General features: G+C 44.6%; 52 protein-coding genes (2 of these 52 cut by a window edge). 13 read left to right on the plus strand and 39 right to left on the minus strand.

Annotation, left to right across the window (positions count from 1 at the left end):
* The 19 genes from VNM22_01300 to mce form a co-directional block, all read right to left on the minus strand.
* Positions 1 to 86, minus strand: the start of a protein-coding gene (locus tag VNM22_01300) for an acyl carrier protein (GenBank protein ID HWP45772.1). It extends 220 nt beyond the left edge of the window; only the first 86 of its 306 coding nucleotides appear in the window; its start codon is at positions 84 to 86; its stop codon lies beyond the left edge, outside the window.
* An 18-nt stretch (positions 87 to 104) separates the two neighbouring features.
* Positions 105 to 1,085: a lysophospholipid acyltransferase family protein gene (locus VNM22_01305; protein ID HWP45773.1), complete on the minus strand. Its 981-nt coding sequence runs from the start codon at positions 1,083 to 1,085 to the stop codon at positions 105 to 107.
* Between the two features lie 59 nt (positions 1,086 to 1,144).
* Positions 1,145 to 2,539: a cytochrome P450 gene (locus tag VNM22_01310; protein HWP45774.1), complete on the minus strand. Its 1,395-nt coding sequence runs from the start codon at positions 2,537 to 2,539 to the stop codon at positions 1,145 to 1,147.
* A gap of 24 nt (positions 2,540 to 2,563) precedes the next feature.
* A complete protein-coding gene (locus VNM22_01315) occupies positions 2,564 to 2,890 on the minus strand; it encodes an acyl carrier protein (protein ID HWP45775.1) in 327 nt (108 codons plus the stop codon).
* Between the two features lie 60 nt (positions 2,891 to 2,950).
* A complete protein-coding gene (locus tag VNM22_01320; protein ID HWP45776.1) occupies positions 2,951 to 3,958 on the minus strand; it encodes an acyl-CoA desaturase in 1,008 nt (335 codons plus the stop codon).
* A gap of 39 nt (positions 3,959 to 3,997) precedes the next feature.
* Positions 3,998 to 4,972 (minus strand): acyl-CoA desaturase, encoded by a 975-nt coding sequence (locus tag VNM22_01325; protein HWP45777.1) that lies wholly within the window; start codon positions 4,970 to 4,972, stop codon positions 3,998 to 4,000.
* A gap of 638 nt (positions 4,973 to 5,610) precedes the next feature.
* Positions 5,611 to 7,437 carry a fatty acyl-AMP ligase gene (locus VNM22_01330; GenBank protein ID HWP45778.1) on the minus strand — a complete coding sequence of 609 codons (1,827 nt, stop codon included), beginning with the start codon at positions 7,435 to 7,437 and terminating at the stop codon, positions 5,611 to 5,613.
* A 51-nt stretch (positions 7,438 to 7,488) separates the two neighbouring features.
* The gene (locus VNM22_01335) at positions 7,489 to 9,810 is read right to left on the minus strand and encodes an efflux RND transporter periplasmic adaptor subunit (GenBank protein HWP45779.1); all 2,322 of its coding nucleotides are present in this window, start codon (positions 9,808 to 9,810) and stop codon (positions 7,489 to 7,491) included.
* Between the two features lie 91 nt (positions 9,811 to 9,901).
* The gene (locus VNM22_01340) at positions 9,902 to 10,819 is read right to left on the minus strand and encodes a hypothetical protein (protein HWP45780.1); all 918 of its coding nucleotides are present in this window, start codon (positions 10,817 to 10,819) and stop codon (positions 9,902 to 9,904) included.
* Between the two features lie 2 nt (positions 10,820 to 10,821).
* A complete protein-coding gene (locus tag VNM22_01345) occupies positions 10,822 to 11,016 on the minus strand; it encodes a hypothetical protein (GenBank protein HWP45781.1) in 195 nt (64 codons plus the stop codon).
* A gap of 119 nt (positions 11,017 to 11,135) precedes the next feature.
* Positions 11,136 to 13,115, minus strand: a complete 1,980-nt coding sequence (locus tag VNM22_01350) for an alkaline phosphatase family protein (GenBank protein HWP45782.1) — start codon at positions 13,113 to 13,115, stop codon at positions 11,136 to 11,138.
* Between the two features lie 237 nt (positions 13,116 to 13,352).
* Complete coding sequence (locus tag VNM22_01355) at positions 13,353 to 15,569, minus strand: alkaline phosphatase family protein (protein HWP45783.1); 2,217 nt, start codon at positions 15,567 to 15,569, stop codon at positions 13,353 to 13,355.
* 16 nt (positions 15,570 to 15,585) lie between these two features.
* A complete protein-coding gene (locus VNM22_01360; GenBank protein HWP45784.1) occupies positions 15,586 to 16,170 on the minus strand; it encodes a metal-dependent hydrolase in 585 nt (194 codons plus the stop codon).
* An 18-nt stretch (positions 16,171 to 16,188) separates the two neighbouring features.
* Positions 16,189 to 17,397, minus strand: a complete 1,209-nt coding sequence (locus tag VNM22_01365; protein ID HWP45785.1) for a glycosyltransferase family 4 protein — start codon at positions 17,395 to 17,397, stop codon at positions 16,189 to 16,191.
* A gap of 105 nt (positions 17,398 to 17,502) precedes the next feature.
* Positions 17,503 to 18,438 (minus strand): NAD(P)-dependent oxidoreductase, encoded by a 936-nt coding sequence (locus VNM22_01370; protein HWP45786.1) that lies wholly within the window; start codon positions 18,436 to 18,438, stop codon positions 17,503 to 17,505.
* Positions 18,435 to 19,544: a DegT/DnrJ/EryC1/StrS family aminotransferase gene (locus VNM22_01375; GenBank protein HWP45787.1), complete on the minus strand. Its 1,110-nt coding sequence runs from the start codon at positions 19,542 to 19,544 to the stop codon at positions 18,435 to 18,437. Before VNM22_01375 ends, VNM22_01370 begins: the two co-directional genes overlap by 4 nt.
* 170 nt (positions 19,545 to 19,714) lie before the next feature.
* Entirely contained in the window at positions 19,715 to 21,445 is a 1,731-nt protein-coding gene (locus VNM22_01380; protein HWP45788.1) for an alkaline phosphatase family protein, read from the minus strand.
* A 144-nt stretch (positions 21,446 to 21,589) separates the two neighbouring features.
* Positions 21,590 to 22,618: a carbohydrate kinase family protein gene (locus VNM22_01385; protein ID HWP45789.1), complete on the minus strand. Its 1,029-nt coding sequence runs from the start codon at positions 22,616 to 22,618 to the stop codon at positions 21,590 to 21,592.
* Between the two features lie 101 nt (positions 22,619 to 22,719).
* The gene (gene mce, locus VNM22_01390; GenBank protein ID HWP45790.1) at positions 22,720 to 23,127 is read right to left on the minus strand and encodes a methylmalonyl-CoA epimerase; all 408 of its coding nucleotides are present in this window, start codon (positions 23,125 to 23,127) and stop codon (positions 22,720 to 22,722) included.
* Positions 23,128 to 23,379: 252 nt separating this feature from the next.
* Between mce and prmA the strand changes: the two genes are divergently transcribed.
* Together prmA and VNM22_01400 are read left to right on the plus strand one after the other, a co-directional pair.
* A complete protein-coding gene (gene prmA, locus VNM22_01395) occupies positions 23,380 to 24,309 on the plus strand; it encodes a 50S ribosomal protein L11 methyltransferase (protein ID HWP45791.1) in 930 nt (309 codons plus the stop codon).
* Positions 24,310 to 24,354: 45 nt separating this feature from the next.
* Positions 24,355 to 25,095, plus strand: coding sequence for a 16S rRNA (uracil(1498)-N(3))-methyltransferase (locus VNM22_01400; GenBank protein HWP45792.1), 741 nt, complete (start codon positions 24,355 to 24,357; stop codon positions 25,093 to 25,095).
* Positions 25,096 to 25,405: 310 nt separating this feature from the next.
* Here the strand turns inward: VNM22_01400 and VNM22_01405 are convergent, their stop codons facing one another.
* From VNM22_01405 to VNM22_01415, 3 genes are all read right to left on the minus strand, one after another.
* Positions 25,406 to 26,599, minus strand: a complete 1,194-nt coding sequence (locus VNM22_01405) for a cobalamin-independent methionine synthase II family protein (GenBank protein HWP45793.1) — start codon at positions 26,597 to 26,599, stop codon at positions 25,406 to 25,408.
* A 116-nt stretch (positions 26,600 to 26,715) separates the two neighbouring features.
* Positions 26,716 to 27,801, minus strand: a complete 1,086-nt coding sequence (locus tag VNM22_01410; protein HWP45794.1) for a mandelate racemase/muconate lactonizing enzyme family protein — start codon at positions 27,799 to 27,801, stop codon at positions 26,716 to 26,718.
* A gap of 657 nt (positions 27,802 to 28,458) precedes the next feature.
* On the minus strand, positions 28,459 to 29,016 hold the full coding sequence (locus VNM22_01415) for a hypothetical protein (GenBank protein ID HWP45795.1): 558 nt from the start codon (positions 29,014 to 29,016) through the stop codon (positions 28,459 to 28,461).
* Positions 29,017 to 29,839: 823 nt separating this feature from the next.
* Between VNM22_01415 and VNM22_01420 the strand changes: the two genes are divergently transcribed.
* Complete coding sequence (locus VNM22_01420; protein HWP45796.1) at positions 29,840 to 31,378, plus strand: amidase; 1,539 nt, start codon at positions 29,840 to 29,842, stop codon at positions 31,376 to 31,378.
* 294 nt (positions 31,379 to 31,672) lie between these two features.
* On the opposite strand, the gene VNM22_01425 is transcribed toward VNM22_01420, so the two are convergent.
* From VNM22_01425 to fbp, 10 genes are all read right to left on the minus strand, one after another.
* Entirely contained in the window at positions 31,673 to 32,119 is a 447-nt protein-coding gene (locus VNM22_01425) for a DUF420 domain-containing protein (protein ID HWP45797.1), read from the minus strand.
* Positions 32,120 to 32,238: 119 nt separating this feature from the next.
* Positions 32,239 to 32,565, minus strand: coding sequence for a cytochrome C oxidase subunit IV family protein (locus VNM22_01430; GenBank protein HWP45798.1), 327 nt, complete (start codon positions 32,563 to 32,565; stop codon positions 32,239 to 32,241).
* A gap of 17 nt (positions 32,566 to 32,582) precedes the next feature.
* On the minus strand, positions 32,583 to 33,215 hold the full coding sequence (locus tag VNM22_01435; protein ID HWP45799.1) for a cytochrome c oxidase subunit 3: 633 nt from the start codon (positions 33,213 to 33,215) through the stop codon (positions 32,583 to 32,585).
* 3 nt (positions 33,216 to 33,218) lie between these two features.
* The gene (locus VNM22_01440) at positions 33,219 to 33,500 is read right to left on the minus strand and encodes a hypothetical protein (protein ID HWP45800.1); all 282 of its coding nucleotides are present in this window, start codon (positions 33,498 to 33,500) and stop codon (positions 33,219 to 33,221) included.
* Between the two features lie 101 nt (positions 33,501 to 33,601).
* Complete coding sequence (locus VNM22_01445; protein ID HWP45801.1) at positions 33,602 to 34,303, minus strand: heme-copper oxidase subunit III; 702 nt, start codon at positions 34,301 to 34,303, stop codon at positions 33,602 to 33,604.
* A 280-nt stretch (positions 34,304 to 34,583) separates the two neighbouring features.
* The gene (cyoE, locus tag VNM22_01450) at positions 34,584 to 35,486 is read right to left on the minus strand and encodes a heme o synthase (GenBank protein ID HWP45802.1); all 903 of its coding nucleotides are present in this window, start codon (positions 35,484 to 35,486) and stop codon (positions 34,584 to 34,586) included.
* Positions 35,486 to 36,520 carry a COX15/CtaA family protein gene (locus tag VNM22_01455; GenBank protein ID HWP45803.1) on the minus strand — a complete coding sequence of 345 codons (1,035 nt, stop codon included), beginning with the start codon at positions 36,518 to 36,520 and terminating at the stop codon, positions 35,486 to 35,488. The genes cyoE and VNM22_01455 overlap by 1 nt, the downstream gene beginning before the upstream one ends.
* 173 nt (positions 36,521 to 36,693) lie before the next feature.
* Positions 36,694 to 38,538: a cbb3-type cytochrome c oxidase subunit I gene (locus VNM22_01460; GenBank protein HWP45804.1), complete on the minus strand. Its 1,845-nt coding sequence runs from the start codon at positions 38,536 to 38,538 to the stop codon at positions 36,694 to 36,696.
* Positions 38,539 to 38,768: 230 nt separating this feature from the next.
* Positions 38,769 to 39,464 (minus strand): cytochrome c oxidase subunit II, encoded by a 696-nt coding sequence (gene coxB / locus VNM22_01465; GenBank protein HWP45805.1) that lies wholly within the window; start codon positions 39,462 to 39,464, stop codon positions 38,769 to 38,771.
* 269 nt (positions 39,465 to 39,733) lie between these two features.
* Positions 39,734 to 40,735, minus strand: a complete 1,002-nt coding sequence (gene fbp / locus VNM22_01470) for a class 1 fructose-bisphosphatase (GenBank protein ID HWP45806.1) — start codon at positions 40,733 to 40,735, stop codon at positions 39,734 to 39,736.
* Between the two features lie 327 nt (positions 40,736 to 41,062).
* On the opposite strand from fbp, the gene VNM22_01475 reads away from it, so the two are divergent.
* Positions 41,063 to 41,866 carry an N-acyl homoserine lactonase family protein gene (locus VNM22_01475; GenBank protein ID HWP45807.1) on the plus strand — a complete coding sequence of 268 codons (804 nt, stop codon included), beginning with the start codon at positions 41,063 to 41,065 and terminating at the stop codon, positions 41,864 to 41,866.
* A gap of 47 nt (positions 41,867 to 41,913) precedes the next feature.
* Here the strand turns inward: VNM22_01475 and VNM22_01480 are convergent, their stop codons facing one another.
* Together VNM22_01480 and VNM22_01485 are read right to left on the minus strand one after the other, a co-directional pair.
* Complete coding sequence (locus VNM22_01480) at positions 41,914 to 42,204, minus strand: hypothetical protein (protein ID HWP45808.1); 291 nt, start codon at positions 42,202 to 42,204, stop codon at positions 41,914 to 41,916.
* 471 nt (positions 42,205 to 42,675) lie between these two features.
* Positions 42,676 to 43,608: an SDR family oxidoreductase gene (locus tag VNM22_01485; protein HWP45809.1), complete on the minus strand. Its 933-nt coding sequence runs from the start codon at positions 43,606 to 43,608 to the stop codon at positions 42,676 to 42,678.
* A gap of 164 nt (positions 43,609 to 43,772) precedes the next feature.
* On the opposite strand from VNM22_01485, the gene dprA reads away from it, so the two are divergent.
* The 8 genes from dprA (at position 43,773) to hslU (ending at position 52,916) form a co-directional block, all read left to right on the plus strand.
* Positions 43,773 to 44,972: a DNA-processing protein DprA gene (gene dprA, locus VNM22_01490; protein ID HWP45810.1), complete on the plus strand. Its 1,200-nt coding sequence runs from the start codon at positions 43,773 to 43,775 to the stop codon at positions 44,970 to 44,972.
* A gap of 405 nt (positions 44,973 to 45,377) precedes the next feature.
* Positions 45,378 to 45,785 (plus strand): phage holin family protein, encoded by a 408-nt coding sequence (locus tag VNM22_01495; GenBank protein ID HWP45811.1) that lies wholly within the window; start codon positions 45,378 to 45,380, stop codon positions 45,783 to 45,785.
* A gap of 2 nt (positions 45,786 to 45,787) precedes the next feature.
* Positions 45,788 to 46,027, plus strand: coding sequence for a hypothetical protein (locus tag VNM22_01500; GenBank protein HWP45812.1), 240 nt, complete (start codon positions 45,788 to 45,790; stop codon positions 46,025 to 46,027).
* Positions 46,028 to 46,538: 511 nt separating this feature from the next.
* Positions 46,539 to 48,842: a type I DNA topoisomerase gene (gene topA, locus VNM22_01505; GenBank protein ID HWP45813.1), complete on the plus strand. Its 2,304-nt coding sequence runs from the start codon at positions 46,539 to 46,541 to the stop codon at positions 48,840 to 48,842.
* A 92-nt stretch (positions 48,843 to 48,934) separates the two neighbouring features.
* The gene (locus tag VNM22_01510; protein HWP45814.1) at positions 48,935 to 49,705 is read left to right on the plus strand and encodes an NYN domain-containing protein; all 771 of its coding nucleotides are present in this window, start codon (positions 48,935 to 48,937) and stop codon (positions 49,703 to 49,705) included.
* The gene (xerA, locus tag VNM22_01515; protein HWP45815.1) at positions 49,678 to 50,688 is read left to right on the plus strand and encodes a site-specific tyrosine recombinase/integron integrase; all 1,011 of its coding nucleotides are present in this window, start codon (positions 49,678 to 49,680) and stop codon (positions 50,686 to 50,688) included. Before VNM22_01510 ends, xerA begins: the two co-directional genes overlap by 28 nt.
* A 159-nt stretch (positions 50,689 to 50,847) precedes the next feature.
* Positions 50,848 to 51,375 (plus strand): ATP-dependent protease subunit HslV, encoded by a 528-nt coding sequence (gene hslV / locus VNM22_01520; protein HWP45816.1) that lies wholly within the window; start codon positions 50,848 to 50,850, stop codon positions 51,373 to 51,375.
* A gap of 149 nt (positions 51,376 to 51,524) precedes the next feature.
* Positions 51,525 to 52,916 carry an ATP-dependent protease ATPase subunit HslU gene (gene hslU / locus VNM22_01525; GenBank protein HWP45817.1) on the plus strand — a complete coding sequence of 464 codons (1,392 nt, stop codon included), beginning with the start codon at positions 51,525 to 51,527 and terminating at the stop codon, positions 52,914 to 52,916.
* A 74-nt stretch (positions 52,917 to 52,990) separates the two neighbouring features.
* Here hslU and VNM22_01530 read toward each other — a convergent pair whose 3' ends face one another.
* The 5 genes from VNM22_01530 to ribD all read right to left on the minus strand — a co-directional run bounded on the left by VNM22_01530 (position 52,991) and on the right by ribD (position 56,880).
* Entirely contained in the window at positions 52,991 to 53,728 is a 738-nt protein-coding gene (locus VNM22_01530; protein HWP45818.1) for a metallophosphoesterase, read from the minus strand.
* 43 nt (positions 53,729 to 53,771) lie between these two features.
* Complete coding sequence (gene nusB, locus VNM22_01535) at positions 53,772 to 54,254, minus strand: transcription antitermination factor NusB (GenBank protein HWP45819.1); 483 nt, start codon at positions 54,252 to 54,254, stop codon at positions 53,772 to 53,774.
* Between the two features lie 21 nt (positions 54,255 to 54,275).
* Positions 54,276 to 54,761: a 6,7-dimethyl-8-ribityllumazine synthase gene (gene ribE, locus VNM22_01540; GenBank protein HWP45820.1), complete on the minus strand. Its 486-nt coding sequence runs from the start codon at positions 54,759 to 54,761 to the stop codon at positions 54,276 to 54,278.
* Positions 54,762 to 55,058: 297 nt separating this feature from the next.
* On the minus strand, positions 55,059 to 55,718 hold the full coding sequence (locus tag VNM22_01545; protein HWP45821.1) for a riboflavin synthase: 660 nt from the start codon (positions 55,716 to 55,718) through the stop codon (positions 55,059 to 55,061).
* Between the two features lie 55 nt (positions 55,719 to 55,773).
* Positions 55,774 to 56,880 (minus strand): bifunctional diaminohydroxyphosphoribosylaminopyrimidine deaminase/5-amino-6-(5-phosphoribosylamino)uracil reductase RibD, encoded by a 1,107-nt coding sequence (ribD, locus tag VNM22_01550; GenBank protein ID HWP45822.1) that lies wholly within the window; start codon positions 56,878 to 56,880, stop codon positions 55,774 to 55,776.
* 344 nt (positions 56,881 to 57,224) lie between these two features.
* On the opposite strand from ribD, the gene VNM22_01555 reads away from it, so the two are divergent.
* Positions 57,225 to 57,671, plus strand: the 5' end (the start) of a protein-coding gene (locus VNM22_01555; GenBank protein ID HWP45823.1) for a DMT family transporter. 447 nt of this gene lie beyond the right edge of the window; the window shows 447 of its 894 coding nt (coding positions 1–447); its start codon is at positions 57,225 to 57,227; its stop codon lies off the right edge, out of view.

Consider the following 57,671-nt stretch of genomic DNA (forward strand, 5'->3'; position numbering starts at 1 on the left):
GGATTCAAGATATCCCTTAAAAGGGTCCGAAGATTTTCAAAAACCTCTTCCTTGGATAAGGTTTGATTTTGTTTTACAGATGACATGTAGCCCCTTCCTTTCTATTAAGTTTCAAAAGGTTTTCGTGTAACCAGCCGTATCAAAGGTATACCACCCTCAAACCCTTCTATCTCCATCCGATTCCAATAACCCCAATGGGCCGGATATCGGGAAACATAATGTTCCAGACGTTGAATGTATCTCTGAACGGCCATCTTCAAGGTTTCTTCCTCTTCATTAGCTACTTGAATCGGTTCTTCAAAGATAATATGGTGCGCATTATCTTTTCGTCGGATTACAAAGTTCGGAACCAGGGCTGCTCCGGTTTTTGCGGATAAAAGAGCAGGTCCAAGGGGAACTTTCAGTTTTACATTGAAAAAATCGACCAAGATAAATCTTTCCCCCAGAGCTCCATCTCCGGCTGCACTGACAATATAGTTCTGTCTTAGATGCTGATATTGGGCTACAACCATGTAGGTAAGAGATTTCAGGGAAGAAAAAATCTGAAAATTCCCGCGTTCTTTCCAAATAGAATGCTTGATATTTAGAACTTGTTGGGAGAGCCAGGGATTAACTCCTTCGATAGGAGACTGCAGGACCAGAAAACCGACGATTTTTTTATAGCCCTTATAAAGGGCAAAAGGTGGAATCAGGTGAGCAAAACCAAAGTGGAAGTTGAGTCCGATCATTCCCTTTCCTTGGGATAAAACCTGATCCACATAATCCAGACCTTCTATACTGCAAATCTGAAGATAATTTTTGTAATCTTTTCTTCCCAGGATAAAAAGATCCACAATCTTTTTCTGTTTCTCAACGTAGAAGTCCCGCAGGATGGTTTTTTTCTCCCGAGTATCGAGTTTATTACCGAAAACTAAATCAAGATAGGAAAAGAACCGATGTTTTTGATGGGAGGAAAGAACTTTGTATTGGATATTTCCAAACAGAGTAGCTATTGAACAGCTTATTTGAAAAGGTAAAGCCTGAACGAGCCAGCGGTAAGGGAAACAGACCAATAACAGAAAAAAGTCTTTAAAATATTGTTTCATTTTTCTTTCTGTTTATCGTCTCTAACCAACCTTTTCTATAAAAAAGGTCTCGTTTTGGATTAAGGTACAGGTGTTATGTTGGATTTAAAATCGGTTAACTTGAGATTTAACGAAGGTTTTCTTTTTTCCAGGATTATCCGCATACCATATTTAGGTCGTAGCGTCACACTTAACATAATCTGGACAGGATGGTTTGGGACGAGCCGCATCCGCCACCTCTGGGCCAGTGTCGCGATCAAAAGGATTCCTTCCATCCAGGCAAAAGACTCGCCGATACACTGTCGGGGACCGGCTCCGAAAGGAAAATAGGCACATCTGGGCAACCTGATTTCTGGTCTGGGAAGCCACCGCTCGGGATCAAATTTAAAAGGATCGGGAAAATATCGAGAATCATGGTGGGTTACATAGGGACAGATCATAATAACCGAGTCAGCAGGCAAGAGATAGTTTTCAATTCTGTAATCCTCAAGAACTCTGCGGCATATCCTCCAGGTTGGCGGATAAAGGCGCATGGCCTCCATAAACACCATCCGGGTATAGGGTAACTGTTCCACATCGCTGGCTGTGGGAGGTCTATCTGCCAGAACGGTATCGATTTCAGCGTGAAGTTTTGCCTCCACATCGGGATATTGCGACAATAAATACCAGGTCCATGTCAGGGCAAGGGCTGTGGTTTCATGACCTGTTATAAAAAGGGTCATGATCTCGTCACGTATTTGCCGATCCGTCATGCCACTTCCGTCTCCCTCCACGTCCTGAGCTTGCAATAGCATAGAAAGCACATCACCTGGATCTACGCCGCTGATCCGACGTTCATTAATCATTTTATGGACAAAGGTATTTACTTGATTCAAGGCTTTCTGACGGCGATGGACACTGGGCAGTGAAAGTTTCTCTAACAATCTATAAAAGGGTCCTGGAGTGAGGCCCCACTTTATGAACAGGTTGAAGGTCTCACTGATCTCCCCCGTTTCTGATTCAAGATCCCTATCAAAGAGTGTTTTCCCGACAATTCTTAAAGTCAGGTGGGTCATTTCCTCTAATATATCCAGATTCATACCTTCTTGCCATCGTTGCTGCATTTCCAGGCTGTATTTTGTCATTACCTCTGCATAAGTCAAGATACGCTGTCGATGAAAGGCCGGTTGTATAAGCCGTCGTTGGCGAAGGTGGAAATCACCCCTGCTATAGAGCAATCCTGTTCCCATCACCTGTCGGGCAGGTGGGGTTTGTCCTTTTTTTTCGAAATTTCGGTTATGTCTTACCAGTACGTCTTCGAGATGATCCGGGTGATTCAGTAAGAAAAAATTCCTGGGGCCAAGCCTGAAATGGACGATATCGCCATAGTTGCGGATAGCTTTCATTAAAAAGCCAATCGGATCACGCCGATAAGAAAAAAGATGACCGATGAACGGTAGACCCACTGGACCAGGAGGATATCGGATTATCGTCATGTAAATCTCCTTTAGAGGTAGATCCTAGGCTTTTCCAACTAAATATCGAGCAAGGACCTCAATGTTAGGATAATCATACACAAGGGTGGGAGGAAGTCGACATCCCAACCAGTCTTGTAACTCACCGGAGAGAATTGCGGCTTGCCTGGAATCCAGGCCATAATAAGCAAAAGGTTGTTGCACCTCAATATCTTGAGGATCAACTTCTGTCAATTCAGAAAGCTTAGAGATTAACCAGGTTCGAATGGCTTCCTCATTTTGAGGTTGTTTTGGAGGATCTATCTGGTTGTTGGAGCCCTTTCCATGAGAAAAACCGGATGATTTACTATCTTTCGGATTTAGAATTCCCATTTTTTTCTTCCCTCCTGTGTACGGGCGTACGGCCGTACGCCCCTACTAGAAGGGGTAGCCTTAATAGCCCGTCTTAGCCTCCGCTATCATACGCGATGTGGGGATTTTAACATCCCAGGCAAGACCCACCATTTCAAAGATGCGAATGATCCAGGCGCTTAAGTCGGGTTCCCACCATCTTAATCCATGTTTTGCTGAACTGGGGAAAGCGTGATGATTGTTTTGCAATCCTTCCCCAAACGCGATGAGAGCGACCCAAAAATTATTCGCACTGTAATCATGGGTATTGAAAGGACGACTGCCAAAGGTATGGCCTATTGAACCAACAGCCCAACAGGCCTGGTTTACCAGGAAAATTCGAACGAGCCCTCCCCACAGAAATCCCTGGGAGATCCCGGTCCAAGTCCCCGTTAGAATCCCTCCTAAAACAGCCGGGATAACTAAACCCAGGGATACCCAAACAAAATAGAGTTGATTTATCCTAAAGAGGGTAGGATCCCGAAGAAGATCCGGTGCGTAATAGAGGGAGTTGGCGATTTTATCGGAGAACATCCAACCTATATGGGCATGCCACAATCCCCGAACTAAGTTCCATATTCCTTTTCCCTGGAGATGGGGTGAGTGGGGGTCACCTGGCTGGTCACTGTAAGCATGATGGCGGCGATGGGAAGCTACCCAGAAGAGGATAGGGCCTTGAGCAGCCATAGAACCGAGGATGGCCAGGATGATCCGTAAGACTCTACCAGCTTGAAAGGCACGATGCGCAAAATAGCGGTGGAAGCCGACCGTAACACCTATCATGATGGCCGTATACATGCTGACGAGGATTCCCGCCTCTACACGATCAATTCCATATTTCCAGGCTAAAATCATGGCTACAACAAACCCTAGAAAAGGTATGACTATCACCGCCAGCGCGATACTTCGTTGAAGTCTTCGGGCAAAAGGGCTTATGACTATGACTCCTGGAATCTTAGGTAAATTCGTAGAAGTTTTAAACGGGGGTCGGAAATTACTTTCACCTGATGAGGTAGTGGGTTTACTATTTTCTGAATTCTGGATTTCCATTTTTCCTCCCTTCTCGATAGGATCCATTCTGGGTTTGATCTAACGACTCTTTCTGGACTCTACGAGCATACGCGCTGTGGGGACTTTGACATCCCAGGCTAAACCTATTCTCTCAAGGATACGGATAACACAACCATTCCAGTCAATCTGCCACCACTTTAACCCATGTCTGGCTGAGCCTGGGAAAGCATGGTGGTTATTGTGCCAACCTTCACCGAAGGCAAGAAGGGCAATCAAGAAATTGTTTCTACTTTCATCACGACTATGGAAGGGACGGGTACCACAAACATGGGTAATGGAGTTAACACTCCAGGTGGTATGGTGAACCAAAAAGGTCCGTATGAGTCCTCCCCATAAAAATCCCTGGAGGGCTCCTATCCAGGTCCCTGTCAGAATTCCACCCAGAAGAGTGGGAATAAGGAGGCCCAGGAACACCCAAACAAAATAAAGCCGATTAACTTTAAAGAGAAGAGTATCTCGAAGTAAATCGGGTATATAATGGCTCCAATCGGTAACTTCGTGGACAAATAGCCATCCGGTATGGGCATGCCATAGCCCACGGAGCAAACCGGAAATTCCATCCCCATGGAGATGAGGTGAATGAGGATCGCCTGATTGATCGCTGTAAGCGTGATGGCGCCGATGAATAGCTGCCCAAAAAAGGACAGGCCCTTGAGCAGCCATGGAACCGAGGATGGCAAGAATAACCCGTACTACCCGGTTGGTTTTGAAAGCACGATGGGAAAAATGCCGATGGAACCCCACTCCAATTCCAATTATGGTGGCCGCGTACATACCGATGAGAAGACCTAACTCCACAAGACCCAGAGCATATCCCCAGAATAGAATAGTGGCAGCAAGGAACCCGAGAAAGGGCGTAATGACAACCACCAGGGCAATAGTTCGTTCGAACTTTTGGGCAGGTAAACTGGCCATTGCTATCCCAGGAAACTCAGATGGCTTTGAAGGGGTTTTAAATTTTGCCTGGCTTCCTAATTTAGTGACCTCTGACATGACTGGCCTCCTTTAGGTTTTCTTATTAAAAGGATTTTAATTGCAAAAATCACACTCTATCTAACCGATGGTCCACTTACTGCCTAAGGTATTGAGAGATTTTGATAGAAAAGATTTGTTTCAGGCAGTGTCCTATTAAACAGGAAAGTAACGAAACACCATACTTACTTAATCCCGTAGAGTAAGTCAACTGGAAAAATACGGAATAATTAAATTAGTTGGTATGAGGTTACTTAGATGCAAAGAGTGAACCATTTATTTTAAGGGATAAAAGAAGGCTTATAGCTTATACCCATCCCTATTTCATGGGGTAATTATACGATCCTGGGAATTATAGGACTCCAGTAGGGGTAAATGTCAAACCGGCTCCTATTTATAGAAAACTTCTTGATACTACCTGTGGAAAGGAATTTTAAAAAGTTGAGATTTCAGTGGCATTCCTTGAGCTTCTAAACAGTAACCTTCGGTTTCCTGAAGACTGGAAAAAACTTTTCGCAGAAGCTATTTTTACAGGAATTTTATGGCTCTACTCCCTCACCCCCGGCCCCTTTCCTGAAGCCTGGGGAGAGGGGTATAAATAATTGTTCAAATTTAACTTTACAGAGTATGAGTTATCCCCTTCAATTCAGATACAGACTTTACTCTTCCAGCACGTTTAGGCTTCCAGATAGAAATCCGGCCCGGCAGGCATAATGCTGGATTTTGCCACTGGAGGTTTTAGGAATGCTATTTGCTTTAAGTAGCAATACAGCATGAATGTGCATTTCGTGATTTTCTACTACCGCCTGTCGAATGCTCCCAACTATTTCCTTGATGCTCCAACGTCTTAAATCATAGGAATGCTCCAGTTCGGCTACAATAACGAGTCGTTCTTCACCATTCTGATCTATGGAAAATGCTGCACAGCAGCCCGGGCGTAAAGCCGGATGGCTCTGTTCCACGGTCTGTTCGATATCTTGAGGATAATAATTACGACCCCCTAGGATGATCAAATTCTTCAGACGACCCGTGACGAACAGCTCCCCCTTCTTCAAGAATCCTAAATCTCCTGTACGAAGAAAGGGGCCCTCACCGGTATCTGCCAGATAAGCCTTGAAGGTCTGCTTTGTCTCTTCGGAGCGATTCCAGTAGCCTTGAGCAACGCTGGGTCCTGATACCCAAATCTCTCCCACCCGGTCAGGTGAACATAGGGTTAAGGATTCTGGATCGACAATAATAATCTTCTGACCCGGTAAAGATCGACCACACCCTATGAGTTTTTGGGTATCCTTTGTAGAACTATCGAGAGGGGATGCTTCTACTACCTGGTTCTGTTTTAGAGCAGTTCTCAGAACGCTGAGAACCGTGGGAAGGGTTCCTTTCAAACCACCGGAAACGATTAAAGTTGCCTCGGCCAGTCCGTAGCAAGGATAAAAGGCTTCTCGACGGAAGCCACAGGGTTCAAAGGCCTCTACAAAGCGGTCCAGAGTTTCTGCACGAACAGGCTCAGCACCATTGAAAGCCACCTCCCAGCAACTTAAGTCAAGGGTGGCTCGTTGTTCCGGGGTGATTTTCTGTACACAGAAGTCGTAGGCAAAATTCGGACCTCCACTGGTAGTAGCTCTGGTACGGGAGATAGCTTGAAGCCATCGAAAGGGGCGTTGTAGAAAGGCAAATGGCGACATGAGTGTAACCGGAAATCCGCCATAAAGTGGCTGCAGGATACCCCCAGCAAGTCCCATGTCATGGTAAGGTGGCAACCAGATAACTCCCCGACTCTTGGGAGTATGCCCAAAACATTGATGGATCAGGGTTAAATTGTACAATAGATTACCATGGGTGAGTCTGACTCCCCTGGGCACCCCGGTAGAGCCCGAAGTGTACTGAAGAAACGCCAGGGCATTACCATCTATCGCCGGATTTTGCCATGCCTCAGCTAAAGTTTCCTGTAAATCCGGCAAAGGTTCATCTTGTTGGATGCTGTCCAGGGTCTGTCCCAGGTAGAGTTGAAGAGGGGTCAAGGCATCCAGGGTATCGGTTATTATCCAGTGTAGGTTTTTCAAGAGGGGAGTCGGATCTAACCAACATCCTATACGGGATAAAATGGATTTCGTGGTAAGTGCCACCGTCGCCTGTGCGTCCTCTGCAATAGCCTGAAGGCGAGACATAGAACGGTTAAACCTGGGTGGATAAGCCGGAACGGCTATCACACCTGCGTACAGGCAGCCAAAAAATGCGGTAATGTATTCCAGACCCGGTGGATAGAGCAATAGGGCCCGTTCTCCGGTTACACCTGCATTTTGAAGCCAACCACCTATCATCCGGGCCTTCCGGTCCAGTTCCTCGTAGCTTATCTGAAGTTCTTCTCCTTCCCCATCAACCAGAAAAGTATAAGCCTTCTGCTGAGGTTGTTGAAGCGCCCTCAAACGGAGAAGATCGACCAGGGTAGAAATTTCGGCAGTAGAATTGAAAGGAAGTCCCGTCATAGCTCAAACAGGAGCAGGTTCTTGAGCCTGAAGCTGGATGGTTAACGGTCCCTAATTAATTACATCCTTTATGATCCGAACTTTGTCTCCATCCTTCAATAAAGTTTGACCGATGGTCACTACATTTTCGCCTTCATTGATTCCGCTCAAGATTTCCACAAGACCGTCTCCGGCTGACCCCACCTTAACGTAACGCAATTGGGCAATGGAATCTGTCCCGACTACAAAAGCACTGGCTTTCCCGGCAGAGTCGACAATGGCTACTTTAGGTACTGTAGGAACGGTGCGAGAGTTTTGAATTCGAGCAAAGGCGGATAGGCCCGGTTTCAGAATCCGATTGGGATTATCGACCCGAATATGAGCTTTAAAAGTCCGGGTATCTGTATTGGTATTTGGCTCGATTTTCACAATTGTGCCTTCCAAAACTTCATTGGGGAGGGAATCTAAAGTTACCTTTGCGGTCTGTCCGAGATGAACCGAAGTTAACTTTTCTTCGGCGACATTGGCAACGACCATAGCCGGCTGGATATTTCCGATAACCAACAAGCTGGTGCCTCCGGTACCTCCGATAATTTCACCCGGGTTGATATTTCGTTCGGTAATAACCCCTACGATGGGAGATCGTACAATTGAATTATCCAGGTCATATCGGGCCTTAGCCAGGGCTTGAAGTGCAGTTGTGTAGTTAAATATGGCAGAGGTTAAATCTGCCTGGGAAGTAACCTCTTCATTTTTGAGGGCATTTTGGGATTTTAGCAGGTTTTCCAGGGCAGTATAGTAATCGTTCTCGGCTTGTGCCATGGCCGATTTATTGGTAACCTCTTCATTTTTGAGAGCATCTTGGGCTTTCAAGAGGTTTTCCAGGGCAGTTACATAATCCGATCTGGCCTGAGTAAGCGTAGAATTATTTGTAAACTCCTCGTTTTTCAAACTATCTTCAACTGTTTTAAGGTTCAGTAAAGCCGTACTATAATCGGCCTGTGCCGCAGCTAATGCCGATCTATTGACTACCTCTTCATTGACCAGGGCATGCTGTGCTTTAGCAAGATCTTCTAAGGCCGTTGTATAATCAGATTGAGCCTGGGTAAGGTCGGCTTTATTGGTTACTTCTTCATTTTTCAACTCCGTTTGAACTGTTTTAAGGTCATATAAGGCCGCACTATAGTTAAACTCCGCCGAGCTTAATTCTGCCTTATTTGTAATCTCTTCGTTTTTTAAGTTATTCTGAGCGATGATATGATCTTCTAAAGATTTAACATAATTGCTTCGGGCTACGTCCAGGGCATTTTGCGCCTGCTCAAGGGCTGCTTGAGAGACAACGGATTGGTTGGTTAATTGTTTCTGACGAGCCACGGCGGCTTCACTGACCTGCACGGTGGACTTGCCGGATATAACAGATGCTTTGGTGGTTTCCAGATGTGCAACCCACTCATCGTGCCGGGTAGGCTGGGTTTTTTTGGTCTGTTCTAACTTGGCTTTGGTACTCTCTACATTGTCCTGGGCCTTTTTAAGATTGGCTAAAAGTTGCTCATGATTGGTAGGTTGGGTTTTTTCCACTTCTTCCAGTTTTGCTTTGGTCTTCTCAACCGTTGCTTCCGCACTTTTCACCGCGGCAACCAGTTCCTCATGTCCGGTCGCTTGCGTCTGCTTGAGCTCTTCCAACTTAGCTTTATTGCTCTCCACATCATCCTGGGCTTTTTTAAGATTGGCTAAAAGCTCTTCGTGTTGGGTGGGTTGGGTTTTTTCCACCTCTTCCAATTTTGCTTTGGTCTTCTCAACCATTGCTTCCGCACTTTTCACCGCGGCAACCAGTTCCTCATGTCCAGTCGCTTGCGTCTGCTTGAGCTCTTCCAGCTTGGCCCGGGTTTTCTCTACATTTGTCTCGGCACTTTTCACCGCAGCAACCAACTCCTCATGTTGGGTAGATTGGGTCTGTTTGATTTCTTCCAGCTTGGCCTTTGTCATATTAACCTGCTCCTCGGCGCTTTTTAAAGCAGAGATTAATAAAGTCTGATCCAGTTCGAACAGAATCTGACCTTCCTCGACATAATCTCCTACATCCACATGGACCGCTTTCACACGGGTTCCTACCAAAGTTGAAGTAATATGGGCAAAGGATGACGGTTGTACTTCGGCGCTTGCTCCAATCTCCTCGGTGATAGTCGTTACTTTTACCGGATAGACCTTAACGGGCATGGGAGCTCCTGCCTGACGACTCTTCACAGGATTCGTTTGAATGTCATGCTTCCCGATAGCCCAAAAGATATAAGCCGGAACCAAAAGAATGGTTAATAAACTTAAAAGAAGAGAACTCCACTTTAAAAGTTTTAACCATCGAGGGGGTGTTAATTTTACGGATTTATCGTTCATCATATTAACCACTCACCGTTAACCATTGACAATTTAATAGGTTAAAGGTTTATTGTTAAGTCGTTTCTTAAATTCTTGATCATCTTAATAATTCTTAATCAATTCTTAATAAACCTTTGATCAGAAAACCAAATCCCAGTGAGACCCCAATAAATACTACCAACCAATCCAAATGCCAGCCTCCCGGTACCTCATTAAAATATCTGGGAAGATAATTAATCCGGATTACTTCAATCCAGGGATTCTCAGGAAGAGGGGTTTCATAAGGGTTATAGAAAGCCGAGAGAAACCCTTCTTGCCTTAGCTCCGGAACTATTTTCAATTCGTGGGTTACTCCCAAGTTTATCGCCTCTGATTTCACTTCATCTGAAGGCGAAGATAAGATATTAAGATGGGTCCCTGGATTATCCGAGGCCAGCCCTTCTATGACCACCTGTTTACTGAACGTCTGGCCAAGCAACTGGAATTGGAGTGAATATTCTCCGGCTTTTTTCGCCTTGAGCCGCCAGTTAATTTCCCTTTCTTCTTCCAGACGTAGAGGTGGGGTCTCCACTTCAATGGCTTCTGGAGCTTTGAGAGTAATATCCAGGTCCAGAGGAGATTTTCCGGCTACCGTCTTGACGGTTACAATAAAAGACTCCTCCGGTCTAAAACTTCTATATCCGTAGCGCGCATTCAGGGGTACTAGGATAAAGATAATAAGGAAAATGAGAACGAGTCCAGGTTTCAAGGAAAGGCCCATATATTTAAAATTATTCCATAGAATCTTTTTCTGGGCTAAAAGCATCTGAGTAAGATCCTCCTTATAAACCCGGATCTCCATAAAATGGATTTTAATCTGATTCTTAACCTTTCGGATGGCTTCCTGATTAGAGGTAAATCGGTAAATTAAAACCATTAAAGTCCCCATCAGGATAGAAATAGCCGTTAGTCCTATGATGGGATGAAATCGATGAAAGGGTATGAGAAGGATTTGTAATAGAGAATCGGATATATTTAATAGGGTTCGCATAATTAATCAATATATCCTAAACCACGAAGCCGTTTTTCTACTTCTTTTTCTCCCTCAGATTCCTCCCATTTGGCCAACTCTTTTTCTAAAAGATGGGTGATTAACTCCTCAACGGAAGAATATCCGGCATGGGTAGCATATTTCTCAGCTTTCTCTAAAAGATCCTTCTCAAGTTTAATTTTAGATTTTCCTAGCATTTATAAATTGTTCGTTGTTCGTTGCTCGTAGTAGCCCCAGAGGCGTAAAAACCATAAGGACAGGCTTTTTGGCTTATTTCTCTCTGGATCTCCCATGGCAAAGAACAACGAATAGCGGACTAGAAAATAGGTTTTCCTTCCATTTCTTGACTCTCCAATCCAAATTCCTTTAAGATCGTCGGAGCGATATCGATGAGTCCCGGGTGGGTCGATTGGATCTTCTTATTGGTCAGAATGAGACCCGGCACCAGTTCCGCCGCCATGCAATGGTCGCCGCTCCATTTTTTTCTGTTTTCTCCCAAAAGTTCCTGGGGAACTTTTCCTAAAGCCGTTTCCCAGGAAGCCCGATAACCCCGGTCATAGCCTATAATTAAATCGGGAGTCGTTCGAGGATCATACCCCGAATAAATCTCCTCAGCTCGATAAACCCTTTTAATAATAGGTCTCTGGTTTTCAGGATCTTTAACTTCCAGGAGTTTTTGGCTGAGTTCCTTAATCAGTTTTTCTCTCTGTAAAGTGGGTTCTATAATGCCTTGGCTTTCACGACCCCTTAAATTGAGATAAAGACTGTTGAGACCTAAGGCGTAAGCTTTTGTACCCAACCAATCTATATTCTCGAAAAACTCATCACTTTCCTTTCGGGCTGGATCCAGGAATTTCATATATCCATTCTGAACCAGCCAGGTATTCAAATTAAAAAACTTATAGAACGGGGCAAAGCCATGATCCGACACGACGATAAGGGTAGTATCCGAATCTAACCGGCTCATGGTCGTGGCTAAGATATCATCCATGTGTTTGTAAACAAATCGGATTACATCTTTTTCAGCGGGGGGGAAGGATCCATCTTCCCTGGAGGAATACATGGGATGTTGGGGATCCCTGTAGCGCCAGAACATATGTTGAAGAAGATCGGTGGAGGAGAAGTAGGCAAAGAGTAGGCCGTCTTTAAAACGTTCCAACTCAAATCGGTAAATTTTAAGCTGGTCTTGCATGACGAACTTACTTTGCTGGAGAAACTCCGCATCACTCAAACGGTTTTCGTTCAATGCCCAGGTATCCTCTGCGATTCCCTGGGTATAAAAACGTCCTATAGATTTTGCTAGCTGAGCGGAATAATCTGCCGGCGTTGAGATGGGAAAAGGAGGTTCCAGGGGATCGATATTCAGGGGGGAAACATACAATTCAAACTCAGGATGAACCTGTTTAAGATAGAATCGGCAAATACCTACAATTTTGGAGAAAGGGGCCAGCTTAAATTCAACCCGAATCCAATCACTCCATTCTCCTTCTTTTAGAAGGATTTCCTGATCTTGTACTACAAACTTAGCAACAGGGTTTACGGGATCTACCTTTACAGTAAATTCTGTTTCGACAGGGGGGGCATCTTTTTTAAAGAGATTACTCGGACCGATCAGGGTAGACCGAATCTCCTGGCCTTTCTTGTCTACATGGTAAATCTCGCCGCTGGTAACCTTCCCCTCCTCCTTGGGTTTTGTGGTATAGAAGGAAAAAGTTCCATAGGTCCCCCGGATATCCGGAGTGCCCATTCCAGAGAGAGACCTGGCTTTACTTTGTACAGGAGGAAAATTTACCGGAATTCGCAGAACTGTGGAAGGGATATTATGCTCGCTCAGGATTTCCCAAAAAGCTTTTCCTTTCCTGAGGAGTTCTGTTTTAACATTGGAAAGGGGGATGACCCAATTTCCCAGGCTTATTTTCTTTTCCGGTGCCCGGACCCGGGCCATGGAAAAAAATGGAATATACTGTTCTGGATCCCGAGAAATAAAGTCGTAAATGTTGTGTTTACCCGGATTTAATCCGGTAATGAAGGTAGACCAGGCTACCGGGCTCTGAGGAGGAACGGTAGTGGCCAGGGGTAAAAAATCTCCCTGTTCCCTGAGAGCCTGAAAGTGAGGAAGATCTCCCTCTTTTATAAATTCATCCAATAAAGCCGGGTCCATTCCATCAAATCCAAGCACCAGAACCTTTTTTGAAGGTCCTGGGAGCGCAGATGCCGTGCCTGTCAGGACCTGTCTCTTCTTCGCGAGACGTACGGGTCGATGGCCATCGACCCGTACATCTCGGTTTACATCCATGAAAAAAATCCCGAGAAGAGCAAACAGGCAGACAAAATAGCCTATGCCAGTCAGTAGAAGCTTAAATCGAGTCAATAGTTTGCCGTCTGTTATCCGTTGTCTGTAATAGCTCCAGAGACCCAGAAAACATGGAGATAAAGTACGGGTCGATGGTCATCGACCCGTACGTTTTATTTCTCCCCAGGTTCTCTGACTCTTTGTGGCCAAGCACAACAAACAATGGGCAACGGACGCCTGTCAAAACAGCGATTTTCCATCAAAATAAGGCGGAACTTCAACTCCTAAGGATTTTAAAATGGTTGGAGCAATATCGACAATATGGGGAGATGTTGTCCGAACAGGTCGATTGCAGAAAAGAACTCCCGGGACCAATTGAGGATCCATACAGTGATCTCCACCCCAGGCTTTTTCGTTATTTTTAAAGACCTGCTCATCTAACCTTCCGGTTACTGATTCCCAGGAAGCCCGATATCCTTTATTATATCCGATGATGAGATCGGGAGCATTCTCCATGTAGGGACCCGAGTAAACCTCCCGGCTATCATAAACTCTCCGGATAGCAACCTCACCGGTTTCCTCATCCTTCAAGCCTGTGAGTTTCATGCTCAATTCTTTCTTCAACTCCTCAAACTCTCTCCCGGGTTTCACAATTCCCATGGCTTCCCGCCCTTTCAGGTTGATATATAGGCCTGCCAGGCCTAAAGCGTATGCCTTGGTTCGACTCCAATCTACCCGTCTCAGCCAATCATTCCCCCTACTTCCGGTGTTTTCTTCCAGAAACAGATAACCATTCTGATATAACCAGGTATTCAGATTAACCCCACGTTGGAACCGGCTAAATCCATGATCGGACATAACCAGAAGAAGGGTCTTCTCATCAACCTTTTCCATTACCCGCCCCAGCAGATCATCCATACGCTTATAAAGGTCCGGTATGACACCTGTAAGGGAGTGGGAGAGTGGGGGGGTATGGGAGTATGGAGGTGGGGGAGTATGGAAGTGTGGAAGTATGGAAGTGTGGGGGTGTAGGGGAGATTCGCCTATACTCCCATACTCCCTCCCCTCCATACTTTCTTTCTTCCAATACTTCCAGAACATGTGCTGAATCCGATCGGTTGTATCGAAAACACATACACATAGACCTTTTCGAATTTTCTCTAATTCGTGAAAGAGCATCTTCTCCCGCTCTTCATGGATCAGGTAAGCCTGTTCCAGAAAAGCTTTTTCATCCAGTGCCCCTTCGTTTAAGGCCCAGGTATCCTCGGCGAGTCCTAAGGTCGTATAACTTCCGATTACTTTAGCCAGGTAGATGGAGTAGATAAAGGGATATGATATGGGAAGGGCCGGATTTTCGGGGTCGATGTTGATGGGGGAGAGATAGAGTCCAAATTCCGGGAAGATACTTTTGAGATAAAACCGACAGATCCCGTAAACTTTCATTCCCAGACCTAATTTGAAGGTGAGGCGAACCCAGGGAGAATATTGTCCTTTTTTGAGCCGAAGCTTCTGACCTGAAACTTCCAGTTCAACCTCTTCTGAATCTTTATAGATGGTAATGAAAAGGGGCAGTTTGATTTCGGTGCGTTTCTTAAGGATTGGATTTTCCGGTCCTTCAATAAAGGTTCGGATTTTGTTTTCTACGATTTCTACTTTAAAAAATCTTCCTTCGGTGTGCCCTTCAAGTTCATCCTGGCTGGTTGTATAGTAGGAAAAGGTGCCTTGCGAGCCTCTTAGATCGGGTACCCCCATAGCCGATAACACACGGCCTGCAAACTTTTCCGGCGGAAAGGTAATGGGAACCCGCAGAATAGAACTGGAAATACCTTTTTCCCCGAGGATATTCCAAAAGGGTTTTCCTTTCCGCAGAAGTTTAATTTGAGGTCTTCCCAAAGGAATCACATACTTTCCCAGGGAGAGGGTTCTGGAAGGTCCTCCAATATGAGCTGAAGAAAGGTAGGGAAGATAGGTTTTGCGATCGCGGCTCAAGAAATCAAATATATTATGTCTTCCCGGATTGACTCCCGTGATAAAGGAAGACCAGGCAACCGGGGATATGGAAGGGGTAGTCGTCTGAAGTCGGTGATAGCTCCCCATCTCTTTGAGTTTTGAAAAATTTTTGAGATGTCCTTGTTCCATGAGCTCTTCCACCGTAGAGGGGTCCATACCATCCAATCCGATCACAATAACCCGATCGATATCACTTTTAACATAGCCTTTTTTCCTTTTCAATTTGATTAAAACAAGCCTTACAGGCAACAGGATAAGGGCCAGTAAAGCTAAAAGAAAGGTAGCCAACAAAATAAAAAAGGAACTAAAAAAGGCAAACCCAGCTCCCGGGCCAATATAGGCAGAGGCTATGGAAGGTAAACCCAGCAAAGCCACTATAAACAGATAAAATATAATGAGGCTTTTTTTCATCATTTTGTTTTTGTTGGTTGAAATGTAAGCTAGCATGTAACTCCAGGGGGTGTCAAGATTGAAATTTTTTACCGCCCCAGTGTATGACCAGAAAAAGGATAATACCAAATAAGATGGTTTCAAAGGCGATGGTTTCCCAATTGATTATAGACCATATTCCCAATTTAAAATCTACAGAAGGAAGTAAGGCCATAGGGGAGGTATATTTTTTAGTGATCCAGGGATAAAATATAGCGATCCCCTGTCCGCTCCGGTGCCCCAATTCATCTCCGCAAAAAAAGTCCATAAAGCCATGGGAGAAGATGAGGATAAAATACCGGAAAATTTTTTGTAATCTCTGTTCGATGGGAGAAAAAAAGCTCAGGGTCACGGCCAGCAGGAGGGCAAAAAAGGGACTATGGGTAAAAGTCCTATGGATGGCATGCCGGTCCCCATAGACCCAAATCCCTGCCAGCATATCTATATCCGGTAAATTGGCCAGCGTCACGGCCGTCAGGATCTCCCATTTTTGTTCCCATACCTGCCCCCACCGTTTATAAGGATTCCACAAAAAGTAGAGACTCAGGCCTGCCAGAGAATGACCTACCGGTGATGACATCAATGAAATAGGAACCAGAAATCCGAATTCAAAATCCAAAATTTAAACTTCTGGCTTCTAATTTCTACCTTCCGACTTCTGAAGTACTTTCTCATACACCTCATCGATCTTCTCGGTGATAGCATTTAAACTAAACAATTCATCGACAGTTTTGCGGGCATTTTCTCCCAATCGACGTCGAAGTTCGGGATCTTTTAGGAGTTTAACAATCCCCCAACCGATTTCTTCGGCGCTGTGATCCTTCACTACAATGGCATCATACATGTTTTTCAAACCCTTAGAAGATCCGAGTGGACAAACGATGGCATTTCCGGCTGCCATGTAGTTAAGCATTTTGATGGGAACACCCGGGCAATCCGGTCTAGAAACGACGGCAACGTCGGCTGCAGCTAAAAAGTAGGGAATTTCTTCCAAAGGCCTTTCGTCGGTGAAGAGGATATTTTTCAGAACTCCTAATTCGCTGGCCATAGTTCGGTACTTAGCAAGCTGAGCCTCATCGATATAGTTCCCAACCATCAGAAGAAGGGCTTGGGGAAATTCAGAGACAACCACTTTCATAGCCTGGATGAGGTAATCGATCCGCTGAAATTCATTGAGAAGTCCCGTATAGATGATCACCGGTCTTCCCCCTAAATTATATTTACGCCGCATGAGCTCTGGATCTTTATTTTGGAACATGGTCGGATCAATTCCCATTCGGATCAGGGTCATTTTCTTAGGATCAATTCCCTTCTCAAGGAGGAAATCGAACAATTCTTCTGCAATGGGAATCACATGATCTGCCATACGAGGAACCGTATAGTCTAAGGCTTTAGCAAGACCAACGGCCAGGAATTTAGGTCGGATGAAATCATAGCTGGGTAATTCATCAATCATAGAATTGAGTTGAGTATATACCAAAGGTTTGCCCGTCCATTTCTTACCCAAATATCCAATAATCCCTCCTTCATAGTTATAGCCATGAATCACATCTACTCGATACTTTTTAATAACTTGACAAAGCTTCCAAACCATTTGCAAATCAAATAGAGGTCTTTGGGCCGTGGGTCCTACGACGATCCGTTGGGAACCCCCAACCATACGGACTCGATGAAGGATCAATCCGGGGTGGAGGGGAATTTTATCTTGAAGGGGATAGGTAATGACATGCACTTCATGACCTTTCTTGGCCTGAACCTGGATAATCTCTCGAATACTGGCCGGGGTTCCATGATTAACCGGAAACGGGCAAGGAGCTATGGCAGCTATGCAAAGAGGTCGTTTCATGTTAGAGAAGTAGAGGGGTATGGGAGTGGGAAAGTATTAGGAGAATATACTCCCATACTCCCATACCCCCCTGCCCCCATACCCCCACACTCTCGGTAGCTTTCCTTAAAAGGCTTTTAATTGCTTACTAAACCACTCCGTTGTCTGTTTCAGACCGTCATCGATAGAAGTCTTGGGTACCCATCCCAGCTTATCACCTGCTTTTTTGATGGAGATGTAATAGGTCTCTACTTTTTCCTTCTTCGTCAGGTCAAAGGATACATTTAAATGAGGCACTAATTCTTGGAGACTATCCAGAATAGATCGTGTAGAGGTTTGGGTTTCCCCACAGATGTTAAATATTTCATTCTCCTGATCCAGGGCCAGTACCACGGCGTCCACCAAATCTTCCAGGTAAATAAATTGACGTGTGCGTTTTCCTTCTCCCCAGACTACAATACGTTCTCCTTTTAAACCCTGCTCGATAAAAGTTCGGATCACATTAGATCCGTTCCCACATCCATATACAGAACCGAATCGCAGGATAATGTATTTGATTCCATACTTTTTCTGATAGTCTTTAATGAGTTGTTCACTGAACAGCTTGCTCCGGGAGAAAGGTCCTAGATTGGTGATATCAATGGCCGTGGTTTCATCTACAAAATCTCGGCCACAATTCTCATAAATTAAAAATGTACTGGCAAAGAGAATCTTAGGGATTTTATGGGTACGGCAAATTTCTAAAATGTTAGCCGTTCCCATTTCGTTAATATAGACCGCATGGTAAGGATTGGAGTTCGCATCATCGGCAACTAATCCAGCAAGATGGCAGACGATATCCACATCTTTGGGTATTGCCCGGCTGAGTTCATCAAGTTTAGTAATATCCACCAGTTTTAACCTTTCTGCCGGATAGCCATTTCCGTTAAGGGAAGCTTGCTTATCTATTACCAGAACCTGATGGCCTATTGCCTGGAGTCTCCTGACCAGGGCTTGACCAATAAATCCGGCACCACCTGTAACGACAATATTTTTAGGAACTATTGGATTTTTTGAATTCATGCCAGGCACCTCCCAATGGAATCGACTACATATCTGGCCTCTTCATCTGTCAGGGTATAATAGATCGGAGGACAGATATGCCTTTTAGCCAGATCTTCCGAAACAGGCAGACTTTCTGTTGCATAATCTTTAAAAACCGGTTGTAAATGGCAGGGAACTTCATAAACGTACCCTCCCATGGTCACGTTATAATCTGCCTTCATTTTTTTATGGAATAAATCTCGATCTACCCCTGGGGGAAGGAAAGCTATATATTTGTAGAAATTGTGTCGGACATTGGCAGGAACTTTCAAAGTACTAATCTGAGGGATTTCACGGAATTTCTCATCATAAATTTTAGCAATTTCATTTCTTCGTTGAATAAACGAATCCAGTTCACTTAACTGAGCAAGTCCCAGAAGGGCTTCTACTTCCGGCATCCGCCAGTTATATCCGAACTCCCGATGGTAATTGGTGTTATTGATCTTCGCATGATTCCTCAGGAGCAAAGCCCGGTTATAAATATCCGGATCGTTGGTGGTAACCATTCCGCCTTCCCCCGTCGTCATAACCTTGGTTGAGAAAAAAGAAAATCCTGCTGCGATCCCTAAGGTTCCTGCTTTTCTGCCATCCAGAGCGCTCCCATGGGCATGGGCAGCATCTTCGACCAGGAGGAGTCCTTTTTCCTTACAAAGGTCCATGAGTTCATAGGTATGGGGAGAGACAAGTCCTCCGATGTGAACGGTAATAATGACCTTGGTCTTCGGAGTTAAGCGCTTTCGCACATCCTCAGGATCTACAGTCATATCCGAGGTACAATCTGCAAAAATCGGTCGACCTCCCGCACTTATTACTGTATAGGCTGTGGCGGCGAAGGTCATCGTAGGGACGATGACATCATAATCTTTCACGCCGATGGCCCGAAGGATAATCTCTAAAGCTGAAGTTCCACTATTACAACTAACGGCAAATTTAGTTCCTATATAACTGGCAAAGCTTTTCTCAAAGTTCTCTCCATGCTTATACATGGAGAGAAAAGACTTTCCTTCTAAAATCTCTCGAAAATGGGTCAGAATAAACTCAATACTAGAAGGTGAAAAATAAGCTTTCGTTGCAGCTATCTTCATGTGGTAGATCTCCTTAAAAATGTCGGTTTAGCTTACTCTCGTATCAGAAACAGCCAAAATCGAATCTGGGAAAAAAGGTTTTCTTAACCTGTGTGTTAGACGACCTGATAATCGACCTGCTTTAAGAACTAGCAATATACATACCATCCTGCGATAAGATAACTCCCCACCTATTCAATGTATCCCATTCCCTTAAGTCTTTCGCTGATCTCAAGGGTTTCTTCATCCGAGTAAGTGTCTACATCGGTTTTTTCCCATCCACCTCCTCCTACCTGACGGGTGCGAATAGGATTTTTCAGCCGGTAGGTATCCTGAAAAGCTTCCATCAGAACCCTTCCTTCTAAATCATCTGGAACCGGTACACCTAACAGATAGAGTATGGTGGAAGGAAGGTCTATAATGCGAGCTCCCTGAAGAGGAAAATTACGCTTGATCATGGGTCCCACCATCATAAGAATTCCTTGATCTCGATGGCTTCCTGTACGACCCGAGAAAAACTTAGGCTCACCGGGGGAATCCGGTTTCAACCGCGTAATCGGAGCTCGATCTTTAGAGTAGTAACTGGATCTACTTTGGTAAGAATATCCCCGATCCAGACTCCACTTGATTAAGAGATCTGGAGCCCTATGAACGTATTTACCCTGATAAACTTCTTCCCGTGTATAAACCTCTTCCACCACAGGTTGTTGAGTTTCAGGATCCTTCCACGCCTTCAGGAGCCGGATCACCCGTTGACGGATCTTTTCGTATTCCTCTCCCGGTTCGACAATTCCTTCCGGTTCTCTCCCTTTCAAATTGATCCAAATCGTCGGGTAGTAAGGTGTTTCTTCAGAATAAGCCAGGGTATTCTTCCAATCTATGGCAGAGAAGCGTAGCCAGGATTCCATTTTATTAACGATGTGGGTTCTTCGACGAAAAAGCTCTTTCTTAATGCGTGGAGGGATAGTTTTAAGGCCCCAATGCTTAGCCCAATTCAAGACTTTAGAAAATATACTTTGGAAAGAGGTTTTCTCACTGGAAGCGCGAAATTTGAGAAGTCCTATGCTTTCCAACCATCGATTCAGGTAAATGACCTTGTCTCCGGCCCCACCGAATCCGTGATCTGACATAAGAATAACCACGGTGTCTTCGGATATCATGCCGGTCAGTTCTCCAATAATACGATCCAGGGTCTGATAGACGGTGAGAACGGCTTTGGCACATTCCGGTGATTCATGGGGGTCGTGGAGAGGTGAGTTCGGATCGTGATACTTCCAGTAGTGATGGCCGATCAAATCCGATTCTCCAAACAAAATCATGAAGCAGTCCCAAGGTTCTCGCTGCAAAAGGTATTTCGCAGTTGCCGCTTTCCGTTCAATGGTCTTCAAAATAACGGGGAGTGCTTCTGCCGGGCGGCCTTCATTCATATATTTCATGATATCTGCCGAAATGATATAGCCTCCGATACTTCGTTTCAGCTCTTCGTAGAGTTCCGGAGGATACATAGAAGTAGGATCGGCCTCCGAAGCCACTCCCGGAGCATCAAAGCCACAAATCATAACCCCGTTAATTTCTTCAGGCGGATAAGTGACCGGTACTGCCACCACCCCAACACGCTTACCTGCTTCGCTGAGGATCTTCCAGATGGTTTTGCTCTGCCGACGTTTGGCATTGACGAACTCTATCTCGTAACTTCCCGGTTTACGCTCGGTAAAATCAAAAATACCATGATTCCCCGGGTTTTTCCCGGTCATAAAGGTTGTCCATGCCGGAAAAGTCATGGGAGGAAAGGTCGATTGTAATTCCCCATAGGATCCACGCTCCATAATTCTGGCTAAATTGGGCAATTTGCCTTCAGCCGCCCAAGGCCGGATTAAGTCGAAGGTTCCTCCATCGAGACCGATAATAAGTATCTTGTTCATGAAAAGAACGCCTCCTGGTTCATCACAGAATAAAGTGATTCAAAAATTATACAGTTTGGGGAAAGAAGGTAGCCGTTATCCTTACACCTTTTAGTCTGCTTTTTCAGGGAAATAGATGCATTTCGCAGACCGCCTCTATTTTAGCTATGCAAGATATAAACCGTTTCCTTCTACTTCTAAAAGTTCACAGGATCCCTGTTTTTCCCCTTTATAGCCCTGCGCGATCTGCCTCAATTCTTCTTTGTAAACCTCCTCCATGAGCCTTCTCGCCTTTCCCAGGTTATAAACCCCGGTTAAGCCTACCCTTTGTGCATTTAGTGCAGCCGCAGCGTGGGCAAACAAATTGGCCCGGAGAACGTCTGGCTCCTTTACATAGTAGGCCAGAAAAGCCGAAATGAAGACATCTCCACAGCCGGTGGGATCTACTACCTTTTCCAGAGGGACCCCTCGGGAGACGTAAAAATAGATGGTATTATCGGCATCTCGATAAACAAGCTGAGATCCTTCCGATCCAAGGGTAATCAATACCACCGAAACCCCCTGTCGAATCAGTTTTAATGCAGTCTGCAGATAGGGCTCTTCTAAAAGACTTGCCCCATCGGATAAGGTTCTGATTTCATTCTCATTCAGTTTAACGATATCTACCCGGTCTAACCACTTTCGCCAATCTGGAATAGGTCGGAAAAACTTGGTTCCATCCTCCTTTAAACCGGTACTGAGCCATTGAACATCCACACAGAGTAGCCCGGTTCTATGGGTTTTGAGGTAATTCAGGGCTTCCAGCGAAATATCCGATCCGGAGATAAAATTCACAAGTATGGCTTCTGCAGACAGACCCCCTTGGACCTCTGATAACGAAAGGGGAGAAACTCGACAGGCGAGTTTTTCTGTTCGGGTATTCACAGAGGTGTAAGTAATTACATTTTCGTTGGTTCCCCCCGGGTCCCTCTGGATGTGATCCAGCCGAATCTGGGGAAAAGGTTTACACAACGAGAGGATAGCTTCATAGTGATCCACTCCTATTTTGCATATCGGCAAGATGGTATCACCGGCAGGAAGGAGAGTAGCCAGGGACAGAACATTATAGAGAATTCCCCCAAAGCTTTGCTGGATCTTTCCATCGGGCAAAATGAGGGTATCGAGATTGATGGTTCCAATAACAGCAATATTCAACAGGTAACGCGAAACCGGGTTTCATGGGAACCTGGGAATAACCCGTTCTTTAGGGGACATGAAACGGAATTTCGCGGGAATGAGGAAATGACTCTTCTACTCTATTTTTCCGATTTTTCGTATAACTCGATAAGCACCCCTCCAGTACTTTTAGGATGTACAAAAGCAGCCCTGGTGGTTGGATTGACCTGTCTGGGAGTTTTATCAATGAGCTCAACACCCTGGGCGGCCATGGCATCTAGTGCCTTTTGAATGTCATCCACTAAAAAACAAATATGATGAATACCCTCTCCTCGCTTTTCAAGAAACTTCTGGACCCCTTTATTTTCTGGAGTCGGCTCAATAAGTTCCAGGTGACTCTCACCTACGGGAAAAAAAGCTGTCCGAACCTGATAAGTATCCACCTGATGAACCCCCTCCAGCTTGAGACCAAGGACTCTGGTATAAAATTCAACAGTCTTATCCAGATTTTTAACAGCGATTCCGATATGATCTATTTTCTTGAACATACCTGCCCTGTGTTTAGAGTCTTGAAGTAAGGGCCTATGGTTTGCCTGCCCCTACCTCAGGATTCGGTACGGATTGTTTTCTTTTTGAAATTAAACATAGGGGATACCCTCCGAAAGGTCAAGTACTTTTTCTTCGGAACAAGGTAGATTACTTTTCCCTCTGAAACGTGGTTGACACGTTCTATAAAAAACTACATAATAAAAAAGGATTTAATTCCTATATATCCCTTCCCTGCTATGTACGATAGAGTTATGGAATGGATCGAAATAAGCATCATGACTTCCCAGGAAGCTCAGGAGTTGATTTCCAATTTTTTAATGGATCTGGGTTCTCCTGGGGTGGTTTTGGAAGATAACTCTCCCCTACCTCCCTTCCCGGAGTCGGAGATAGACTCGAGGAAGGAAGTCAAAGACTGCCTCATCAAAGGCTATTTTCCCTTGAAAGTCGATCTCACGAAGGTAACCGATCAGGTCGGTAAATATCTGGCCCTGTTGGAGAGTAATCAGATTTCTGTAGGGGCTAAAACTTTGCAAACTCGGATTCTTCGGGAAGAAGACTGGGAGTCTAATTGGAAGAAATATTTTAAACCCTTTCCGGTTGGAAAGCGGTTGGTGATCAAGCCGTCCTGGGAATCCTGTGAGACAAAACCTGATCAGGTTGTGATCGATATAGATCCAGGAATGGCCTTCGGTACGGGAAAACATGAAACAACCCAGTTATGCCTGGAATTATTGGAAGAAAGTATATCTCCGGGTATTCGGGTACTGGATATAGGTACGGGCTCGGGTATTCTGGCCATAGCAGCCGCCAAACTGGGAGCCTCTCGAGTTTTAGGGGTAGAAATAGATCCCGTTACCATCCAGTATGCCCGAGAAAATTTAATTAAAAATGCCGTTCAATCTAAAATAACCTTATATTTAGGGTCTTTAGAGAGTCTGGGTCAGGTAGATGAACCCTTTGATCTGGTTCTTATGAATATAAGGCCCCGGGTGATTCTTTCCCTGGTAGAGCCTCTAAAGAAGTATTTAAAACCTGCAAGCCTTCTTATCTTATCTGGAATATTACAAACTGAAGAACAGGAATTTATAGAAGCTTTAAAAGAAAAATCACTGATTATAAAGGAACAAAAACTTAAAGGAGAGTGGATTGCTCTGGTTTGTATGCAAACATTCGCCTGTTAGCAATACACAAACTGAGAGTAGCTGTGCCCCTATTTAATACGAGCCATGGTGCAGAATCGGTTTTATGTAAATCCAAAATGGATCAGAGGAACAATGGTAACAATACGAGGTACAGATGTATGGCATATTACCAAGGTATTACGGTTTGGAGAAGGAGATCGGATTTACGTTTTTGATGGAACCGGAAAAGAATATTATGTGCTCATAACAGAAAAAACTCCCAAAGAAGTAACAGGCGTTATCCTCGAAAAAGAATATAAAAATGTAGAATCCCCTTTAAAAATTACCCTGGCTCAAGCCTTACCTAAGGCTGGTAAAATGGATTTGGTTGTGCAGAAGGCAACCGAACTGGGAGTCCATCGAATTATTCCTCTCAAAACAGAGAGGGTGGAAACTAAAATGGATATACGGAGCTTTGAATACAGGCGGGAACGCTGGCAACGGATTTCAGTAGAAGCGGCTAAACAATCCGGCCGGGTTATGATTCCCGAGATTGAACCGCTCATCTCCTTTGAATCGTTCTTAGCCAGGGATTTTGAAGGACTTAAGATACTTTTTTGGGAGGAAGAAAAAGAAATCAGATTCCGGCAAGTTTTGGAACAACAGAACGAAGTCCACGAAGTAATCGTTGTTATCGGACCCGAAGGGGGATTTTCCTCAGAAGAAGTAAAAAAAGCCAGGGAGAAAGGATTCTCCACTGTTTCGTTAGGGCCGAGGATCCTAAGGACGGAAAGCGTTTCGATTGTGGTGTTGGGAATTCTTCAATACGAATGGGGAGACTTTTAAGGGACGCAGGAATGTTGGGACATGGAGACGCGAAGAGTGAGGGACTTGAGGACCCAAGGAAATGTCCCTATGTCCCCTACTCTTTTAGGGATAGGTTTTTTCTAACCTAACCCCCTTCCCGGCGCGGGAAGGGGGAACTTGGGAATAACCTGAGTCCCAACTCTTCCCTTCTCCACGAGGGAAGGAGAGTCGGAAGGGTTAGGCCCAAAAAACCTACCCTTGTAAGCGTCCCCACGCCCCATGTCTCCGTATCTCGGTATCTCCGAGTCTCCGTGTTTCAACATCCCCGTGCCCCAAAGTCCCCGCATCCTCACAGCCGGGATTGCCCCTTCAAATCCTTTACATCTATGAAAGCGAATTTGGGATCTGCTGCTCGAATGTAAACTTCCGGTAATCCCAGTTCTTTACGGACTATATTGGTTCCTTGAACCAGGGCGACACACTTATAAAAAGCGATCCTTCGCGATAGACCTTCTCGACCGAACCCGCAATCGGTGCTGATGATTAACCGTTCCGGGGGGATATACTCCAGAGCTTTTCGAATCAGGTTGGCCACTACTTCTGGAGGTTCCACAACGGTATTGGTGTGACTGACCACACCGATAACGATTTTTTTATCGGTTTTATATTTACCAAAGAGAGGGAGGTCTTTTCCGCCTGTACTGGCACATTCAAAGGTAATAGCGTCGGCGTTCAACTGGAGAAGGTGAGGAAGTGCCCGTTCATAGCTGGGCCTTTCCCAAAAGACGGCTTGTTGATTTGGATTTCCCCAGCAGGTATGGGCCCAGATCTCAGCCTCTACTCCCTCAACCTGCCTGTTAAAGGCTTCTGTAAAAAACTCCAGGTCTTTCTCTGTAATGCCTGGATCCTGGGCAGCCATGTGGTGAGGGGGTTCTTCCACCTGAATTAAAGGACAGCCCGCTGCAGCTAACTCTTTTAATTCCTGGTTCATAATTTCGGAAAGTTCCAGGATAAGCTCTTTTACGGAAGAGTAATACTGATTCCAGAGCATCGAAGGGAGGATTTGCGCACTAATGGTTCCGAATTTTACCGGCTTACTGGTCAAGCGCTGAGCTACCTTCCAAAGAGCCGCATATTGTAGAGGTCCTCGGGTTACTTTATCCACAACAGCAGGAGGTTGATAGGCTTCTTGAACTTCCCATAAGATATGACCTGGACGATGTTTGAACGTAGTAGCCCAAACCGGTGAAGTATCGTAATGACCCTGGATTCCACCTAAACGTTCAAGAACATAGAAAAACCAGGATTTGCCTCCAACGGCCAGATCAAACCGCGAATCCCCATCGGTTACAATATCCAATCCGGCCCGCTCTTGCTCATTGATAATACAGGTAACGGCATCGATGTATTGTTCACGAAATATAGAATCTCCCAGGGCTACCTTAAAGGGACGCCCATTCAAACTTTTTGTGAACCAATAAGGTCGAGGATAAGATCCGGTCATGGTAGTAGGCAAGATCATGTCCTTGGTTACTTTTAGCACGGTAAGCTCCCTTCTGTAATGAAAGTAGGGGAGTATGGGAGTGTAGGAGTATAGGAGAGTCCCACTCCCATACTCCCATACTTCCCTACTCCCATACTCCCACCCCTACACTCCTTTTATCTCACAGCATATTTCTCGATGGCCTTCCGATCTAAAGTCAATCCCAGTCCAGGCTCTTCCGGCAGAATCAAATAACCCTCCTCAACTTTAAAGGGATTAACCATCAATTCATCAAACCATGGCATATACTCACAGATCGTAACATTGGGGGAGGCTGCTGCAGCGTGTGCAGTAAATTCGGTATAGATATGGGGAGAAACAGGTACATGGAAAGAATCGGCCAGAATGGCTGCTTTTCTCCATTCGGTGATTCCTCCCATCCGAGCCAGATCCGGCATGAGGATGTCGGCAGCTCGATGCTGCAACATCTGCAAGATTCCCTCCCGTGTATAGACTGTTTCCCCACTGGCCAGAGGCGTATCCACTGCTTCAGCAACCCGAGCACTTCCCTCTAAATCATTAGCCGGGACCGGCTCCTCATACCAATAAAGATTGTAGTCGGCCAGTCGTTTCCCCATTTCAATGGCATAATGAACCGTGAACCCTTGATTGGCATCCACAGAAAGAAGGATATGATCCCCGATAATCCTCCGAACGGCTTCGATTCGGTCCAGATCCTCTTTCATGGTTGGTTTCCCGATGCGCATCTTGAAGGCTTTAAATCCTTGACCTACAAATTCTTTGGCTTCTGCAATCAGATCCTCTTTGGAGTAGGACAACCACTGACCACCACTGTGATAGACCAGTAGTTTATTTCGGCACCCTCCAAATATTTTGTACAAAGGCATTTCTGCTAATTTTCCTATGATATCCCAAAGGGCCGTATCAATAGCAGACAGGGCCATTACCGGTAAACCGCTCCATCCCACAAAATTAATCCGCTTCCACATTTTCTCCCAAATTTTTTCCACAAATTCAACTTCCTCTCCGGTTACGACTTGAGCTAGATCCTCGACCATAGCCTTCAAAGCCCTGGTCTGATGCTGGCTAAAGGTAAATACCAAACCGAATCCTTCTATACCACTCTCAGTAACGGTTTCTACCAGGACCGTTTCAACTGTGTGGACCCGATGAATAGAGGTAGCCAATTCCCGTTTGAGGGGAAGAGATAACAAGGTAGTTTTAACCTGTTTTATTTTCATTCCACCATTCTCCCTTTTATAGATTCCTATTGGAACAGTTTTAGAATCAGGTATTCCCATACCTTCATCCCGAATATCTCTTTCTTATCCCACTTTATAAAAGCAAAATGATACACGAAAACTCAGTTTGGAGCAAGAAAAAAATAAGCTTTCTCTACAGAAACTTAACTTTTTGACAAGGGAGTAGAAGCAGTCTAAGAAACATAAATATCCGTTTTTTACAATGGTCGGGTCTTTGGACTTTCCTATTTTACAGGGCCTTTCAAGCAGTTCGCCCCATCTGAATCTCGCTCCACAACTCCCTCTGGTTAACCTGCTCTGTGGGAAACGACGATTCTACAATTTAACCCGGAAGAACTCCATATTTTGAGAGGAAGGTTAAACAGGACTCAACTCCTGAAATTTGCAGATGGTAAACAGATTCATTAAAGAGTAGGTCAAACGTCTCGTTTTTAAAGAGTAGTATACTGTTACTTTAATTTTGCTTAATGTTTAAGTGGTCCTCACCCCCGGCCCCTCTCCCACGCTGCGGGAGAGGGGAATCGGGGAGTGAAAGCAGTACTAGAAGGTCAAAATTAAGGTAACAGTGTAGTAGGTCAAACGTCTCGTTTGACATTTCGGAGATTTTATTCATTAAGGTCAAACGAGACGTTTGACCTACTCCTGAATCCCTATATCTCCAGCCTTAAGGGACCCGGTACCATAGGCTATCCGCTTCCCGGCTCCATCCACTATCAGAAAACTGATCATATCAGACTCTTCCTTGTTGTCTACAAGCATCAGCCAGAACCGACAACCGGGAATTTCCTCCTGATCCACGGTACAGGTTCCGGTAAGAAAAACAGTCGGTGTTACGGCTTTTCCCAGTGAAGTCAACTGATCAAAGCGGTCAACGGCGATTCTATGCCGGACTTGGGTATCATTCAATGTATACGCATCTATTTCCAGGTGATAGGGGAAATTCTGTATTTGACCTTGATGACACTTTACTTCTATGGTGACGGTAAATTCCCCCGAATGGTTCTCATCTTTTCTACTTGCAATACTCCCTATGGCTTTTCCCTGCACCAATTGATTTTTACAGGGTTGTATCTGGGGAATAGGTAGGGATTGAGCAGGGATAGAACGGTACGTGCTTAACAAAACCATAAGGGTAAGAACGACCACCCCCACGTTTCCCGCCCCGTGGACGGGAAAGATGATTGTCTTTGCCATGATCCGGTACTCCTTTCAGGTATGGGATCATAGAAAAATTTCTTCAGCAGGATCGCGCTGTAAAAATTTCAAAATTTCTCCCATGGAACCCTATGCCAAACATCTTTTCTATATTATTTCTATCTTTTGGTCATTACTATCCCGTTCCTTATGGAATTGTCAACTCTTTTTTGCATATAAGGTGAATAATGAGTGGCGAAATAGCCAATGACGGGTAGTTATCTTTATCCCATTCACTATTCTCCATAATCCCTCCCTTGAGGGGGAATGGGGCATAGGTCCCAGGATAAGAGTGAGATTTCTGAGGGGCTTCCCTTCCTGATCTTCCTTCCTTTGCAGGGGAAGGAACTTTAAGGCGAAGGTCCTTCCCCTGTGAAACGGGCTTATTTTTACCCACATTTTTCGATTTAGGAGGATGGGCTCAAAACGGTTAGTAGGTCAATCATCCCGGTTGACCCACCTTGCAAAAAGAGGAATTTTTCCCTCACGAAGGGGATTCGATACATTTCGCTACTCAACCAGCAAGATAGCTAAACCAGTTATTAATCCCCTGAAATGAAAAAATGTGGGTAATGGTTAGGTGAAACGTGGGAGGAACAGGGTGGGAGCGCTTTAACCTGGCACCTATGGAGGAATGAAGGGTGTATAGACAGAAAAACGTGATACCTATTAGATGGTTCCAGTTACCCATATTTTTTTATTTATTGACTTTTTACTTAAAAAAGCTAAAATCTCCCTGACTTCATTTATTAAGCCTGGAGTAGTCCGGTATTGGACTTTAGAAAAGTAAATAGTGATTAATTTAAGGATCAGGAGGTGTTTTATGACCGTTGGAAACAATACCCGGGGAATTACTCCCCCGACCCTTGAGGAGTTGAGTGCCATTGCCAGAGAATATCACATGAATCTCAGTCAAGAGGACTTAAAGGTCTTTCAAACGCTCATCGAAGGGTCCCTTGCCTCGTACAGAAGGATTGCCGAGATGGTGGAACCGAAGCTTCCGGTTAAGTACGATCGTAATCCGGGATATAGGCCCTCACCGCAGGAAAATCCCTTAAATGCCTGGTACTGGCGATGTTCGATTAAGGGAGCCGATACAGGGAAGCTGGTCGGTAAGAAGATTGCCATCAAAGACAATGTCTGTGTAGCCGGTATCCCGATGATGAACGGGTCTGCGATCTTAGAGGGTTATATCCCCGATGTAGATGCCACCATTGTAACCCGTATACTCGATGCCGGAGGTGAGATTATTGGAAAAGCCGTTTGTGAGGATCTATGTTTTTCAGGGGGTTCGCATACTTCAGCGACCGGCCCCGTCCGTAATCCCCATAATCCCAAGTACTCTGCAGGTGGATCCTCGAGCGGGAGTGCGGCTTTGGTTGCCCATGGAGATTGTGATATGGCCATAGGGGGAGACCAGGGAGGTTCCATTCGTATACCCAGTTGTTGGTGCGGAACCTACGGTTTAAAGCCAACCTACGGGCTGGTTCCTTATACCGGTATTTTTCCCATCGAGCAGACCCTGGATCATACAGGTCCCATTGCAATGACCGTGGAAAATGTAGCCCTTTTATTGGAAGTTATTGCTGGAGAAGATCCTCTGGATCCACGTCAGAGAGGGAAAATCGAGACCAAGCCTTATACCCAGGCCTTGACCGGCAATGTCAAAGATCTCAGAATTGGGATTGTTCAGGAAGGCTTTGGATGGCCGGGTGCTTCGGAAGAAGACGTAGACCGGGCGGTGAAGGAAGCGGCTTTTTCGTTGAGTAAGCTTGGAGCCCATGTTGAAGAAATCTCTATCCCCCTGCACCGAGACGGTATCCATATTTGGAACCCCATTGCCATCGAAGGGGCTACCCTCCAGATGATTCGTACCGATGGTATGGGACTCAATTGGAAAGGCTACTATACAACTTCTCTGGTAGATTACTATGGAAGGGGTCGGCGGGCATTGGCCGATCAATTTTCTGATACCACCAAGATGGTAATCTTAATGGGACAGTACATGGCCAACAAGTATTTTGGTCGTTATTATGGTAAAGCCCAAAACCTGGGTAGAGTGTTGAGGGCTGCCTATGACGATGCCTTAAAAAAGGTTGATTTGCTGGTTATGCCAACCCTTCCCATGAAGGCCATGCCTCTCATCGAGAATCCCACATGCGAGGAGTATTTTAAAACAGCCCTGGGAATGATCCAAAATACCTGTCCCTTTGATGTTACCGGCCACCCTGCGATGAATGTACCTTGTGCTAAATCCAATGGACTTCCTATAGGGATGATGCTTATCGGGCGTCACTTTGAAGATGATGTGGTTCTTCGAGCTGCCCATGCATTCCAACAAACGGGAATGTATAACCCATAGGGGTATTTAATACGATATACCTTAAACCCGGAATTAACCCGGATAACGGGAGAACTTGTAGGGGCACGTTGTAACGTGCCCCTTCGCTTTTTCTTACTTCCCCACTTTTATTCCTTGGCAATCTTGATTTCCACAATACGGTTTTGTGTAAGTAAAACCCTTCAATCGGTTCGAATTTTGTTTACCTCAATAAGCTTTAAACATGCTAATCGGGAAAAAGACCAACTCAAAGGCTTAAGGGGGTTTGGGAACTTCCTTATTACACCGCTTTACAGTCCCATTAGCTCCACCGGCTTAAAGTTTATATAGCATCCAATATACTACCACTCCAGTTACCGAGACATAGAGCCAAATAGGAAGGGTCCACCGGGCAATCTTCCTATGCTTGACAAACTGTTCTTTCCATGCTCGATAAAGGGTTATCAAAGCCAGAGGAACAATCCCGGCAGCAAGGAGGGTGTGGGAAATAAGGATTGTAAAATAGACCGGTCGAATCCAGCCCTGTCTGGTAAAACGTACCGAACCTACCTGATAATGATAGGTCAGGTAAGAAATAAGGAACAGAATCGATGTCATAAAGGCTAGCAGCATGCAGGTCTTATGAGCGGTCACCTTTTTTTGTTTGATAAAGAGAAATCCGGCCATCAAAAAGAGGGCACTGATTCCATTTAAAATGGCGTTAACGGTTGGTAAGTCGGAGATTGAAATCACGATTTTTAAAAGATAATCTGAGAAAGACACTTTTTCCGGTTCCGGTCGGTATAAGGACCCAAGCTTTCCTAAGGTCTCGGAGGAACAGATTCACTTTATTACCGGCCCGGAAGGGCGATCGTAGAGATCGCCCTTATAACCTTTCGGGATTACTTATGTTCAGCGGGTACTACCTGTGATGCTGTGGCCCGTGATCTATGATGAACAGCGGTCAGGTCTGGAAGAAGAGAGAATACCAGCAAGGAACAGATAATTAGAGGTGTAAGGGCAATGATTCCCAGGGTACGTTTTTCAAATTTAAGATGCATATAGTATAAGGCAACCAGCGAAGCTTTGCTCAGGGCTAGCAGGATAAGAAGGGCGCCTATAACTAATTTGCTAATGGGTAAGTAAATTACAACAAGTTCGGCAATGGTTAGGGCTCCCAGCCAATAAAACACAGCCATGTAGTTAGGTTCTTTATGGACGTTTTCCATCTTTTTCTCCCCTTTCCTTAGATCAGATAAACAAATGTAAATACCAAAATCCAGACAAGATCTACAAAGTGCCAGTACAAAGCAGCTATTTCGACAATATTGGGGAAATTCTTTTGTGAGAATTTTCCGGCAATGAGTCCTAGAAGTAAGACCACGGAAAGATACAGAACTCCTCCTGTAACGTGAGCGCCATGGAATCCTGTAATGGCGAAGAAAGTGGTACCAAAAAGCCAGGCTCCATAGGGATTACTGGTGAAAGTTACGTGTTTTCCATGGATCAAGTGGGTCCATTCATAGGCCTGCATTCCCAGGAAAAGGGTTCCCCCGGCGATGGTCATCAAGATAAATTTAACAAATGCTTTTCGGTCACCCCTTTTGCTTGCAGACAGGGCTTTTACCATGGTTACACTACTACAGATCAGCAGGAAGGTCATAAAGGCTGTTAACTGAATTCCCAGTACATGGGATGGAACAGGCCAATCGGCACTTCCCGCTCGTATAGCCCCATAACCGGCCAGTAGGGTTCCAAAAGACATGGCATCTCCGGCAAGGAATATCCACATTCCCAGTTTACCCCAACTTTCGGGTGTAAGGGGCGATTCTGCTGGTTCGACACCTACATGTGCATGTGTAAGGGTAGCTTCGTTCAATTTCTATTCTCCTTTTATGTCCAGGCCGGGCGTTACACGGACGTTCTTATTGAATCGGGTCCGTACACGCCGACGTCTGGAGTAAAGCAATATCCCTGCAATGGCTCCAGCAACCGTGAAGGGCATTGCCATCATGAATCGAAGACTCCACCGAAGGCCCTGGCTTATAGGATCATCGGATGCATCCATACAGACTGCACAGGCCTGGGCAATCATGGGAGTGAGCATCGTCATCATAGTTCCTAAAACGGGTAATACATAGCGGTTGATGAAAGAGTAAAGCATATTACCTACCTAAAACGCGAAACGTAAAACGTAAAGCGTGTTCGGTTAATATTTTATCTTCTGCGTTTTTATGGATTACGTTTCACGTTTCGTATTCTTAATCAGCTTAAATACACCAGTGTGTAAAGAACCGGCCAGAGAGCAACTACAAAATACCAATACATTCCGCAGATCTTCACACCGATGTAATGCCGGGTCATAAAATAAAGGCGATCCAAGGGGTTGTTTCTCCTTCTTACTCTGAAAAGCAAGATCAACAACCAAATTACAGCTCCCAGGACATGGGTACCGTGTGTACCAATCAACACATAAAAAGTAGATCCATATACGCCCGATGAAGGTGTAAGACCAAACCGGATGAGTCGGATCCATTCGTATCCCTGAATGACCAAAAAGGTCAATCCAAGGCAGGCCGTAACCAAAAGTTTATTGGCCAGTTGTTGATAATTTCTGTTTTGAATAGCCTGAAGGGCCTGATGCATGGTATAGCCACTCAAAAGTAAAATGGCCGTATTAATTCCGGTTACAAAAACTGGTAAGCGAGGTTGAAAAGGTGGTGGCCAGACCGCACTTCCGAAGCGGAAGAGAAGAAAAGCTCCGATGAGTCCGGCAAACAACATGACCTCGGCCCCTATAAATAGGACCATACCCACATAGGCATTGTTCATCTGAGAATCCATAAAATCCCCATCATCGTCATCGTCTGGACCAAAAGGAGGTTCAGGGATGGGCGGAGGTGGACCCTCTCCAATACTTTCAATCTCAAGGGGATCTATTACAGAGTCTAAAGTTTCTTTAGGCATTTTCTAACAGCTTTGAAATGTTCATCTACGAAGGGCTCCTTTTGAGACGCGGAGACAGAGGGACATGGAGATATGGGGACGCGGGGAAATGTCCCCGTGTCTCAAAAGGGGTCCTTCATGGATAAACAAAATCGACAATTTACAAAAATGTAAAAACATAGTAACCGACTTTACTTCAAAATCGCAACAACGATGGCAATGATAACAAGTAGAACTATAATTGCCATCAATATAGCGGCTACTCGACGATTTTTATCTGCGGTTCTACGTTCCTCGTTTGTTAAAACCATTTTTTATCCAAGGCCCAGATTCCGAGTTGTAAGGGAAGATATACAACAGAAGCAAGCAACAGGCGTCGCGCGGCTTCTAAGGAGCGAGAAACCGCGAGATCCAAGCCATAACCCAGGAATAGAATCCCCAGCACAAGGGCCGAGAAAAAATAAAGTGATCCGGCAAGTCCAATGAGAGTCGGCAAAAGACTTACCGTTAACAGAGCCAGGCAATGGTTTATAATCTGATAACCTGTACTCTTACCGTCCGGGCTAATCACAGGGAGTAGCTTCATCCCTGCTCGGGTATAGTCTTCACGATACAGCCAGGCAATTGCCAGGGAGTGGGGAATCTGCCATAGAAACAGAATAGCAAACAGGATCCAGGCTCCTACGCCCAACTCACCTCGGGCGGCAGTCCATCCTACCACAGGTGGTAAGGCCCCGGGAACTGCCCCTACGATACTACAAAGTGAAGTTTTCTTTTTCAAGGGGGTATAAAGAAAAAGATAGCTGATTACGATGATCCCGGTAATCAGGGCACTTAACAGATTTGTGAGAAGAGCCAGGTAAAGAAGCCCGCCCAGCGTGATTGCCACTCCAAAAGCTAAGGCCTCAACCGGTTGAATTCGGCCATCTGGTAGTGGTCTAAAGCGTGTACGCTTCATACAGGCATCGGCCTCACGCTCCATATACTGATTCAAGGCAAGGGTACCTCCGGCTGCAAGGGTAGTCCCCATCAGTGTATAAAGTAAAGCGATTCCATCCACAGTTTCTTTAGATCCTATATAAAAACCTATACACGTAGTTATTAAAATCATCAAGACCACCCGAGGTTTCGTAAGTTCCAGGAAATCTACCGCTCGCCTCCACTTACGGATCAGTTCCACATCCCTTATTTCCATTTGTAACATCAGGCCAGTACCTCCCCAGAAGTAAGTCCCCGATCTGCTCCAGGTTCTAGCTCCTTGGATACCTGATAAGATCGAAGTGTTAAAATTAGGCTGGTTGCCAGAATGGCTGCACCTACCGTCACATGCAGGGTTGTAGGAAGCACCGCCTTAAATGTCCAGATTGTAAAGGCTCCCAGCGCGATTTGTAGAATCAAAAGCCCTATCAACAGTAATCCTGGACGAAGTAAGAAAGATTCTTGGCGATGCTGTCGAATAATATGGATCACGGTCCAGCTAATACAGAGCGTAACCAGCAGAGCCCCCAACCGATGTAGATAGTGAATCAGAACCGCCGAAGATTCCAAAGGTGGTACGAGCCGACCAAAGGCCAGCGGAAAATCCGGGATTGCAAGGCCGGCACCCATATGGCGCATAATAGCACCTAAAATGAGTTGGACATAAATAACGGCTGTTGTCAAAGCACCTAACCGGGTTAGGGAGAGAGCAGAGATGTGGGGGTGTGGATGAGTCTTCACCTCTGCACCTTCATACTCCCATGCTCCCACACGCCCATACTTTCTTTCTCCGGTACTCCCATACTTCCCTCCTCCCTTACTATCTTTTCCCCAGTTTGGGTTCGTGAAAACGGCCAGGGCTATGGTTAAACAGAAAAAGGCTTGTGCGAGACAGGCATGGGCTACGGAGACCGAAGTGGGTAGCTTGAGGAGAACCGTAATGCCGCCGAGAAGGCCTTGCAGGATAATGGCCAGTAGGGCTATAAGTCCAAGCCGTCGAACCCATCTTCTGGATTCTTGCCAGTAAATCCAGATAGCTAATAGCGTCATAAGAAATCCAACCAGCGTAGCAGCCATACGATGGCCGTGTTCAAATAACACGCCACCTTCCATGGGAGGAAAGAACTGTCCAAAGGAGAGAGGCCAATCTGGAACGGCCAGACCCGAACCCGTACTGGTAACCAGACCTCCTATAAAGATCAATATAAAAGTGGCTCCTGCCGTTAAAACCGCAAATCGATGAAGCCAGATGTTATTCACTTTGCCTGTTTGCTTAATCAAGAAGAAGTAGCAAGGGTTTTAGTTGTTTCCAACAACTAAAACCCTTGCTACCGCCCTTAAAATCAGATTCATGGGAGTTTGTGGTTTGTACCAACGACTTGAGTGATTTTTTAGAGAGAGTAGACGGTAACGGAAGTCGTTGGTACAGAATTTTAATGCGCCCCTTTGGCTGTGGTTGTTTCCAATCGCCGATCTTGAGGCAGCCAGTCTTCGGCTACTTCAGGGGAGCTATACTCATAGGGGCCCCTATAGACTGTGGGAATTTTATCGAAATTACCATGGGGAGGGGGTGAAGGGGTTGTCCACTCCAAAGTATTGGCATGCCAGGGATTTCGATCCGCCCGTTTTCCGGCGAACAAACTCCAGATGAAATTAAACAGGAAAATAAGCTGAACGGCCCCCAGGCAGAAAGCACTTATGCTGATAAACACATTAATAGGTTGGAGGGGATGTAAGAATTCATACTGCATGGGGTTGAAGATCCGGCGCATATGTCCACCCACACCCAGAATATGCATGGGGAAGAAGGTTGCATTGAAGAAGATGAAGGTGAGAATTGCATGGATTTTTCCCAGGGTTTCGTTCATCATACGACCGAACATTTTGGGGAACCAGTAAGTAATAGCGGCGAAAATAGCAAAGATAATTCCGGCAACCACGTAGTGGAAATGAGCGACAATATAATAGGTATCATGGATGAAGATATCTACCGGTGTTGAAGCCATAAAGATCCCGCTTAATCCACCGATAACGAAATTGGACACGAAGGCAAGGCCAAAAAGCATAGGGGTTGTAAATCGAATAGATCCTCCCCACAGGGTACCTAACCAGTTAAAGGTTTTGATGGCCGAAGGAACGGCAATGACCATGGTGGTCATCATGAAAGTAGCCCCAATGAGGGGATTCATGCCGCTGACAAACATATGATGACCCCAGACGACCCAGGAGAGGAAAGCAATGGCCGTCATGGCAAATACCATCCCCCGATAGCCGAAGATTGGTTTACGGGAAAAAACAGACAGAACTTCCGAAGTAACCCCCATGGCGGGAAGAACTAGAATGTAAACTTCGGGGTGACCGAAGAACCAGAAGAGGTGTTGCCAGAGGATAGGCTCCCCACCTCCTTCTGGAAGGAAGAAATGGGTTCCAAGCATACGATCAAACAGTAGCATAGCCAGGGCTGAAGTTAACACCGGAAGGGCCAGCAGAAGGAGAATGGCTGTAATGAAAAGGGACCAGGTTATCAGCGGCATTCGGAAAAAGGTCATCCCAGGGGCCCGCATGTTGATGATGGTGGTAATATAATTAATGGATCCCATAAGCGAAGAGATACCCATGACAATAAGGCTGATACACCATAGATTCTGTCCCCAATTTACACCTGTATATTCCACTTTAGCCGTAAGTGGTGCATAGGAGGTCCAACCTGCTGCTGCAGGCCCGCCTGGGACAAAAAGACTTGCTAACATGATAATACCGGATAGAAGGCCAACCCAGAAGGAAAGCATATTAAGAGTCGGGAAGGCCATATCCCGGGCCCCAATGGTAAGGGGAATAAGAAAGTTTCCAAAACCACCGACCATAATAGGCATGACCACGAAGAAGATCATCAATGTGGCATGCATGGTAAAGAGGGAATTATAGAGCGGTGCGGTGATGGCACCCATGGGCATGTTTTTGGTTAACCAGTTTTGTTCGCTTTCGGGTTTCGATAACCATTCGGCCCAGGTTTGATCCATGCTTGTTTTGGGCTCCCCGGTATCGATAAATTCTTTTGAAGCGCCGATGATCGGTAGTGGTTTTTCAGGAAAGGCCAGTTCCCATCGGATTAACATGGCCATTAATCCCCCGATGATTAACATGAACAAACCCATAAAGAGGAACTGCCGACCTATCATCTTATGGTCGGTTGAAAAGATGTATGTGCGCACAAAGCCAGGATGAGCATGGGCTTCATGCACTTCATGCGTACCTTTGGCTGCTCTGGATTCACTCATCGTTTGTTTTTAGTTAGAGGGTTGTAAAGCGAAACGTCACTTCATACTCAGCAAAATCCTCTGAAACGGCGTTTCCCCTTACAACCCCTTATCTCTGGTTCATCAACCCAAGCACCGCTTAACCATCCCGTCCACTGCAAAAACAACCAGAGAGGCAAAGATGGTTTAGATTCTTGGTTAAAGTTGGTTCTGTTTTCTTTGGCACAGGTCCTACACCTTTCCTGAGCAGGTTATTGCGCTTTTTCAGTCGAGGGCCATTTTTCCTTGACCCACGCAGCATACTCCTCAGGCGTATGGACGATTAAAGAACCGAGCATTCCGGAATGTCCAATTCCACAAAGTTCTGCACAAGGAAGTGGATATCTACCCGGTTTAGTCGCCTGAAACCAGGCCAAAATGGTCCGTCCAGGTAAAACATCTTGTTTTAAACGCAGGTGGGGAAGGAAGAAGCTATGGATAACATCCTTTCCTACCAACTCAACTCGAACTACTTTATTAACCGGAACATGGATTTCATCCAGTATCGCCGGATCTCCGGGACGTGGAAGATCATCTTCTGTTCCAAACTTCCCGTCAGGTCCCGGGTAAGTAATATCCCAGTTGAACTGCTTGGCAAGAACCCGAATCTGTACCTCTCCAGGCGGTATGTTCATTTTGATGTGACTCCAGGCTGCTTGGCTCTTGAATGCCAGCAAAATCAAAATGATTGCCGGAATAGCGGTCCAGATAATCTCGAGGGTGGTACTTCCATGGGTATAAATCGCCCGACGTCCCTCTTGATAGCGGTACTTAATAAGAAACACAATCATGGCTACCGTGACCAGCAGGAAAACAATTCCCGTAATATAGTAGATAAGATAGAAAAGGGAATCCACTTCCTTCCCGTACGTGGATACATCTTCTGGAAGCCAATTTAACATCCGCATTTTTCTATCCTTTCCACGGTTCTCGTTTTGTATCTGAAGCACAAGCCTCAACTCCCATAGGGCTTACCTCAATCTCTACCAAAACCGTGGAAGGATAGATATAAGAAATCACTTCGGGGCTTTGAATTCGATAAATTTTAGCTTCGGTAAGAAACGTCTTTGCCGAAAAGCCTAGAAGAACCTTACACTTAGGATACGAAATAATACTAGGAATTAGGTTCTACTTTGTCAAGAGAATATTTGTCTAGAACATCGAAAGTTAATTTAAATTACTGCCATTCTCGAATAAATTTCTCAGCCATTAAAACATCCTCTCGACTCCCGATGATAAGAGGAACTCTTTGATGAAGTTCTGTAGGCTGAATATCTAGAATTCTTTCGTATCCTGTACTGGCCAATCCCCCCGCTTGCTCTATAAGGTAGGCCATAGGAGCCGCCTCATAAAGAAGTCTCAGTTTCCCCTTTGGGTTTTTACTATCCGCAGGATATAGGAAAATACCCCCATAGAGAAGATTACGATGAAAATCTGCAACTAACGATCCAATATAACGGGAGGAATAGGGACGATCCGTTTTCTTATCTTCTTCTTTTAAATAGTTGATATAATTCTGAACCCCTTTTCCCCAACGGTTAGAATTCCCTTCATTAATACTATAAATTTTTCCCTTCTCAGGTATTCGGATGTTTTTATGGGAGAGAAGAAACTCTCCAACGGTCGGATCCAGAGTAAATCCGTGCACCCCATGACCCGTGCTATAAACCATCATGGTACTGGACCCATAAAGAATATACCCGGCTCCTACTTGCTTATATCCTGGCTGGAGGACATCTTCTAAGGTCCCCCTTCCTTCCTTGGTAATTCTCCGATGAATAGAGAAAATGGTTCCGACACTGACATTGGCATCGATATTAGAAGAACCATCCAAAGGATCCAAAAGAACAATATATTTTCCCAGGGGGTATCCATCTGGAATTGGGATCAAATCGGCTTCCTCCTCTGAGGCCAGAGCACATACATGGCCAGAACGCCCTAAAATTTCTAAGAGTACGTTATGGGCAAATTCATCCAGTTTGGTGACCTTCTCCCCTTGAACGTTCTCCGTCCCTGTGAATCCTAATATATTGGTTAGACCGGCTCTCCTGACTTCTCGGGTGATAACTTTGGCTGCCAGGGTAATCGTCGATAAAAGGTCTGAGAATTCTCCTGTAGCACCTGGAATTTCCCTTTGTTGCTCTAAAATATACCGGGATATTGTCATGATTGGTTTCATATTAAAATCGACGCAAAGCCCCGACTTTGCCGGGAAAAAAGCGTCGCCTCCTTGAGACCTTAGTAACCTTAAGCCTGTCCTTCGATAACCAGGCATATACTTTTATGCGACGTTTGTCAAAGAAAAAGTGGTTTTAATCAGCAGGATCCGGGTTGAGAGTCTTTTTGAAAGACCTGGATTCAAAAAGAGTCAAATATAATTAAAAATTTTTATTTTGGAAGGCGAAAGATAGGTTTTTCTCCTTGACAAGGGGGAGGGTTTTTATATGCTTTAATAGCAGTAAACTTTTTGGATCCTGACTCCAAACTCTTCACCTAGAGGTGCTCCATGACAACCAACATATTTGATATCTTACCTCCTTCAACGGATAGGATTTGTGAAATTTATGCTCTAAAACTTGGGGAGATTACACGGGATACTTCCTTCGTTGTTTATCTCACCGATTTTGGCGTTCCCATCACTACGTTTTATTATGTTTGGTGCATTAAAGGATCTGATGGGATAGTCCTGGTAGATACGGGATTTACTTCAAAAATTCCCCAAAGTCAGGCCGTTCGTAACCTCACCAGTCCTGTAGATCAACTGGCTAAAATCGGAGTAGATGCCAAAGAAATTTCCACAGTGATCATCAGCCATCTTCACTGGGATCATGCTGGAGGATGTAACTTTTTTCCTAAAGCTACTTTTTATATCCAAAGGCGAGAATTTGAATTTTTTACCGAGAATCCTTTAAGTAAATATAAACCTTTCACAAAGGTTACTTATCAAGAAGGCTTGGAACAACTGGTTAAGCTTAAGGAAGCTGGACGGGTGAAGTTAGTGGAGGGTGCCGCTCCTATCGCTCCGGGTATTTCTGTGATGTTAGCTCCAGGACATACGCCAGGTCTTATGGTAACCCTGGTAAACACGGCCCGGGGAATTGCTGCCATTAGCTCGGATTGTGGCCATCTATTTCGGAACTTCGAAGAGGAAATACCCTCCAGTATTATTACCGATATGATAACCTGGCTGGAGAGTTACCGACGAATCAAGGGGGTTGTCTCGGCTCCGGACCTCATCTTTCCCGGTCATGATGCCCTGATGATAACCCGGTATCCTCGTGTAGCAGAGGGAGTTTCCAAATTGGTATAGAACCTGGGGGTAGCCACAGGCTACCCCCACGGCCATTGAACAGGAGGTTATTGCTGTTTCTTTTCCTCTTTTTTCTCCATACCTCCTTTAGAGAAAGATAAATTTACCGTAATGGTATCACCTTCCTTAAGGTCTTTAATCTCAGCGGGAGGAAAATGTACGTCTAAGGTGCCCGCCCCGGTCTTTACGCTCACCATACCGGTATTGTGATCAATCTTGGTGATCGTACCGCTCATGCTGTGTTCCCCATGTTTCTTTTCCGGCTCAGCCGATAAGGCAGGAATGGCACTACCGATTACAAAAATAACGGCTATTAAAAGAGCTAAAACTTTCTTCATGCCTTTTTGTTTACAAAACTTACTATTGTCTGAGATTAAATAGTAAGTTTTGAAGGGCACTCCTAGTTGCCCGGAAAGATAACCCTATTCTCTAAAAAGGACCTTCTTAGCAGCTCACTTTTTAAATTATGAAACAAATCTTAAAAACGTCAAGTACTCTTCAATAATTTCTTAATCCCTATCAAGTTTTAGATTAAAAAGTTAAGGCTCTTTCAATAAAGAAAGACTGGGACAGGTGAAAAACTTGTCTTATCCGTTTAATACTCAATCTGGATAGAAATATCCTATGACCCATGGAGTGATCCCCCCAGGATCTCCCCTAAACCGAGGAGTCATCATGCGATGTTTCAACGTAAAAATGGTATAAGGCCCATACCCATAATGAAGGATCTCTGATAAATCCCCGGTTATCCAGATCTGCTGAAGCGATATATGAAAATAACTTTTAAGTCTATAAGAAATTATATCCCTTTAATCAGAATTTTTAGGAGCGAAGGATTCTCCCTGGTCCTCCTGGTATAATTTTTTAAGACCTTCCTCTACATCCGATAGGGTAAAGCTTAAAAGGTTCTGGATTTTATTAATGGAAAAAGAGCAGTCGGCAGGCATATTGACCGTTAAGACACTGGCCATGGAAGCCGGTTCTATAAGGTGGATAGGGTATCCATAGAGTTCGGCAAATTTCTTTCCGAATTCGTATCGTGTAATCCGCTCCCTTCCACCCAGATGAAATATCTCCCGTTTTGTAGAAATGGTAGCCACCTCCTTTAAAGCCTCAACAGCTTCAGAAACCAACAGGGGAGTCCTATATTGATCGGTAAATAACTTCGTTTTACCTCCCTGGGTCCAGGTTTTTCGTAACCAGTCCAGAAAACTTTCGCTAAAACTATTGCCAAAACCGTACATTAAAGATATCCGTATGATAAGATAGTCCGGAGCATTTTCGGCTGTTACCACTTCTCCAAGTAGCTTGGTTTCCCCGTAAAAATTTAAAGGATCCGGAAGGTCGGTTTCTTTATAGAAACTCCGTTTTCCATTAAAAACCAGGTCTGTGGAAACATAAATAAAGCGGCTATTTTTGGGAGATTCGAGGATTAGATTTCGAGTTCCCTCTACATTGATTCGATAGGCCGATTCCTTATCTTTTTCACATACCTCTACCCTAGCAAGGGCTGCCGTATGGAAAATCAGATCAGGTTGGACTTTTTTCAGGACCTCCCGGACCTCACCTTTATCTGAGATATTTAACTTTAAAGTTTTAACCCTTTCCATTTGGAAAGGGTGATGGTAATAACCGGCGAAAACCCGGTAGTGATCTTTTAAAGCCTTTACCAGATTCCATCCGAGGAATCCACTCCCTCCGGTTACGAATACAGTTTTAGCGGGCTCTTTGTTTTCGTTCATAGAGTGAGGAGCCTCCTTTTTCTTCTGGGGATTTTATAAAGTAAAATCTATTCTATGGGGTAAGGTACGTTCTAAATCTTAGATAGCCATAAAAATGTATTGACATTGGGTTAATCCCCTGGAAAGATAAAGCGTCTATTATAGTGAATTTGGAGAAAATGGGCATGGAAGATAATAGAATTTATTGGTTGGCCTTAAGTCTCGTACAAGGGGTAGGAGCTATCCTCTTCAAACGATTAATAGAAGCCTTCGGCTCCCCACGTAATGTTTTTGAGGCTTCTCCAGAGGCCCTTCAACAGGTAGACGGCGTTGGGGCTAAAACGGCCCATCATATTAAAACGTTCTTCAAAACAGATATCCTCAGAAAACAGCTTCAACTTTTAGAGAAACATCGGGTTCAGATTGTAACCCTTAGCGACTCAAACTACCCGGAGCTCTTAAGAAATATTTTCGATCCGCCTCCTGTTCTATATGTGAAAGGAACTTTCTCAGAAAGGGACCAGTTGGCCGTTGCCGTAGTTGGTTCGAGGAAATCTTCTTCATATGGGCGATTAACCGCCGAAAAGATCTGTTTAGATTTGGTTTCCAGGGGTGTCACCATTGTAAGTGGATTGGCCAGGGGAATCGATAGTTTTGCCCATCGGGGGGCCTTAAAGGGAGGGGGAAGAACTATTGCAGTTCTTGGAAATGGAGTTGATTGCATTTATCCACGGGAAAATCGAAGGTTATACGAAGCGATTGTGGAAAAGGGAGCGGTAATTTCTGAGTTTCCTTTAGGAACTCCGCCGGATCGAAAGAATTTCCCGGTTCGAAATCGAATTATTAGTGGGCTGAGCCTGGGTGTTGTGGTAGTAGAAGCCGGTGATCAAAGTGGAGCTTTGATCACAGCCGACCAGGCCCTCGAGCAAGGGCGTGAAGTCCTGGCTATTCCCGGGAACGTTTCTTCCTACACCAGTCGAGGGACCCACCGTTTGATCAAGCAAGGTGCTAAATTAGTAGAAACTGCAGAAGATATTCTGGAAGAGCTTTCTCTATCCCGTATAGGGGCTGGAACCCAAATCCAACCTCTGCTTTCAAACTCTTCTCGCTCCATCCCACCCCATTCCCCCGAGCGAAAAGGGATGATCTCTTCTTCACCCTTTCTTAAAGGTCTTAAAGGAGAAACGACTCCTCCCCTGGAAGATCTTACAGAAGATGAGAAGTCGGTCTATGCAGTCATCGGTTCTGAACCTTTGCACGTAGATGAAATTGTTCATCGCCTTCAACGTCCAGCAGGATTTGTGTTGGGAGTTCTCATGATGTTAGAGATGAAAAACAAAATCAAGCAGCTTTCCGGCAAGATGTTTATACGAAATGACTTCTAAAAAAGTGTGGGGGTATGAAAGTATGGAAGGATATCCTTCCACACTCCCATACCCCCACACTCCCATACTCCTATATCCCCTCCACTTCTATCGGGTTAAAGCCTACTATTTCGAATAATAGTTATCTCTCCGACATTTGACATTGTTTGATAGCCGGGTGTAAGGTAGAAGATCCAACATTTTCTCAGAGGTTACTTAAAAAAGCATTTTTTACCCCTTCAGAGGTTTTGTTCTACCTCTAGGGGGTCTTCCTTTCTGTAAGCTGTCCTCGTTATAGGGCAGAGGAATAGACTTTGCAAAAAGTAATAACTGAGTCTCCGATAAGCATCTCTAGGGTTAGGAGAAAGTCCTCGAGGGTTTCTTTAGAAGTTTTATTTTTAAAAATATGGGAGGAGAGATAAATATATGGCAGAAAATAAGATATCAAGGGCTGAATCCGGTTTTGATTTAGGACAGCTCATTCAAAAACTTTTTCAAGATCTTTCCCGATTAATGCAAAACGAGGTTCAACTTCTGAAGATAGAGCTTGAAGAAGATGTGTCCAAGTTGATGAGGGGAAGCATTCTCCTGATAATCGGGGCGGTTTTTGGATTTTTTGCCTTTGGGGTTTTGACGGTTACCTTGATTGCGTTATTAATGAAGGTCCTTCATAGTTTGATTTGGTCAAGTCTTATAGTAGGAATGGTCTACCTTATTATAGGCTATATTTTAATAGAGATAGGAAAAACTAAGGCCCGGCAAGCAACTCCTGTATTAAATGAGAGTATAAAGGAGTTGCAAAAAGATAAGGACGTCATAGGAAAGGAATTATAATTATGGAAGAGATAAGAAAGCCAGTGACAGAGCCTCTAAGTATTGAAGAGGTTAAACAGCAACTCAAAGAATCCATTGAAAGGGATAGAAGAGCTGTTGCTCGAACTATTCGGCATGTGGAGCGTGAATTCAAAAAAGAAGTAACCCAATGGATGGATTGGCGGGAGTGGGTAAGAACTTACCCCGTCAAAGCGGTTATAGGAGCTGTCTTCATTGGATTTTGGTTAGGAAGGAAATTCTAAAAAAATTAACCGCCCGGGATGCCCGGTTTATCCAGATAGACCCTTCTTTCTACTTTGATGGGGTTATGAATAGAAAACATCCGGAGAAGGGGAAATTTATGCTTTTTACTCTGAAATTTTTTTGTATCCCTTAAAATTAGAGGGAGTTTTTGGCCTTTGTTTGCTTACTTAACCCGATTTTGTGAGGCTTAATCCCCTTGATTTCTTCCCCAAGGGTTAAGCTTGCTGAAGTCTCTTTTCTGGTAGCGTCAAAGGGTATTTTTTATTCTACGAACCTCCCAACGCGTATCTTTAGGAAAAATCAAGTATTATTCCCATCATCGGAAGTTGACAAGAACGGTTGTAGAGTGTATTGTGCACTTGTAATGGGACGATACGCGATCATACCTCCCATAAAAGTTTGCATAAACGCTCAAAGCGTGTTGTTTTCAGATGAGAGATCTTTCCGAAAGGAGAACATGTAACGGAGTTCACTTATCAAGGGCGACTCCGTTATTCGGAATACTTATCTATGACAAAATCTTTAGTGATTGTAGAATCTCCTGCGAAAGCAAAAACCATCAGTAAGTTTTTAGGTCCTCAATATACCGTTAAAGCATCTGTTGGGCATGTTAAAGACCTCCCGGAGAAAGAACTGGGGGTTGATATTGAGAATAATTTTAAACCTAAATACGTGGTTATCAAGGGTAAGAAAAAAATTTTATCTGAAATCAAAGAGGCTGCCAAGAAAGCAGACGCGATTTATTTAGCTCCGGACCCGGACCGGGAAGGAGAGGCTATTTCCTGGCATATTGCCCAGGAGCTTAAAGACAAGCAAGATCACATCTACCGGGTTATGTTTAACGAGATTACCCGGCGAACGGTTCTGGAATCCATGAAGAATCCAGGTCGGATTGATCTCAATAAAGTAGATGCCCAGCAGGCCCGAAGGATTTTGGACCGCCTGGTGGGATATAAAATTAGTCCCCTCCTCTGGAAGAAAGTTCGTAAAGGGCTTAGTGCAGGGCGGGTTCAATCGGTAGCGTTGCGGTTGATTTGTGAACGGGAGCGGGAAATTCAAAATTTTGTCCCGGAGGAATACTGGTCCATTACAGCTCATTTAAGAGGTGAGTTTCCGCCGGATTTCGAAGCCAGACTCTTTAAATCGGGCAATGAGAAAATCAAAATAGAGAATGAACAACAAGCCCGATCTATCTTGGAAGATCTGGAGGGGGCTTCTTATAAGGTAGACAAAATTGACAAAAAAGAACGAAAGCGGAATCCAACTCCCCCGTTTACGACCAGTACTCTTCAACAGGAAGCTGCAAGGAAACTAAAATTCTCTGCGAAGAAGACCATGATGATTGCCCAGAATCTCTATGAAGGCCTTGAAATCGGTCAGGAAGGTGCAGTGGGTCTGATTACCTATATGCGAACAGACTCTACTCGGGTATCGGAGGAAGCCCAGGCAGAAGCTCGCCAATACATTTTAGAAAAGTATGGAAAGGACTATGTTCCCGAAGTACCCCATAAATACAAAACCCAAAAAGCGGCCCAGGAAGCCCATGAAGCTATCCGCCCCACTTCGGTTTATCGGGTTCCGGCATCCTTAAAAAATTACCTGACGGAGGATCAGTACAAACTCTATGAGCTAATCTGGAACCGATTTATTGCCAGTCAGATGGAATCGGCCCTCTTAGAAGTAACAACGGTAGATATCCTGGCCGGTAAGTATCTCTTTCGGGCAACCGGGTCTGTGATAAAGTTTTTGGGGTTTATGAAAATTTATGTGGAAGGCAAAGATGATATCCAGCAAGGAATCAATGAGGATGAAGGAGATTTGGATTCAGATCAGGATAAAATTCTACCTCCACTTCGAGTAGGTGAAGTCCTGACCCTCCTGAAGCTGGTTCCCAAACAGCATTTTACCGAGCCTCCACCCCGGTACTCCGAAGCCAGCCTGGTCAAGGAGTTGGAAGCTCAGGGGATTGGGCGTCCCAGTACCTATGCAACGATTTTGAGTACAATCCAGCAGCGGGATTACACGCGAAAGGAAAAGGGAAAGTTTGTTCCCACCGAGTTAGGTATGCTGGTAGTGGACCTTCTTCTGGAAAATTTCCCTCACCTTTTTAATGTAAAATTTACTGCGGAAATGGAAGATCAGTTGGATAAGATCGAAGAGGGGAGAGCTAACTGGGTTCAATCTTTGGAAGAGTTTTACCGATCCTTTAATCAAGAGTTGCAGAAGGCCTTTGTAGAAATGCGAGATGTTAAAAAAGAGATGGAGGAAGTAACCGAAGAGATCTGCGAGAAATGTGGTCAGCCTATGGTAATCAAGTGGGGCCGTTATGGGAAGTTTATGGCCTGTTCCGGTTTTCCTAAATGTCGAAACACCCGAAAAATCCCGCAAACTGAAGATGGTCAGGTCAAAACTCAAACCGAAGTGGTTACCGATGAAAAGTGTGAAAAGTGCGGTAATTCCTTAGTTGTTAGGGAAGGGAAGTTTGGAAGATTTCTTGCCTGCTCTACTTATCCCAGGTGTCAGTTTACAAAACCTTTCAGTACTGGAATTTCCTGTCCAGAAGAAGGGTGTAATGGGACGCTGGTAGAGCGGCGGGGACGAAATGGGAGAACTTTTTATAGTTGTAGTAATTATCCAAACTGCAAATACTCCCTGGCCTATAAACCTGTTGCAGAGCCTTGTCCAAAGTGTCAGGCTCCTTTTTTGATTGAAAAATGGGATAAAGATCGTGAGACTTCTATTATTCAATGCCAGCATAAAGGATGTGATTTTCAAAAGCAGGAGTCGGAGGCCAGAAACCCGGAGTTAGAGTAAAAGCGGAATCAAATTTAGAAATCGGTATTCGAAAGAAAATCCAGATCCTATCGGAAATTTTTGTATTCTGACTTCTAATTCCTGAATATCCAATGACCATCATTATAGATGGATATAACTTTATCGGTCGGTCTCGAAAATTAAGGATCGAAGATCCCCACTGTCGAGAAAAGCTCTTTCGAAAATTGACCGATTATTGCAGACTTCGAAAGAAGGATGTTATTGTTGTCTTCGATGGGGCTTGTCTGGGACCCGGGGTGGATAAAAAACGGACCTACGGAAGGATTACGATCCTGTATTCTTCAGGAGGGCTTAGTGCCGATGAAGAGATTGTAAGACTAATCCGTGCCGACAAACAAAAAAAGCAATTGCTGGTAGTCACTTCGGATCATGAGGTTCAAAACTATGCAAAATCCATGGGGACCCAGGTGACTAAATCGGAAGAATTTGAGCGGGATATCGAGAGAGTTTTTGCTCAAAATCGCGGCCGGGAAGAGAGAAACCGCCGCCTTTCCAACAAAGAGGTCCAAAAGTGGCTGGAAATCTTTAGTCAATCTCCCTCAGATGAGGGAGAAGTTGACTTCCCTTCGGGAGAGGATGTAAAATCTTTTCCTGAGGAAAGTCCTCCAAAAAGAGAAGCCACGGCAATGCAAGGGAGTAGTATAGATGAATCGGCGTCCCCATTTCAGAAGAAACTTCCCAGTGTAGCTAGAAAAAACAAAGGAGTTCTCCAAGAAGAAAGGATTCAAAAGCTAAAAAAGATAAAGAAAAAAATGCCCGAGAAACAAACCCTGGATCGGGTTCATGTTCATCTTTCTGAGTTAGAAATTCAAGAATGGCTGAAAATCTTCAAGGAAAAATAGAAACTTATTTAGATAAATTCCTGGGATATCTGCAGATAGAAAAGAATTTATCCCAACGAACAATTGAAAGTTATCGAACCGACCTGCTTCAGTTCGAGAAGTTTCTCCAAGATACCCGGTTTGGTATAAAAGAGCACTCCCCAGAAGGTTTGATAGATTGGACAAGGATAGATAAAACCGTTATCCGGGCTTTCCTGGGCCATTTACATGAAAAAGGTCGGGCTAAGACTTCGATAGCCAGGAAATTAGCTGCCATTCGTTCCTTTTTAAAATATTTGAATCGGGAGGGTATTTTGACTCTGAACCCGGCTTCCTTTGTAACCAGTCCCAAGCTTCCCCAAAGAATACCCTCCTTTCTATCTGTTTCCGAGGTATCCACCCTGCTGCAGTCTGTAGATCCCCAGGTAAATCCTGAAAATTCAAGTTCTCAAACTTCAAAGAGAATAGGCTTCTCAGCCCCTCATCTCCTTAGCTTAAGGGATCATGCCATCTTAGAGGTTTTATATGCTACGGGGATAAGGGTTGGAGAGCTGGTTAATCTGAAGATTAATCAGGTTAACTTTGAGGAAAAAACAATCCGGGTACGAGGTAAAGGAAAAAAAGAGCGGATGGTTTTATTGGGAACACCTGCTGTGGCAGCTTTGAAGGCTTATTTGCTCGAAAGAGAACGGTTGGAATCTCTGTTAAGAACTGAGAGAAATGAAAATCCACCTCTTTTTGTCGACTATAAAGGGGATCCTCTAACAGACCGAAGTATACGGCGTATTGTAGAGAAGTGCGTGCGAAAGAGCTTACTTTCTAAGCAGATTTCTCCCCATTCCCTTCGTCACACGTTTGCAACTCATCTGTTAGACTCTGGAGCCGATTTACGTGCTATTCAAGAATTACTGGGTCATGAGAGTCTGTCCACGACTCAAAAGTATACCCATGTAAGTATAAATAAACTGATGGAGGTCTATGAAAAAGCGCACCCGAAAGCGTAAATAGTCCTTTGTTGGTTGTCTGTTGCTTTGTAAGGCTAGAATGACCTGTTCCCTGATTCCTATAAACCGACAACCTGAAATCTATCCGGAGAAGGGTCAATGAGCAGTTTAATAAATAAAAGAAACAACGGACAACGGACAACGGACAACGGACAAGAAATGTTTCATTCTACAACAATTTTATCTGTTCGGCACAAAGGCCGTGTTGCTATGGCTGGAGATGGACAAGTTACCTTTGGGGATACAATTATGAAGCATAATGCTCGAAAAGTCAGGCGGATGTACCATGATAAAATTATAGCGGGCTTTGCGGGTGCCGCTGCAGACGCTTTTGCCCTTTTTTCCAGATTTGAAAATAAAGTAGAAGAATATCGGGGTAACTTATACAGAGCCTCGGTAGAGCTGGCTAAGGACTGGAGAACAGATAGAATTCTTCGAAGGTTAGAAGCTCTACTGGCTGTGGCAGATCGGGATTATTCTTTGATTATCTCGGGAACAGGAGACATTATCGAACCCGATGATGGCATTATCGGTATAGGTTCTGGGGGTTCTTATGCGCTGGCGGCAGCCAAAGCTTTGGTCCATCATACCGATTTGAGTGCGAGGGAAATTGTTGAGGAGGCCATGAAAATCGCTTCCTCTATTTGTGTTTATACCAACGATAAAATTATCGTTGAAGAACTTTAAACTTTATTAGAAATAAGTTTTTATAACTACTCTCCCACAAAGACACAAAGGCCCAAAGATTCAAAAAGAAAAATAGAAAAATCTAACCCTTTGTGTTTCTCCATGTCTTCATGTCTTTGTGGGGAGATGGTTTATTTCTGAATCAGAGAATGATTATAAAAGACCAGGATAATTCCTTAGAGAAAACCGAAAGCCTGATGGATACTCTAACTCCTCGACAAATTGTTTCCGAGTTAGATAAATACATCGTTGGTCAAGTCGATGCCAAACGTGCAGTGGCTATTGCCTTGCGAAATCGCTGGCGACGACAAAAACTAAGTCCTGAATTGCGAGATGAAGTGGCTCCTAAAAATATTATCATGATTGGACCCACCGGAGTGGGTAAGACAGAGATCGCCAGGCGGTTGGCTAAACTGGCTCAGTCTCCCTTCCTCAAGGTAGAGGCTTCTAAATTTACCGAAGTGGGTTATGTAGGTCGGGATGTGGAGTCGATGATTCGGGACTTGACCGAATTGGCAGTCAATATGGTCAAGGCAGAAAAACAGGAGGAGGTTAAGGAAAAAGCCAGAGTCCTTGCCGAAGAGAGACTCTTAGATCTTTTGTTCCCGTCTTCTAAACCTTCTGAAGAAACCTCCGCAGTTTCCCCAGAGGACTCTCGAAGCAGTACCCGGGAAAAGATTAGAAAGCTCCTTGCCAGTGGACAATTTGATGACCGATTGGTAGAAATAGAGGTACGAGATCGAACCCTTCCCATCGTGGAGATTTTTTCCAATGCTGGTATCGAAGAAATGGATATTAATATCAAGGATATGCTTCCACCCGGGCTTTTTCCGACACGAACTAAAAAACGAAAAGTAAAAGTATCAGAAGCCAGGAAGATCTTGGAGCAAGAGGAAGCCCAGAAATTGATAGATATGGATGAAGTGACCCGGCTTGCTATTCAGAGAACCGAACAAACCGGTATTGTCTTTATAGACGAAATAGATAAGATCGCAGGCCGAGAGAATTATGGGGGACCGGATGTATCCCGGGAAGGAGTCCAACGAGATATCTTACCCATCGTGGAAGGATCTACAGTTAATACGAAATATGGTATGGTAAGAACCGATCACATTTTATTTATTGCCGCCGGGGCTTTCCATGTCTCAAAACCTTCGGATCTTATTCCGGAATTACAAGGGCGATTCCCTATTCGGGTTGAGTTAGAACCGCTGACAGAAAATGACTTTATCCGAATCTTAACGGAACCTCAAAATGCTCTGATTAAACAATATACCGCTTTATTGGAAACCGAAGGAGTCCGGCTGGAGTTCACCGAAGATGCTATCAAGGAAATTGCATCGGTCGCGGCTATCGTGAATGAGAGAACCGAAAACATAGGAGCCAGAAGGTTGCATACGGTGATGGAGAAACTTTTGGACGAAATCTCCTTCAATGCTCCTGAACTAAAAGAGAAAACAGTCGTTATCGATGCAGAATATGTCAGGACCCGATTGAAAGATATTGTAGAGGATCAAAACCTGAGTCGATATATTCTGTAAATAACTGAACAACCCGGAGGAGCAGGGATAAAAAAATAGTCTCTGTGTCCTCTGGGGTTTCTGCCTCCCGGTTTTTATATACCCCTACTCAGCCGTTCAATCAAGAATACCGGTAGATTTACTTTTCTCATTTTCTGCTGAGTGGTTTGAATATCATAGGGAACCCGTCGAACTTCCACTCTTTTCTTATCCAGATCATAAATTGCATAGGCTGCTGAAGGATTACGATCTCGAGGTTGACCCACACTCCCCACATTTATGATGTAACGGAAGCCATTCCGGATCTGAAGGGTAAAAGCATCTTTTCTTTCCTCTATTAAACGATTCTTATCATCGAGGGCGTAGTAAACGGGAATATGCGAATGACCGATAAAAGAGATAGATTCGGTCATATCTTTTAGATGATAAATTGCATCGGCGGGAGTAGAAATATAATCCCAGTTTAAAGGATTTTTGGGAGTAGCGTGAACGAAAAGAATATGGTTTTCCCTCACAGAAATCTGGTAAGTCTCTAATATTTTCCTGTTCTGATCAGATAAAACATCTTGGGTCCAGAGTATCGCATAGGCTGCATAGGGATTAAAATACTCGAGATCGGTTAAGCCGAGGAGGGCATGATCATGATTTCCCATGATGGTGAAGTTCGTCCGTTCTGCAATAAACTCCACACATTCATTAGGGTTCGGTCCATATCCCACAACATCTCCAAGACAGACAATCTTATCCGAAGGAGAGACTTTTCCTATCTCTTTAAAGACCGCCTGTAAAGCCTCTAAATTACTATGAATATCCGAGACGATAATGTATCTCACGGCTATCCTTCAGGAAACCCCTTCTCTGAGAAACCTGGATTGCTTAATCTGGATTCTTTGAGGTTTTAGATAGGTCCCTGACTCCAGGGCCTGGAGGGGATGGAATATTTTCCGATTTTTTCTTGACCATTGTATGATGAATTTTATCTAAGATACCGTTAATAAAGGCACTGGATTTATCGGTGCTATATTTTTTCGCAATATCCAGAGCCTCGTTAATGGTGACTTTGGGAGGAATTTCGTCTTCATAAAGCAATTCATAAATCGCAAAACGAAGTATATTTCTATCCACAGTTGCCATCCGATCCAGGGTCCAGTTGGTAACATTTTGTATGATAAGTTTATCGATCTCCTCTTTATGTTCCATGACCCCCCTGACCAGGCGACTCGCAAATGCCTGAATCTCAGGAGAATACCTGGTTAAGAACCAGAATTCTGTAAGGGTTTTATCTACCTCCCTAGGTAAAATATCCAGTCCGTATAATATTTTCAGAGCAACCTCACGGGCCTGTCTTCGTACACCCATACTTCTTTTGTTTTAGAAATCCTAGGGAGTTCTCGAACTAAACTCCATTTCTTTAAGTAAATTAACCATCTCAATAGCTGAAAGGGCTGCATCCCATCCCTTATTTCCCACTTTGGTTCCAGCCCTCTCTATGGCCTGTTCGATGTTATCGGTTGTCAAAACTCCGTAAATTACAGGAAGACCTGACTCTAGAGATGCAATAGCGATGCCTTTTGTAACTTCCGAGGCAATATATTCAAAATGGGGTGTTGCCCCTCGAATGACAGCACCTAAACAAATAACCGCATCAAAGCGACCACTCTGAGCCATTTTTTTAGCAATAAGCGGTATCTCAAAAGCCCCCGGCGTTTTGGCAATGGTGATATCCTGCTCATCGGCTCCATTTCGATAAAGAGCATCTAAGGCTCCCTCCAATAAACGCTGGGTAATAAAGTCGTTGAATCGACTCACAACAATTCCAAACCGAAAACCCTCAGCCGATAATTTACCTTCCAGTATTTTAGGCATAATTCCTCGTGGAGCAGTAAACAGTGGGTAGTACTTTGTTTACCCAGTTTTATTTAACTTTTAAGTGGCCCTCACCCCCGACCTCTCTCCCACAAGGGGAGAGAGGAGTTAGGACATGGGCAATTTCCAGGTTCCCTCTTCCCAATGCGGGAAGAGGACTAGAAAAACTACCTCTGAAAACTCTTGTTTTTCCCGACCCTGTTCCGGATCAAGGGGAATAGAACGCGTTCTCAAGGAATCCTGAAGATCACTCCAACTTATTTACCACTCCCTACCTGATAGCCTACCACCTACCGCTTACGGCCCACCGTCTAAAAACCCATGTTCGACCAGGAAAGCCAGATCTATGGAACGCTGCTTAGATTCCGGCCGACCTTGAAGAAGTTTCTCCACATAACGTCCTAAGATATCTGTTTCCAGATTAACCGTATCCCCTACTTTTTTAAAACCCAAGGTTGTTTTGGCCGCAGTAAAGGGTACAATAGCAACCGAAAAACCATTCGAAGAGGTCTGAATAACAGTTAAACTAATTCCATCTACTGCTATTGAGCCCTTCGGTACTATATAACATAGTAATTCTTCAGGAGCTGAAATAGTGAGAAAAATAGTATTTTCCTTAACTTGTTTACTTAAAATTTGACCTGTTCCATCTACATGCCCTAAAACCAGATGCCCACCCAGCCGATCTGTTAACTTAAGAGATCTCTCCAGATTAACCGGGTCGCCACTTCTCAGGTCCTTTAAATTAGAAACCCGCAAGGTTTCCAGAGAGATATCCGCGCAGAAAGTAGACGAAGTAATCTCTGTGACGGTCAGACAAACCCCATTGACCGAGATACTATCCCCTAATTTCATATCTTCGAGGACCGTTTTAGCCCCAACCTTCAATATATAACTATTTCCTCGAGAAATAATTTCTCGAATGGTACCTATCTCTTCAATAATGCCGGTAAACATAATTATCTCTGAAGTAAAAATGTGGGTAAAGATCCGTCTACCTGGGGTTAGGTTATTAAATATGTACATATCCCTCGATCATCACATCTTCCCCCAGCATCCTGGTTTGTATCTGATATAAAGGAATAGCTTCTGAAAGATTTAAGATTCCTTCTCCCCCTACCGGGGTAGGTGCATTCCGACCCCCGATAATTTTGGGAGCAATAAAACAGATGACCTTATCGACCAGGTTTTCTTCAAATGCCGAAGCATTAATCTCGGCTCCTCCCTCGATCAGGAGAGAAGAAATTTCCATCTGACCTAGCTGCTCCAAAACGGATCGAAGAAGGACTTTTCCCCGATCATTTCTTTTAACCGAAAAAACCAAAGCCCCTTGGGCTTCCAGATGTTTCCTTTTCTCCACAGGAGCCGACTCCAGGGTAAAAATCAAGGTTTTTGCTACAGGATCTTTATCTAAAACCCGGGCTTCTAAAGGTATACGCAACGTGCTATCTATAATAACCCGATGGGGGTTACGTCCTGACCGGTTTTCTAAACGAACGGTTAACAAAGGGTCATCTTTTATGACCGTATTAATCCCCACCATTACGGCATCCAATTCACTCCGTAACCGATGAACCCATTCCCGGGATTGCGGACGGGTAATATATTTGGACTCCCCGGACACGGTTGCAATTTTACCATCCAGACTCATGGCCATTTTACAGACAACAAAAGGTTGTCCGGTTGTAATATATTTGATAAAAGCTTCATTTAACTTTCGGGCTTCGTTTTCTAAAATCCCCACCTGAACTTCGATTCCTGCTGCCCGAAGTTCCTGGATTCCCCGCCCCTTTACTTTTGGATTTGGATCTTCCATAGCCACAACAACTCTTCGAATCCCTGCCTGGATAATACGACCGACACAGGGGGGAGTTCTTCCGTAATGGCAACAGGGTTCTAGATTCACATAGAGCGTGGCTCCTTGACTTTTTTCCCCCGCGTCTAGAAGCGCTTCGATTTCAGCATGGGGTTTTCCAGCTTTCTGATGATATCCTCTTCCCACAATTTCCCCATTTCGAACTACGACACTTCCTACCATGGGGTTTGGGCTGGTGCAACCCCGACCTTTTTCAGCCAACTCCAGGGCTGCCTGCATAAATAGAAAATCTTGATGTTCCATAACCGCTGTTTTTTCTGCTTGTGTTTTATAAACTAATTATACATTCTACCCAGGTTCATAGCAAGTTATGCCCGGGTATTGGAACTGTAACAATTCGTTACTAGGAGGCTGAAAGATCTTGGGACAGGGCCCTGGGAGCTCCAAACAGCTCGTTTCTATGGGATTTTACCCTTTATTTGATACGTATAGCATACCCCCCTTACCGTCCGGTTGTATTCTAAGCTAGAAAGAGAATAATCCCGGATTTATTTTTTTATTGACCCGGGTTCGTTCAACACTTTATTCTGATTTAAGTCTGGATTGCAGATTCATCACCATCACAGTTTTACTGTTCCGAGGCGTGCATGGGTAACTTTTCTAAGACAAGAAACGGCAAGTGGTGTGTGCTTGCAGCGGCCGTCTTGTGGGGTACAACCGGAACTGCTCAAGCTTTTGCTCCCCAGGGAGCCCAACCGGCGGTAGTCGGTACCGTACGTTTGGTCATTGGGAGTTTTGCCTTACTGATTCTGGCTGCAGTACGGGGAAAGTTATCTCATCAAAACCGCTGGTCAGTTGTCCCCACATTTTTGGCCGCCGGTAGTATGGCAGCCTATCAATTTTGCTTCTTCAACGGGGTTGCCAGGACGGGGGTGGCCGTAGGGACTATTGTCGCTATTGGAAGTGCTCCCATTTTCGCCGGTTTTCTGAGTTTCCTCATCAACAAAGAATACCCAGAACCGAAATGGATCACAGCAACCCTGCTGACTATTATGGGTTGTAGTTTATTACTTCTTCCTGGGGGTCATGTGATT

The sequence above is a fragment of the Candidatus Limnocylindrales bacterium genome, assembly GCA_035559535.1.
Classification (GTDB): Bacteria; Moduliflexota; Moduliflexia; order Moduliflexales; family JAUQPW01; genus JAUQPW01.

Coding starts and splice junctions, on each gene's coding strand:
- VNM22_01305 (HWP45773.1), bottom strand. CDS start 1,085: ATGAAACAATATTTTAAAGACTTTTTTCTGTTATTGGTCTGTTTCCCT.
- VNM22_01310 (HWP45774.1), bottom strand. CDS start 2,539: ATGACGATAATCCGATATCCTCCTGGTCCAGTGGGTCTACCGTTCATC.
- VNM22_01315 (HWP45775.1), bottom strand. CDS start 2,890: ATGGGAATTCTAAATCCGAAAGATAGTAAATCATCCGGTTTTTCTCAT.
- VNM22_01320 (HWP45776.1), bottom strand. CDS start 3,958: ATGGAAATCCAGAATTCAGAAAATAGTAAACCCACTACCTCATCAGGT.
- VNM22_01325 (HWP45777.1), bottom strand. CDS start 4,972: ATGTCAGAGGTCACTAAATTAGGAAGCCAGGCAAAATTTAAAACCCCT.
- VNM22_01330 (HWP45778.1), bottom strand. CDS start 7,437: ATGACGGGACTTCCTTTCAATTCTACTGCCGAAATTTCTACCCTGGTC.
- VNM22_01335 (HWP45779.1), bottom strand. CDS start 9,810: ATGATGAACGATAAATCCGTAAAATTAACACCCCCTCGATGGTTAAAA.
- VNM22_01340 (HWP45780.1), bottom strand. CDS start 10,819: ATGCGAACCCTATTAAATATATCCGATTCTCTATTACAAATCCTTCTC.
- VNM22_01345 (HWP45781.1), bottom strand. CDS start 11,016: ATGCTAGGAAAATCTAAAATTAAACTTGAGAAGGATCTTTTAGAGAAA.
- VNM22_01350 (HWP45782.1), bottom strand. CDS start 13,115: ATGGATGTAAACCGAGATGTACGGGTCGATGGCCATCGACCCGTACGT.
- VNM22_01355 (HWP45783.1), bottom strand. CDS start 15,569: ATGCTAGCTTACATTTCAACCAACAAAAACAAAATGATGAAAAAAAGC.
- VNM22_01365 (HWP45785.1), bottom strand. CDS start 17,397: ATGAAACGACCTCTTTGCATAGCTGCCATAGCTCCTTGCCCGTTTCCG.
- VNM22_01370 (HWP45786.1), bottom strand. CDS start 18,438: ATGAATTCAAAAAATCCAATAGTTCCTAAAAATATTGTCGTTACAGGT.
- VNM22_01375 (HWP45787.1), bottom strand. CDS start 19,544: ATGAAGATAGCTGCAACGAAAGCTTATTTTTCACCTTCTAGTATTGAG.
- VNM22_01380 (HWP45788.1), bottom strand. CDS start 21,445: ATGAACAAGATACTTATTATCGGTCTCGATGGAGGAACCTTCGACTTA.
- mce (HWP45790.1), bottom strand. CDS start 23,127: ATGTTCAAGAAAATAGATCATATCGGAATCGCTGTTAAAAATCTGGAT.
- prmA (HWP45791.1), top strand. CDS start 23,380: ATGGAATGGATCGAAATAAGCATCATGACTTCCCAGGAAGCTCAGGAG.
- VNM22_01400 (HWP45792.1), top strand. CDS start 24,355: ATGGTGCAGAATCGGTTTTATGTAAATCCAAAATGGATCAGAGGAACA.
- VNM22_01410 (HWP45794.1), bottom strand. CDS start 27,801: ATGAAAATAAAACAGGTTAAAACTACCTTGTTATCTCTTCCCCTCAAA.
- VNM22_01415 (HWP45795.1), bottom strand. CDS start 29,016: ATGGCAAAGACAATCATCTTTCCCGTCCACGGGGCGGGAAACGTGGGG.
- VNM22_01420 (HWP45796.1), top strand. CDS start 29,840: ATGACCGTTGGAAACAATACCCGGGGAATTACTCCCCCGACCCTTGAG.
- VNM22_01430 (HWP45798.1), bottom strand. CDS start 32,565: ATGGAAAACGTCCATAAAGAACCTAACTACATGGCTGTGTTTTATTGG.
- VNM22_01440 (HWP45800.1), bottom strand. CDS start 33,500: ATGCTTTACTCTTTCATCAACCGCTATGTATTACCCGTTTTAGGAACT.
- VNM22_01445 (HWP45801.1), bottom strand. CDS start 34,303: ATGCCTAAAGAAACTTTAGACTCTGTAATAGATCCCCTTGAGATTGAA.
- cyoE (HWP45802.1), bottom strand. CDS start 35,486: ATGTTACAAATGGAAATAAGGGATGTGGAACTGATCCGTAAGTGGAGG.
- VNM22_01460 (HWP45804.1), bottom strand. CDS start 38,538: ATGAGTGAATCCAGAGCAGCCAAAGGTACGCATGAAGTGCATGAAGCC.
- coxB (HWP45805.1), bottom strand. CDS start 39,464: ATGCGGATGTTAAATTGGCTTCCAGAAGATGTATCCACGTACGGGAAG.
- fbp (HWP45806.1), bottom strand. CDS start 40,735: ATGAAACCAATCATGACAATATCCCGGTATATTTTAGAGCAACAAAGG.
- VNM22_01475 (HWP45807.1), top strand. CDS start 41,063: ATGACAACCAACATATTTGATATCTTACCTCCTTCAACGGATAGGATT.
- VNM22_01480 (HWP45808.1), bottom strand. CDS start 42,204: ATGAAGAAAGTTTTAGCTCTTTTAATAGCCGTTATTTTTGTAATCGGT.
- VNM22_01485 (HWP45809.1), bottom strand. CDS start 43,608: ATGAACGAAAACAAAGAGCCCGCTAAAACTGTATTCGTAACCGGAGGG.
- dprA (HWP45810.1), top strand. CDS start 43,773: ATGGAAGATAATAGAATTTATTGGTTGGCCTTAAGTCTCGTACAAGGG.
- VNM22_01495 (HWP45811.1), top strand. CDS start 45,378: ATGGCAGAAAATAAGATATCAAGGGCTGAATCCGGTTTTGATTTAGGA.
- VNM22_01500 (HWP45812.1), top strand. CDS start 45,788: ATGGAAGAGATAAGAAAGCCAGTGACAGAGCCTCTAAGTATTGAAGAG.
- topA (HWP45813.1), top strand. CDS start 46,539: ATGACAAAATCTTTAGTGATTGTAGAATCTCCTGCGAAAGCAAAAACC.
- VNM22_01510 (HWP45814.1), top strand. CDS start 48,935: ATGACCATCATTATAGATGGATATAACTTTATCGGTCGGTCTCGAAAA.
- xerA (HWP45815.1), top strand. CDS start 49,678: ATGGCTGAAAATCTTCAAGGAAAAATAGAAACTTATTTAGATAAATTC.
- hslV (HWP45816.1), top strand. CDS start 50,848: ATGTTTCATTCTACAACAATTTTATCTGTTCGGCACAAAGGCCGTGTT.
- hslU (HWP45817.1), top strand. CDS start 51,525: ATGATTATAAAAGACCAGGATAATTCCTTAGAGAAAACCGAAAGCCTG.
- nusB (HWP45819.1), bottom strand. CDS start 54,254: ATGGGTGTACGAAGACAGGCCCGTGAGGTTGCTCTGAAAATATTATAC.
- ribE (HWP45820.1), bottom strand. CDS start 54,761: ATGCCTAAAATACTGGAAGGTAAATTATCGGCTGAGGGTTTTCGGTTT.
- VNM22_01545 (HWP45821.1), bottom strand. CDS start 55,718: ATGTTTACCGGCATTATTGAAGAGATAGGTACCATTCGAGAAATTATT.
- ribD (HWP45822.1), bottom strand. CDS start 56,880: ATGGAACATCAAGATTTTCTATTTATGCAGGCAGCCCTGGAGTTGGCT.